This window comes from Erythrobacter sp. W302b (assembly GCF_046452395.1).
Taxonomy (GTDB): Bacteria; Pseudomonadota; Alphaproteobacteria; order Sphingomonadales; family Sphingomonadaceae; genus Erythrobacter.
Genome location: NZ_JBKFDH010000002.1, coordinates 56344 through 110608 on the forward strand (window position 1 = coordinate 56344; position 54265 = coordinate 110608).

A 54265-nucleotide genomic window follows, 5' to 3' on the forward strand; every position below is an offset into this window, starting at 1 on the left:
TCGACACCACCACCGCCAGCGGCCGCCTCATGTTCGGGATATTCGCCGCGCTGGCCGAATTCGAGCGCGAGTTTATTGTCGAGCGTACGAGGGCTGGCATCGCCGCGGCACAGGCAAGGGGTAAGCGTTGCGGCCGCTCACACGAGCTGACCCCAAAAAAGATCCGCCTGCTCCAGAGGGCCATGCGCAAGCGCGAGAAAGTCGTCGTTGATTTCGTCGCCGAGTTCGGCATCTCGAAGGCGACCGCGTATCGCTATGTCGGCCCGGACGGTGAACTCCGTGCCTCAGCCATGCGCGTGCTGGAGTTGCAGATGCGAGGCGTGGGAAAGGGGGCGTAGGCAAAGTTGGACTGTTGACGGGTCTGGATGACAGACTTTGGGATCTAGCCACTGTTCGTGGCGCTCATTCAAATACTGAGCTCACGTGGCGCTGGAATTGTCTCGACCGACCGGTCATATGCGACCGGTCTGCCTAGAGTGCTATGTTCGTATGCCCTTCTGCCGATGTGCAGTTTACCCGGCTGTCCTGATTCATCGGACGCGGGCGACCTGTCCGAACCGGACACTGGCGTCTATGCGCGATCGGACATAGAAGTCCGGTCGGCATCCGTTGCAAGTAGCCGAAAGTCGACGCATATTGTGCTCAACGAGGTAACGCAACATGGTCAAAATCTTTTCATCTATCAAGCCCACCAAGGTCGTGCCGATCAAACCAAAGGCCGACACGCGCAAGGCATCGGAAAAGAAATACGGTAAGCCTGTCATGGACCTGGGTTTCTGTATTGTGCCGTCGCTGCTCATGCAGGCGCAGGCACGGCTTGGCATCAACCCTGTGCAGTTCAACATCATCATGCACCTGGCCGACATCTGGTGGGACGTCGCGCAACGGCCTTGGCCGAAAAAGCAGCTGCTTGCCGAGCGCATGGGCATGAGCGAGCGGCAGGTACAGAGGCAGATCGCTGAGCTGGAAAGTGCGGGCCTTGTTCAGCGCATCGAGCGCACCCGGCCTGGGCGCGGCAAGACCAGCAACGAATACGACCTCTCTGGTTTGGTGAAGCGATTGAAGGAGCTCGAGCCTGAATTCACCGAGATGAAGCAGGAGAACCAGAAGCGCCGCAAGGCGGTTGCCCTGCCGAAGCATCGCCGGGCATCGACGTAAGATTTGAGGGCTGCGGTCCACCGCAGCCTTTTAGGGCGTAGGACGTGGCGCTTCGGCCAGAAGCATCGGCCCCTTCCACAAGGGCAGGATGACGCCGCCACGTCCTATGTTCGACATCTAGCGCTGTGCGCAGGATTTGCGAGGGTTTCCTGCAACAGCAATCTATCCACGATCCCGCCTAGCAGGGGTCCCCTGACATATCCGTTCGTCCGGCCATGGGCGTAGGATACTGCAGGCTCATTCAAGGAGCACCCCATGGTCAAGATCACTGGTCTCGACAAATTTACCCGCACGCTCGACGATGCCCAGAAAGCCTTCGCCGAGATCGACGGCGAACTAGGTGCCGTCAACTTCAAACCCAACGATCCGGGCAGCATCGAGGCGGCCATCGCCCAGATGGAAGCCATGATCGACGAGCGCCTCGGAGACTACGCTTCCAATCCCATTGTCGTGCAGATGATGGAAGGAATGAAGGAGCGCTATCGCGAAGCGATTGTTGAACGTGCCGCGCAGGCCCGTATGGAGGGCGACAGCGACCAATGAGCACCAGTCCCGACCTGTTTGAACAAATCAATAATGCGGTTCTCGACCTTCAGAGCGCCCAATATCAGAGCTACGACCGTCCGCTGAAGACGCTGGCGCGTTTGCTGAAGAGCCCGGAATTGGTGCCTTATAACGAGCAGTTGACCGACGGGCTGGACCTCGACGCATTCTTGGCTGAAAATGAACCGAGTGGCGGCATGATCGGTGGCGACAAGCTGGCCTGGCCGGTGGAACCTGAGAAAGTGCTGGGCCTGACCCTGCTGCTCATCGAGCGATTTGCAGAAAAGCCGCACGACATGGCGAGTTTCGGGCACACCTTTTATAACACGGGCCGCAAGATCATCGGCGATGTACGCGCCGTTACGTCCCAAGTGATCATTCCCTTCGCCCGAGATTATAAGGCCTATGTCATGAGTCACGGCAGCTCTGCCCCGGCGCTGGCGCTCCCTTCGTCACACAACAACAAAGTGTTTATCGTCCACGGCCATGACGGCGAGGCGCGCGAGACGGTTGCGCGCTATTTGGAGAAAATCGGGTTCGCCCCGATCATCCTGCATGAGCAGGCCAATCGCGGCCGCACCGTCATCGAGAAGGTGGAGGCCAACAGCGATGTCGGATTTGCAGTCGTTCTGCTGACCCCGGACGATGAGGGATGCAAGAAGGGAGAGACCCCGGAACCCCGCGCCAGGCAGAACGTCCTTCTTGAGCTGGGTTATTTTATCGGCAAGCTGGGCCGTGACCGTGTGTGTGCCTTCCAGCGCGGCAAGGTCAATATTCCCAGTGACTTCGCCGGAGTGGTTTGGACCGCCATGGATGAAAGCAATGGCTGGAAGCAGGAGCTGGCGCGCGAACTTTCGGCTGCCGGTTACACGATCGACTGGAATACGGTCATGAAGTGACTAAATGTCTGGCCGTTTACGGGCGCGCTGGATTGCCAACTTCCTGAGAGCAGCCTGCGAAAGTCGGCGAACCCTCCTCTCTTGTCCAGTGACCTAAATTGGGGCGCAAAGCTGACATCGGCCTTGGGCCTGTTACGCCGCTTCCGACACTTCCAGGAATAGCCGGACCAGCTCAGTATTAATGTAGTAGTTGTGCTTGCCGGCGCGCTGCTTCACCACGAACCCCTGCTCTGCCAGTGCATCGAGGTACTTGGCGGCGGTCTGTCGGGCCTTCAGACCAAGATCCCGCTGGACGTACTCGATGCGTGTGTAAGGGTGCCGGAACAGGTTGTTGAGCAGCTCCTGACTGTAAAGCCGCGGTAGCTCGGCACGCATTCTGTGCTTGGCCCGAGCCATCTGGTCGCGGATCCCTTCCACGATGCGAAGCGTGGTGGCCGCTGTCTCGGCGACACCCTCAAGCATGTACATCACCCAAGCTTCCCATGCCTCTTGGTCCCCACCGCTGTCACGCACAGCCTGAAGCAGACGGTAATAGTCGGCCTTGTGCCGCGTCACGTGGCGCGAAAGGTAGAGGACAGGAATATCGAGCAGACCGGTGCGCGTCAGGTAGAGGACGTTCAGGATGCGGCCAATGCGCCCGTTCCCGTCGGGGAAGGGGTGTATGCTTTCGAACTGATGATGGATCAGCGCCATCTTGATCAGGGGATCGAGGTCGCTCACGGTATCATCGTTCACAAAACGCTCGAGCGCGGTCATTTGCTCGACGATGTCCCGCGCATCTTGTGGCGGAACATAAACGATTGCCCCGGTTCGGTCATGTTTCAGGGCAGTGCCGGGCGTCACCCGAAACCCGTCGTCGCGCCCCTTCAGAAGCCTGAACATGTCGATGAGAACGGAATTAGGGATCAGGCCCCCGGTCTCCAGAATTCGGGCATAGCCGAGCCGGAGGGCATCGCGGTAGAGCGCCACTTCCTTCGAGGCAGGTGATTGCGGGTCATCAGGAAAGAGGTCGGCCTGAAAAAGCTCGTCCTGGGTGGTGACGATGTTTTCGACTTCGGACGATGCCTTCGCTTCTTGAAGGGCAAGCGTGTCGATCAGAATCCCCTGATTGGGGATTGTGCGCGCCTGCCCCTTGAGGTCGGCAAGAGCCCGACTTGCGGCATTGAGTGCCTTGAGGATGGGCACGGTTTCGAGGTCGACGCCCGGAGGAAGTGGTGGGATGATGTAGGTCGGCGCTAACATGACACTCGCAACGTGTTAAAGGAATCGCGCTTACGCTAACACGACAATGCGCACGTGTCAGCGTTCTGCCAATCGCGGTCGCGCGAAATATGCACCTGAGACCACCGTCGGGCAAATCGTCGTTTGCTGCTTCTGGGGCCGCATCGCCTTGCCAAACTTGTTTTCTCAGGCTTCGGACAAATAGCCCCACCGGAGCTTCAAGTAGTGCTCTACGCTCCTGACATAGCAGGCCTGCTCTATCTCATCGGGCCAGAACCCATGCCGGCGCTGACAGCTATCGCGGCCGCGACGTCGCTTAGGGCTGTCCCGGAGCCGTCTCGGCGGCGGCCTTAGCCTTGGCTTCGGCTGAGCGAAAGTCGCTGACCCGCTCGACGATTGCCAACAGTTCGGCAAGTTCAGTCTCGCCAGGCTCGCTGGCGAATAGCGGGCAACCATTTCCAGCGCCGACCGCGAAGCCAACATTGCACGGCTCGTCGTTCCTCTCGATCCAGAGCTGCCGATCGTCCTTCGCCGGGCCCGCTTGGCGGCCTTGGGGGTCGAGCCGCCGCCAATAGGCCTCGATTGGCTCGTTGTCGAACGCATAAGCGTCGCCGCCGCCGCATATCACCCGCTTGCAGTCGGCGCTGCAGACCTCGGTCGTCTCGTAAAGCAGCGTGCTCAGGACAGGCTCCAGCAGCGCAAGGCGCACCTGATCAGGGTAGGGCGTGCCATCGCTGTTTTGCAGCTGTGCTTCGATCATCTTGGCGACGTCCCTTGCGCCGATCACACGAAGCGTCGCTAGGACGAGATATGCAATCCCACGAATCACTGGCTCCTGATCTATCCCGCCGCGCAGAGCGCGCCCAAAAAGGTAAGGGAGGTTCGCGGTCGCGAGGGCGAGCGTTTCGAACACGGCTTGCGGTTCGCATGCTACGCCCCAGGGGCGGTCGCCGATCCGACCATGGGCGAATTCAGAGACGACGAGCGCGATGCGCTCAAGCGGCCCGATTACGAGATCCTCGCGTGCGTCCCAGAAGGTCTGAAGCGTCCTCGGCGACGTGTAGTCGAACCGATTCCAGAAACCCTCGCGGGCGACTTCGAGATGACCTGCGGTGCTGAGCGCTTGGCTGAACAAACGAAAGACGGCGTTAGGATGCTGCGCGAGCATACGCTCTAGCGAGGACTTGTCCCACAATTTGACCCGCGGACATGGGTGCGACTTCTGCCACTGTTTGACCCAGTCGCGGGTCGGATTGGAGAAGCCGGTGTTAGTCACAACGACCAGATAGGCGAGATCGTCCTGTGCAAGCGCATTGTTGCATGCCGCCTTGACAGTGTCGGCTTCAACCGTGCCGCTGCGACCCTTGCACTCAATCCACCAACGCTGGCCTTCCATCTCACCGTCGGGTGAAGGGGAGAAGAACCAAGCTTCGAGATCGCGTCCGCCGTCGGAGGTTCCCGCGCCGATGCCGCCGACGCGCCACTCCAAGTCCTTGGCTCCGAGCGAATCCATTAGCCAATAGATGCATTCTTCCAGATCGTGGCCCTTGAGGTGCTCGAACGGAATGGCCGATGGCAAAACCCAGCGGGCCACGTCCTTATTTGGGTCGGACGGAGGGCTGGTCATCGCTGCGCGGGCCAGTCACTGGCCACGACCATGCTTTGCCGATCAATCGCATCACTCGGAAGCTGGAGCGCGATGCGCCAAGGATCGCACGTGTGTGCGGACTCAAACTCGAGACGCTGCAATCCCTGTCGGTACTTCTCGCCGTATTGAATCTTGGCCGTGTCTGATTTCCAAACCGGCTCGACCGTAATTGCCAAGGCAATACTCAGGACGACGTCGCCAAGCCGCCTCGGACCGGATGGCGTGTCGACTTCGACAGTCCCAGGATAGGGAAAGCAAACCGAACGAATCACGGGGGGCGCACCCTTCTCGAGCCCAGAAAACGGGTCGACGGCATCCTGCAACTGGCGCCACAGGTCGTCGATCGACCAGCGACGTCCGTCCTCGACATGGTGGAAGATAGGGGCCAACAGATCGCAATCATTGTCCAGTTGCAAATCGCCTTCGCCCGGGCGCGGCACTGTCCAAGGCGTGCTCGCAGCGAAGCGCAGTTCGACGCCGACGAGCGCCGCGCTCTTGTGGGTGAAAAGCACAAAATCGAGATTGAGGTTGGGATTTAGGTCGGCCTCCTCGATCTGGCGCAGGTCCTTGAGCGCGATGCCGTGCACAGCGGCGATATTTCGCGCCGCGGGCGAGAATCCCGAGGCGCTGACCGCGATCGTATGGTCGGCGCCGAGCGAGTTCTTCTTTGTGGCCAGCTGCTCGATCCATGTCACGTCTTGACGCGCACGACGCTTGCGGCACTCGATCGTGGTCAATTTCCCGTCGACCGTGCGCAGCGAGGCGTCGACTTCACGTAGGCGTCCACTGTACCGACACCGTATTCGATCGGGTGAGGCAACGGTCGCGTCACGACCGGCTGCATCGCGTTCGATCCGCGCGACGAGCCGCTCGAAGGCGCGCCATTCGGGATCGATGCGCTGGCGGGTCATTCCGACCGAGCGCCCGTGGCCGGCCCCAGAAACATCGGAAAGAAGCTCTTCTGGTTCTTGAGACGAAGGATGTCGCCGACTGCGATGGTGTTGGCTTTGCGGCGTTCGCCGCCGCCCGGTGTCAGAACCTCGACATCGGGGTTGTCGATGATCGCCTGATGAACATCGTCGGCATGGGCAGGAGTCGAATTATAGATGCTCTCGTAGAAATCGTGCACGGGAATGGCGTCGCCCGACTCCGACACGAGCCGTGGGATGTCCTCGAGCAACTGTCCTAACGCCTGCTGCCGCCCAGAAAGATCGAACAGATAAAGTGCGCCGGTCTCGTGGCGCGGATCGTAGCTCAGCATGTTGAGGCCCGAACGACCAAAATGCGCCTGCGCGCTGCTGTTCTTGTGCAGCACGTTGTTGTAGACTTGGCGCGCGCGATAGAAGTTTGCGAAATGGATCAGCCAATAGCGCCAGCCATCGGGATTGTTGATCGAGAAGGGGCTGACGAAAGGTGCACAATTGCGGAAGGTTTCGAATACGATACGTTCGGCTGCGCCGAGCCAACTTCCTTTGCTCATCGCTCCTTCTAGACTTGCAAGATTGCCCGGCTCGATGTCGAGGTGCTGCAGCTGCGCAGCGAGGAGTTCTGGGTCACTTTTCTGCAAGAACGCGACCAGCGCTTCGATCGCAAATGTGTAGAAGATCTCGACCGACGGGTAGGCGCGCATAATGTCGATCAGCGTACGGCGGTCAACGTGGCTGTGCCCGCACTGGTCAAGATTGAAGAGCACATTGCGGTAGCGGCCCGCTTCGAGCAGCTGCTTAATGGCGGGATAGGCCGCCTCAAAGGGCTGGTTGAGATATTCGACGCGCACATGGAGATTGGGCATCGATGCGGCGATCTCCGCCTGTACCGGTGCCAAGTGGGTCTTGAGCGATTCAAGCGCGTCGGAACTGAAATCGTTGAGGACCAGCAGGCATTCAAGTGCGACCTGACCAAGCCCTTGCGCGGCGCGGTCCAGGTTGACCGTCTCGACGGCGTGCTTGAGCTCCTCAAGAACGATGATAGGCGATCCTGCCGCGCCGCAGCGATAGCGACCGCCCCCGGCGAAGCCGTCGACGATGGCGAGTCGGAAGCGCGACTGCTGAGGCAGCCGGCAGCGTACGACCAGATACTCGAACAGATATTCGCGCAGAATCTTGTGCTTGCGCCGGGAATGTTCCTCAAGTGTCGCGCCTTTGGCCCATTCGTATCGCTTCTCAACCATCTCGTGTTCCTGCACCTGCCCGTTACGGCGCCGCCTCCAGCGTCGGCATCGCGTTCCAGGTCTGGCCACGATAGTGACGACCGTTCGCCTTCTTAGAGCGGCGCCTGTTGTCCTCGCCCCAAGTGCCCCATTGCTTGAAGAAGAAGGCGGTCCCGTAGGTCTCGCACTGATCGTGAATCTCGTCGATCCATTCTTCCTTGATCGGACGGGCCGAGCGGCCGCTCTCGCCGCCGACGATCGCCCAGTCGATCCCGCTGAGATCGACTTGCCCGACCGGCCCGATCAACGGCTCGAACGAAATGAAGCGGACTGCGGCGGCGACCTTTCGCAGTGCGGTGATGCGAGGAACGACGCCCGCATCCTCTACGCTGGTGCCGAGCCAAACATTGGGCAGGATGTCATCGCTGGCTTTTTGCAAAACGTCGGCCATTCGATCGGGTCGCTTAGTCAGGATTTGATAGTGGTGATGTGGCGTATCGCGCATCACCTGCCACACCTCGGCGATGAACGCTTCGCTCACGGCCTCGTGGAACAGGTCGCTCATCGAATTGACAAAAATCTTGCGCGGTTTGCGCCAGCGCCGCGGAATGGCGAGCGCGCTGCGATCCTCTCGCACGACGCCGTTCCAGACGGTTCGCTTGCCGCTCTTGCGTGTCAGCCCTTCATATTTGGTGACGCCCATCGCTTCGAGCCGGCGAGCCATATCCATGGCATAGCAGTGGGTGCAGCCGGCCGACACCACTGTACACCCCGCAACTGGGTTCCACGTCGCATCTGTCCACTCGATCTGTGATTGCGCCATAGATGCTTCAGTTGCTTTCTACACCGGTATAAATTCTGCGGCGTGCCGGGCACGAGATGAGATCAAGCGGAATAGCCGATACATAGGCCAGACAAGCAAGTGCTGGTCGCCTCTGATGACCTATCCCGCTCAATGCAAATCTTTCGAGCCGAGCTTTTTGACCCCATTGGCCCCGACGGAAGTTAGGAGTTCTGGCCAAAGACGATACACCTCAACTAGCCATAGTGGATCAATCGGTTGCAATGAAGTCGCCTCTTCCCCGATTGTCCCACAATCTGATCTGGCTGGATGCTGGAGACAACGAACATTGGGTGAACATATCGATAGTATGGGTACTTGCCAACTGTTTGTCTGCCCATTTCGCGGCAACTCAATCTTTGATCGAAGACGATTGTCGGAGCGATGCTGAAGGATGGGTCTGGCTCGAAAACTGTCGTTCTTTGGTCGGATAGCGCTATGCCGCATATCGCCCATCCTTCAGCCGCCGTGCCATGCCTATGCCGGCGAGCGCGTCCAGAACCGGTCGGACGGTGGCGGCGCGTTTGCCCTTGAAGGCTCGGGCGACGTCTTGCGGGGCGAGGGGCGTGGCGGCGGCGGTGAGGATCGATTGTACGGCACTGACCTGTTCGGGGAGTGAGCCGGGCCAGGGAATGACGTTGTCGGGCAGCGCGGCAGCGGTTTCGTCGAGGTCGAGCGTCTGGGTGACGGGGGCCTTGTAGTCCGGTGCCTGATATTCGGGGCGCAGCCAGCGGATCAGGCCGCGGGCTTCCTCGGCGGCGCGTTCCTTGTTGAGGGCGACGAGGCGTGTGAGGATTTCCTCGTCGGATAGGTCAGCGGGCCAGCCATAAGCTTCGGCGACCAGCGCATCGATGGCCTCGTGATGCTGGCGGATCAGTGTGACGAGCCCGCGATCATGCATGTCGCGCTCAACATCGGTCAGCGCGCGGCCCTCGCGCAGGGTTTCGAGCACGTTGTAGAGCTTGGTGAGGGTCAGGTCCTCATGGCTTTCAAGCACCCGCTTGCGCAGCACATCGAGTGCCTCAGCCTCGGCACGGATTTTGTCCTTGAGCCGTTCGGGGACGTCAGCGGGGAATGGGAAAGGGTCGAAGCAACGCGACTTCACGTACACAGGGTCATCGCCCATCCCGAGCCGCCCGCCGCTCGCTATCGCCCACGCCACATGTAGGCGGCTTGATAGGACACCCAATGCATATGCGTCGTCGAGGGCAATACAGGCCAGTTTGTTGTCGGGCAGGATCGACATCGGCAAAAACTGGAAAACCCGGTGCTTGGCCGTTTCGATGGTGGCGATGTACCTGCTTACCCCGCGAAGAGCTTTACGCAGCTCTGAACGCTGCTCGCCAAACAACCACCAGTTTTCTCTATAGCTGGCGCGGTTGTTCTGGTCGCGATGGGGTTTTACGGTCGCCAGCACATGTTGGTACACCGTTGGATGCCGCTCACGCACCTCGGCTTCGCTCATCCCATAAAGGTCAATCACCTTCACACCGCGAGGGCGTGAGGCGAGGTCACGGCCATTTCGATAGTCAAAGATTACACCAGATTCTTGGCCGTCAGTTCGAATCCTATTCGGGGAGGGGCAGTCAGGTAGCGCGGATGGCTGGGGCGGAAGGATTCGAACCCCCGCATGGCTGGCAGCCTCTTCCGGTGCCAAGATGAATCCATCGCCCATCAATTGAACGCCGCGCGACGCCAGTTTTTCATTAGCTCTGAGAGCGACTGTGGAAGTCACATCAGCCCCGATCCTCAGGTCGGAACTGATCTGGCCGACCCTCTCGGTGTAAACGAGATGATCGGGCGCGCCGCTTTCGTCGGCAACATTCCAGTGATAGCCCGCCGCCTTGCCCGGCGCGGCGACCGTCATGGCGATGCGCACAGCGGCCCCATCCTTCTCGTCCACCCAAGGGTGGTTCGGGATGGCGAACAGCAGGCTCACCCGGTCCTTGGCGTCCATGTGCTTGGCGATTACCCGGCGGCTGAACACCTGCGTGATCGAATTGGTGGTGACGAAGCCGAACCGGCGCGTGCCTGCCTTGCGCACGGCGGTTGCCGCCTTGTCCCACCAGTGCATGACAAAATCGGCGCTCTCAGGTACGTCCGTTGTCGCGAACAGCGCCTTGAAATAGCCATCCCCCAAACGGTCGCGCACATCCTTGCCACCAATGAACGGCGGGTTTCCAACGATGAAATCGGCTTTGGGCCACTTCGCAGCGCGCGGCTTTACATAGCGGTAGACCTCCACCCGTGCCGCCTCGTCGGGCACCTTCTTGCCGGTGACGGGGTGCTCCTTCATCGTCTCGCCGTCCCACCGGGTGACGGGTTCTCCGGCATCGTCCAGCTCGGCTACCTTGTCGTCCCACTCGATCAGGGCATCGCGGTTCTCGATGGTCTTGACGTCGCGCAGGATCGGTTCGGGCGGAGTGCGATCCGCACCGTTCACGCGAAAATGCCATTGTAGGTAGCCGATCCACAGCACCAGCTGCGCGATTGCGGCGGCGCGCGGGTTGATCTCGATACCGAGGAAGTTTTCGGGCGTGATGGTGTGCCCGGTGAGCTCGGCGACATACTGGTCGTCCCCCAGCTCGACCAGCAGATCGAGCACCTCGCCCTCCAGTTCCTTCATGCGCGCCATTGCGACATAGAGGAAGTTGCCGGTGCCGCAGGCGGGATCGAGCACCTTGGTCTGGGCAAGCCGGGAATGGAACGCCTCGACAAAGGCCTTGGCCTCGTCCGCCTTGCCCTCTTCGATCAGGGTGGCGGCCGCCCCGCGCACCCCGTCCCAATCGGCGCGCAGCGGCTCCATGATGGTGGGGCCGATCAGCCGCTCAACATAGGCGCGCGGCGTGTAATGCGCGCCGAGCTTGGCCCGCTCCTTGGGGTTGAGCGCGCGTTCGAGCAGGGTGCCGAAGATCGCGGGTTCGACCTCGGTCCAGACATGTTCGGCGGCCTGGATCAGCACCTCCAGCTCCTCGGTATCGAGGGGCAGGGCAGTGCGCTCCTTGAAGAGGTAGCCGTTGAACTTCCTGAGCGGCACGCCGAGCGCGGGCGAGAACTCGCCCTTGTCCATCGCCGCCCACAGCGCGGAAAGCTGGTGTTCGAGATGTTCCGGGTGGGCGCGCTGGTTCTTGAGGAGCTGGGTGAAGCTGCCCTCGGGGATCAGCTTGCTGTCCTCGGCGAACATCGTGAACAGCACGCGCATGAGGAAGCCGCTGGTGGTCTCGGCATCATAGCCGCGCTTTTCTAGCCGGCGGGCGACGGTCGCGAGCAGATCGGCAATATCGCGGGTGACGCGGGCGGCGCGGGCGGTGGGATCGAGGCTCTTGGGATCGGTCCAGATGGCGCGCAGGCGATCGCGCACATCCTCGTCGCGCAGGTCTTCCAGCATGATCCGGTAGCGCGCCCGGTCGGGGAACTGGGCGTAGGCTTTGCCGGTGCCGGTGAAGTCGGCATAGACCTCGATGCAATAGCCGATGTCGGCGACGAGCAGGAAGGGCGGCCAGCCATGGTCGATGGGGAGCGCCTTGGCGTAGCGTTCGGCCTGGCCCTTGGCCTGAACCATCGCTTTGGCCCATCCCGGCGTGCCGCGCCGAGCGGTGCCACGGGCGACGCGGGTCTTGGCGGTCTGGCCGAAGATGTCGAGATCGTCCTCGCCCATGTCGACCGCCGCCCGGTCAGCCTCGCTGCCCTGCTTCGCTTCGAGGATAAAGCAGCCGCGCTTGTAGCAGTCGATCCGGCCGAAGCTGGTGGTGCCGTCGCCATTGTCCTGAAAGACGCGGCGCTCGAAGACATAGTCATTGGTCGCGTCATCAGCCCTAGCGCCGCGCGGGGGATCGACACCGAGCAGACTGGTCAGGCCATGGATGAACGACTGCGTGTTGGCGAGTTCGGACCCTCCCGTTTCGCGCCACTCGGCGATGAACGCACCGATTCTGTCCTGCCCCATTGCCATCAAGTGCTTGTAGTCACGAGGCAGCGAGGACCGCAATTACCAAGCGGAGAACTAGATGACTTTTGACCGTCTAGGGCGTAAGTAGATGAGGAATTTTCCACCGTCTCATTAGATGGCGGCTAGAATTTTCATCCGCCGATTTCGTGGATGCGTCATTTCTTCTTCCTTGCCTAGAGGCTCAAAGCGTTCATCCTAAGGGCACAAGAAAGGAACGCCCTATGAAAACGTCAAAGCGCCGCGGCCGCCCAAAGGGTTCGGGCCTGAAGGGCGACGCAAGGCTGTTAGATAAGATTGCTGACCTCATCCTAGATGATCCTTCGTTGACGCCGACTGCAGCCATCAAGAAGGCTGTTCCAAATTGGAACGAGACCGTCACTAGGCGGCTGCGAGGGAAGTGGAAGTCGCAAGCCGACAAACTTCTGCTGCAGGCGCGCCAACGGGTGGAGGAGGCTGCACAACTTGATTCGGCGATCAGAGCCCCATCCAGCAATCATGGAAGCTCACCGACGGGTGCTTCGTTATTACAGATTCTTAACTCGCCAGCCTTTCAGCAGGCCTATGAAATTGAGCGGCTTCCAGTTGTTCAAATAGCGAGGAGTCTCCGAAATCATCCTTTAGTCCTGTTGGGCAGGAATTTATCTGAAAATTCCACGCTTCGAATGATTCGAGAAATACAGGATAGTCCGACTTTCAAGATTGCGCGTGAATTGCAACGGATCCGCCCGTGGTCGCAACTCCAAATTGCAAGGTCGTGGCTGTAGCCTTGTTATAACGATGCACCTACTGCGTCGGCTCGCCACGCCGGATTGTACGATACACCGTCGGCCGCGAAACCTTGAACAGCTTTCCGAGGTCGCTGATCGAGTATTCGCCGGTGGCGTGCATCTTGAGCAGTTCGCGCTGCTGGAGGTCGGAGAGCTTCGGTGGCTTGCCGCGGAGCTTGCCCTTGTCGCGGGCGATCTTCATGCCTTCGCGGGTGCGCAGGCGGATGAGGTCGCTCTCGAATTCGGCGAAGGTGGCGAGGATGTTGAAGAACATCCGGCCCATGGGGTCGTTTGGGTCGTAGACCTGCTTGCCCAGTGCAAGGCTCACGCCGCGCTTTTCTAGCTCATCGGCGATCGCGCGGGCGTCGGGGACTGATCGGGCGAGGCGATCCAGCTTGGGCACGACCAGCGTTTCGCCGGCGCGGACCGCGGCCAGCGCTTGGGCGAGGCCGGGGCGATCGCGATTGCGGCCGGTCAGGCCATGGTCAGTGTAGATGTGATCCTCAGGCACGCCGAGCTCGATCAGCGCCTGGCGCTGGGCGGTCAGATCCTGCTTGTCGGTCGAGCAGCGGGCATATCCGATGAGGGTGTTGGTCATTTGTAACGGATGAGGCCCCTGTATGAGAAAATAAAGCGTACCATCTTAATGAGAGAGCAGGCAAGCCGGATTGGCGGAGGGGAGGGAGGCTGACCCCTGGCGCCCGCAGAGTGTCCGTTGAGCGATCCCTTTCGGACAACGATCGGCAAAGCTCCATTGCTGTTGCAGAGGGGTGCTTCTGATGGCGGCAACCGCTCGTTGAGACGCATTGAGGTAGCTATGCCACGCAGGCGCTCATGTGGCTACTTTGCTCACTCGTGCCCAAGTTTGCATTTTGTTGAATTTCAGGGGCTCTCCGGCTAGAGTGTTGCCCTCGACCAATTCAGCAGCAGTGGGAGCCCACATGACAGTCCAAGTCAACATCACGCCAAACGGCCGGATGAGCCTCCCAGCTGACATCCGAAAGCGGCTCGGGCTCGTCGGCGGCGGCGCGGTCTATCTGGATGAGACGCCGGACGGTTTGGTTCTGCGAACAGCCGCTCAGGCAGTGGCCCGCGCTCAGGCTTTGGCAAAGCAGTACACTGAAGGAAACCCAGAAGCGTCGGTCGAAGCATTCCTGGCCAAGCGCCGCGAGGATAGCGGAGAGTGAGCGAGATCGTACTGGACGCCTCCGCCCTCATTGCCATGCTGAAAGGGGAGAAGGGCGCCGACAAGGTCGCCGCCGCGATAGCAGACGCCCGGATCTGCACGATCAACTATGCCGAGGTGGTCACCCACTTCATCCATCTTGGCATGCCCGAGCGTGAGGTCGACGCGATGCTCGATCCACTGCCAATGACGATTGTGCCGACCGACAAGGCATTGGCGCAAATGGCCGGGCGATTGCGGGCGGTCACTGCCGATCACGGGCTATCGCTCGGGGACCGCTTCTGTCTTGCGCTGGCGCAGCGTGACGGTCTTCCGGCATGGACCAGTGATCAGAGCTGGAAGGCGATCGCCGATGCCGTCAAAACCAAGGTCGTCGCTATTCGATGATGCTCAGCCGGCGAGGGAAGGGCGGTCGTCGGCCGATCAGATCTTTGGGCGATCCTCTGGAACTTGCGCCCCTATAAACCTGCCTGGCAGATTCGACGCATATCTCGTCGAAACATGACATTCAGGAAACGACCCCTGTGTGGACGTTAGCTTGGTTGAATATCTTGAAAAAGCTGACATTATGGTCCTGTCCGGGAGATCAGAGCTTGAAGCAGCTTTTCTTTGTCCTTGCCTCCGCGCTTGTCTTGGCAGGTGGTGCCGCAGCGTCGGCAAAAGAACCGGAGCCGGCTGCCATCCACTGTGATTTACCTCGCGGATGGTCGGATGTGGCTGAGCTCAATGCGCGCTTCGTTGTGTTCGGAGAATTGCACGGGACCAATGAAGGGCCGGGTTTCGTGGGCTCGCTAGCGTGTGCGCTGGGACGCAAAAACAGCCGTGTGCTTGTCGCGATCGAGCACAATGCAGCCGAAAACGAGGCTCTTCAGTCTGCATGGAACTCGGATGATTTCGAGCAACGACTGCGCAATTTGCTATTTGCCGAAGGATCGGACGGGCGCAGCAGCTCGGCAATGTTTGACCTGCTGGTTCGGCTACACCGGGTTAAGCAGAGCGGCGCGCCGTTGAGCATCGTCGCATTCAACGGGTTCAGAGACGAACAACAAGCGGATCGATTTTCTAGCCTAACCGGGCAGGGACCTTGGGAAGCGGCGCAAGCCGACAATATTGCCACTGCATCAACGTCGCCAACCTATGATCATGTGCTTGTCCTTGTTGGTACTTTTCACGCGATGAAGACTCCGGTCAGCCGAGGCGGATACGACTGGGATCCTATGGCGCTGCATCTTTCGCGGTATGGCAAGACGGTCACTTTGAACATGCGCTATGGGGATGGAACGAGCTGGAATTGCCTGTTGAAGCCCGGTGTCGATCGGACCAAAGGTCCGGTCAAATCCGACGACATCGACTGTGGTCCTCACCCCACGAAGGGGGAGTCGAATCTGGGATCAGAACCGTTCATCAGGCTCGAACAGGCTGATGCGCCGGACCAGCAATCAGCATTCGACGGTTTTTTCTGGGTGGGCGCCATCAGTGCATCCGCGCCAAAATCGCCATAAGCGAATGGCATCCCCCTTTGGCTACTGCTCGACCATAAGCCGCCCTTCCGCTTCCCACCCACAAACGGCCATGCCCCGGGGCCGCGCGCGATCCCGAAAGCGGCATGTCGGCTTTGCCCTGATCGTGAAAAATTTCTGCCGTTCAGCTATCGACCCCTAAGCGGTCATCGCTTTGCGTGACTGGCTTCCACGCGCATGATCTGCACCGCATGACGCCGTGGCTTCACACTAACGGCAAAACTCGATGCTCTTTGGCGAACCCAAGCATTCCCCCATTACCGAGGGCGAGGCGCTGATGCTCTCGCTCTGGGCACTGATCGCCGCCGACGAACCCGTACACAGCCGCGCTTTGATCGAAGCGCTGGTCAGCGAGGCGGCCGCCGCCCCGATGCAGGCGGCGATGGTGCGGGCGGCAGCGTGCTTCCATGCGGTCGGGCTGGCACCGGTCGGGCGCATCGCGGTGCGCTCGGCGAGCCGGGCGGGCGAGTGATGTCGGGCACAACAAATTGCGATTGACTCGCAAATGATAGGTTGTATTGCACGCTGCAATTCATTCTCAATAGGCACTGGGGCAATGAGCAGAACAATAACGGGGGCTTCGATGCTTGCGCTCGCGGTGGCGCTCGCCGCTTCGGGCCAACCTGCGCGCGCAAACGGCAATGACACCGGGGAGCAGGAACGCGCCCAAGGCGAGCAGATTGTTGTGACCGGGCGCCGGGCTGAGGGGTTTTCCGCGACCGATCAGCAGACCGCGACCAAGACACCGCTTGATCTTCAGGAAACGCCGCAGGCAGTTTCGGTTATCACCCGAGAGCTGCTCGATGCCCGCTTTCTGCGCGACCAATCTGCAGCGCTTGAACAGGCGGCAGGCGTAACGGTGTCCGGCGGACCCGGCCCGTTCGCCGGGCGTCCGGGGCGATTTGCGCAGCGTATCATCTTCCGCGGCGTGACCTTGGACGGCGAGGCGGGGACGCGCGAAGATGGTTTCGCGGTTCGCTCGGATCGCTACAGCCCTGACCTTGCAGTCTATGAACGGATTGAGGCGGTCAAGGGGCCGGCTTCGGTGTTATATGGGCAAGGCGAGGCTGGCGGTTTTCTCAACCGTGTCCGCAAACTACCGACCGACGTGCCGAATTACGAGGTTTCGGCTCTTGGCGGTTCGTTCGGCGTGCTGCGCGCGGAGGCGGATCTGGGCGGAGGCTTGACCGAAGGGATCAGCGGGCGTGTCGTCGCGGCCTATGAACAGGGCGACAGCTTTGTCGACGAGGTGGAGAGCAACGTGTTCGTCATCGCGCCGAGCGTGAATGCGCGCCTTGGCGACACAACCAACCTGCTCGTCCACTTCAGCTACCAGCGCGACCGCCACGTTCCCAACCCGGGCACGCCGCTGATCGAAGTAGATGGCGAGTTTGTCCGCCCTGATCTGCCGTTCCGCCAGTTCAACGCGGTCGCACCGGATGTCGACCTCAACGGCAACGATGTTTATGTTGCCACGGCGCAGCTCGACCAGGAAGTGGGCGACGATTGGCTTGCGACCCTGCGCCTCAACTACAACAACATCGACAGTCGCTCGTTCGAGGATCGCTATGGTTTCGCCTATCTCGATGGCGGCGACACCTTCATCTACAGTTCGGTCGACAACAGTGCGGCAGAAACCCTTTCCGGTGAGCTGCGGATCGGCGGCAAGATTGGGGTGTTCAGCGAGGAAGATCACCTCTTGATCGGCGCTGACGGTGTGATCGACCGCGAGGATCGCCAGTTCTCCTACAATTATTTAGGCATCGGTAACTTCCGGAACGCCGACTTCGGCACGTTCCCAGCGCTACGACCAGAAGAGATTCAGGATAATCTGCGCGACACGCTGTTCGATCGCAGGGCGTTGGGACTCTATGCGCAGACCATCCTGTCGCCAGCGCAGGGGCTGAAGGTGATCGTTGGAGGTCGCGTCGACTTCTACGAGCAATCGCTTGAGGACAACCTTACAGGCGACATTCTGAGCGAGCAAAGCGGCAGCGCATTCACCGGACGCGTCGGCGCGGTTTACGAGATCACGGACAGCATCAATGCCTACGGCACCATCGCGCAGTCGTTCATCCCGACGACCGCGCGCGACGTCAACGACAACATCCTCGCTCCGGTTGAGGGATTGATCTACGAAGTCGGCGCCAAGGGCGAATGGCTTGACGGTCGCCTTACGTTGACGGCGTCGCTTTTCCGGCTTGACCGCGACAATGTGCCGATCCCCGACCCGGGAAACCCCCGCTTCAACATCTCTGCTGGCACGCAGCGCAATCAGGGCCTCGAGCTTGAGCTCAACGGCGAGCCGGTGCCGGGCTGGAACCTGAGCGTGGCGGCGACCGCGCTCGATGCCGAATATATCGAGCAGGACGACCCCAATTTCGGCAACCGCCCGCGCTTCACCACCCCGTGGCAGGCCAGTTTTTTCTCGACCTATGAGGTGCAGGACGGCCCCCTCAAGGGCTTAGGCTTCGGCGGCGGCTTGTTCACGATCGGCGAGCGCGCGGTGCTCGACAATAACGATGCCCGCGCTGCAGGGCACACGCGGGTGGACGCCACTCTTTTCTACAACGGGTTCGAGAATATCGAGCTGGGGGTGTTCGTCAGGAACCTGTTTGACGCCCGCTACATCGAGTCTCCGATTTTCGACGTGCGCCTCAGCCAGCTCGGCGCGCCGGCTTCGGTCCTGTTCAGGATCAAGACGAGGCTCTGACCATGTCGTCTGCCCCGATCGCAGCCGGTGGCACCGGGCGAAGTTCGCTTCTTAGCGAGGTGCAAGCTGCGCTCGATGCTGGCGATCCGAGGGGTGCCTTGGCTTTGTGCGGGACCGTACCTGCGGCTGATCCTGCACATTGCGATGCCCGAAGGCTCGCGGCGATGGTTCATGCTGCGATGGGCGACACCTCGCTGGCAAGGTCCGAGCTTGAACATCTTGCCGAATTGGCTCCGATGGATGCGATGACATGGCTTGATCTCGGCCGTGTGCTTGGGATGGCTGGAGCCTGGGAGGACGCGCTCGCAGCATTCCGCCAATGCCTGACCTGCAATCCGCAATGCGCCGACGCGTGGCACAATCTGGGAGTCGCCCTGCGGCATTGCGACGACCCGATAGAGGCGTTCGCCGCATGGAAGCGGGCGATCACGATCCAGTCTGACCGAGCCGACACCTATCTCGCGCTTGGTGGCTTGCTGACCGCGACCGGTCAGATCGACGATGCGTGCATCTGTTTCGAACGTGCCGCGCGCATTGATCCATCGCTGCCGCAGGCGCGGGTCCGCGCTGCCACGGTCACATCGATGCAGGGTGATGTCGAGCAGGCTGCGGCCTTGTTCCGACAATCGCTCTCTCTGGACGCTGGCAACGCCGAAGGGTGGTTCGGCCTTGGCCGCTCGTATGAGGAGCTCGGGCGGGCCGACGAGGCGCGCAGGTGCTACGGAGAAGCCCTGCGCCTCGAGCCCGAGCACCCGCTCGTGCTGATGCATTGCCTCGGCCTTGGCGGCGACTTGCCGGAGCGGGACCTTGCCGAGCGCAGCCGAACGCTCGCCGAAGCCGAAGCCACACCAACGGCCTCACGCTCCCTCATCGCCTATGGGCTTGCGAAATATCATGACCGGCGCGGCGACTTCGGCACCGCCGCGCATTTCGGCACGCTTGCCAACGCGGCACGGCACGCCGAGGCAGGGCCTTTCGACCGCGAGAAACTTGCCGCACGGGTCGATGCGATGATCACGACCTATGATGCGCCATTCTTTGCTGCACGGCGCGGATGGGGCCATGCCAGCGATGCGCCGGTATTCATCGTCGGGATGCCCCGATCGGGAACCACACTGGTCGAACAGATTATCGCCGCCCACCCCGCAGCTCATGGGTCAGGCGAGATTCCCGATCTTTCGCGGATCGCAGGCGAGGTGGCCGGCCCGCTGAGCAAAGCCTGGGAGGCAGCCGCGAGTCTGGAGGAGCGCCGTGCCGATCACGGTGCCCGAACCTATCTCGCAGCGTTGTTGCGCTCACACGAGGGTGAGGCCCGACGCGCGACCGACAAGTCGCCATTGAATTTCTTCCATCTGGCGCTCGCTGCCTTGTTTTTCCCTAATGCCCGCGTGATTCACTGCGAGCGTGACTTGCGCGATAACGCCATGTCGATCTGGCTCGAGAATTTTTCGCCCGATCAGCGCTGGTCCACGAATTTGAGTGACATAGCCGCCTTCGCACATGAAAAATCGCGCCTCATGCAGCACTGGAAGGATGTCTTGCCGCTGCCCATCCTGACCTTGCGATACGAAGAGACGGTGGCGAACATCGAAGCTGCGACACGGCGCATTGCGGATTTTCTCGGGCTCGAATGGCATTCGGCCATGCTGGACTTCCATCAGTCCCGGCGCGCGGTGCAGACCCCCAGTCGCTGGCAGGTACGCCAACCTGCGCACACACGATCCGTGGGTCGCTGGAAACGCTACGTCGAGCACCTGCCGGAACTCGAGCGTCTGGGGCATGGCACAGCGGGTCGAACGCAATGATGCGGCCGCTTCTCGTATGGCTGCACCGTTACGTGGGACTTGCGGTTACCGCCTTTCTGGTGATTGCCGGGCTCACCGGGTCGGCGATAGCTTACTACTATCCCCTCGACGCTGCCCTCAATCCGCAGCTTTACCAGGCGGCTCCGCCCGCTCCGCAGGCCGCACCTCTCGATCCGCTCGAACTGAGAGCCCGCGTCGAAGCGCAGCTGCCTGAGGCCTGGGTGCATTTTGCGCCGCTCAACATCGAGCCAGACCGGACGGTCGTGTATTACGTCGAGGGAGCCGTCGATCCCGTTACGGGCGACCACCGACCGATCCCGGCGACTGAAATCTTCGTCAATCCGTATGACGGAACCATTCAGGGTGCGCGCCTTCCCGGCGATCTTTCCCAGGGCATAGCGCTGAACCTGATGCCGTTTCTGTACAAGCTGCACCACACGCTCGTCATCCCCGGCCAGGCAGGCTCACTGATCATGGGTGTCGCCGCGTTGCTGTGGCTGGTCGACTGCTTTGTCGGGCTGGCGCTGACCCTTCCGCGGCGTGAAGTCGCAACGGGCTCGGCCCGCAACAAGGCATGGATCGCGCGGTGGTCGAAGGCGTGGACCGTGCGTTGGCAGCGGCGCCTCTATCCCTTCTCTTTCAACCTGCACCGGGCGCTGTCGCTCTGGTTATGGGCTGTTTTACTGGTGTTTGCTCTATCCTCGGTCGCGCTGAATCTGCCGCAGGTCTACCGTCCCGCGCTCGAGAGCCTGTTCGAGACCCGCGATCATTATGCAGGCGATCCGCCGGTCGCCAACGAGAGCGCAACCCCGCCTATCGCGTGGGTCCGAGCACGCGAGATTGGCGCGTCGCTGGCAAGGGAGCAGGCCGATATTCGTGGGTTCACAATCGTCGAACCACGCACTCTCATCTACGACCCGCATACCGAGACGTTTCGCTACGTCTTTCGGAGTGAGCGTGACATCATGCAGCTTTACCCCTCGACCACGGTCTTCTTCGATGGGCGAACCGGTGCGTTCAAGCGGTTGAGCCTGCCCACCGGGCAATACAGCGGCAACACCATCACGCAGTGGCTGCAGGCGCTCCATTATGGTGATGTGTTCGGTGGTTTCTATCGCGCGTTCGTGGCTTTGCTCGGGTGCCTGATCGCGATCATCGCAGCGACTGGCGTCGTGATCTGGTGGAAGAAGCGGCGAGCGCGAAAGGCTCGCACCGCCACGGCTGTCTCCAGTTCCTTGACCGGCAATCTGGCACCAGCGGAATGATTACCGCGTGTCCATGTGGCGAGGCACGCTCGCTGGCGCCCGGTCCACGATAGATGCGCGCCGCCCCGCTCTGGATCGCGGCGGCGCTCGGCTGCCCGGCGGCGGTGAGTGCGCAAGAGGCGGGCGAGCCGCCGCCGGTCGATATAGACACCTCCACCCAGGCGAGCGGCGCGCCGCCGATCGGCGATGCCGACAACGCCTATGGCCTGCGCGTCGGGAACGAGGAGATCGGGCTTTATGATACCGGGAGCATCCGCGGCTTCGCCCTCGATGCGGGCGCCAATTACCGGCTCGACGGAGCCTACTTCGCCTTCTTTGCCGAGCGGTCGGGACGCGTCGACTCCTCGGCCGCGATCCAGGCCGGGCCGAACCTCTTCGCCGCGCGCTTTCCCTCGCCCACCGGGGTGGTCGATATCGGCACCGACAACGAGGCGACCCCGCGCCGCAACCTGATCCTGCGCGGCGATGGCTTCGGTTCGGTTGAAGCGATCGGACGCATCGCGGTGCCCATCGGCGGCGGCACGATCTGGGGCGTGGGCCAGCTCTCGCGCCTCGACAACTGGCACGGCGGGCGCGATGCCTTCAGCTATGGTGCGGTCGGTGGCGCGGTCGAACGCGGGTCGTGGCAGGTTCGCGGCGGGGCATCGCTGGGTCATTACCGCGACATGACGGCGCTTGCCGTCTTTCCCGCCGCCGCGCCCGCCGACCTGCCGACCTTCCGTCCTGGCGATGCTGCCGCCCCCGATTGGGCCGCGACCGAGGGCTGGGAGCTGCTCAGCTGGGGCCAGATCGAGCGCCGCCTGGGCGATGGCTGGACCGCCCGCCTCGCGCTCGCCTATGGCACCTTCACCACCGAGCGCGAGGCCTTCGTCTTCCTCGATCGGGTCGATGCGAGCGGGCAGGGGACGCTGGGCGCGAGCGTGTTCGGCGCAACCAGCGGATCGGCGATGTCGGGCGAGGCGCTGGTCGAGCGCCAATGGGACGCGCCCCACGGCCCGGCGCGGATCAGTTTCGCGATCATCGGGCGCGACCAGCACTCCGATCTCGCCAGTGCGGATGATATCACGCTCGGCCCGGCGCGGATCAACGACCGCGCGAGCCCGGCCGACCCGGGCCCGCCCTCCGGCATCGCTGCGACGGACCTCATCCGCGAAGGCCGCCTTGCCGCTTCGGCCAGCTTCCCGCTCACCCGCTGGCTGCTGGTCTCGGGCAGCGTGCAGCGGGTGCACTACACCAAGGACTACACCCCGGCGGGCGAGGCGACGCCGCAGCGCACCGATCGCGAATGGGCCGGGCACCTCGCCGCGACCGTCGCGGTGGCGGAGCGGCTGTCGTTCTATGGCGCGTGGGTCACGGGGCTGGAAGAAAGCGGAAGTGCGCCCGCCATCGCAGTGAATGCCAACGAGACCCTGCCCGCCCTGCGCGCCAGCCAGCGCGAGGTGGGGGCCAAGTGGAAGGTGACGCTCGGTGCCACGCTGCTGGTGTCCGCCTTCGACATCACCAAGGGCGCGCCGGGGTTCGATACTGCGGGCCGCTGGGTGCTCAATGGCACGCGTCGTCATCGCGGGATCGAGGCCTCGCTGGTCGCGCCCATCGGTCCGGTGCAGGTGGTGGCGGGCGCGCTCTATCTCGACGCTGCTATCCGCGAGGCGGGAGGCTCGCGCGCCGAGGTGGTCGGGCAGCCGCGCTGGCGCGGGTCGGTCAATGCGCAGTGGCAAGCGACGCCAAGGCTTGCGGTCGATGCCGGTGCTTACATCCTCGGCGATGCTCCCGCGCGCCGTGACGGCACGACCACCGTTCCGGCACGCGCGGACCTCTCGCTCGGGATCACCTGGGCGCTCGGCAGCACCGATACCGCGCCCACCCTGCGGATCGCGGGCAGCAACCTGCTCGATAATCGTGGATGGGACGCAAACGACGACGAGAGCCTCACGCCGATCGAAAGCCGCGCGCTAAGGGCCTCGCTGGCTTTTGCTTGGTGAGGGCTCGCCAACAACCCTGGCGCATAACACGCGCTGATCTGGTTCTCACCGAGCCAAGCTTAAGCTACTCAGGGTGTTGCGACCAACCGTCAGGAATCCAATCCATATGAACGAGCTCATGAAATCCTTCGAAGGTCTGTGCGAGAGCGGCGGCCTCAGAATGACGGCGCAGCGCCGGATCATTGTCAGGTGCCTTTCCGAGAGCAGCGATCACCCCACCATCGAGGAGCTTCATGCCCGAGCTCAAAGTGCGGACCAGAGCATCTCGGTCGCAACCGTTTATCGGACCATGAATGTGCTTGAAGAGGTTGGGCTCATTGAGCGGCACGATTTCGGAGGGAGCAAAGCGCGGTTTGAGCCAGCTCCCGACGCGCACCACGATCATCTGATCGACGTTACCAGCGGCCAGGTCATCGAATTTGTCGATCCGGAGATCGAACAGCTGCAACGCGCGATCGCCGCCAGGCTGGGATATCGCTTGGTGGACCACAAGCTCGAACTGTTCGGTGTGCCGCTGAAGGTGGATCAGTCAGGCTCGCAATAGTCAGATGCATTCCTCATGGTCTTTGCCGTTCGAAAGTTTACTGCGGGCCCAAGGCTCGCATCGCGTGCAGAGCGGCTTGATCAGGGCGGCAGATACGGCGCGTCATCTACGGAGCCGTATAAGTTCCGCACGGTGAGGCAAGCAATGGGACCAATTGCCCGGCCAGAAAGCTACAGGCAGCACTGCTGCCGGCAAGGGCGGACGGCTTGTTGTTTGCCTCGGAGCTCACCGTCATCATAGGGGTTCCGAACCGGGCCAGGCACACAGAAGAGGAGAGATTTTTCCGCATGCCCGGCCCGGCCGGTGCTCGCAGGGCCCTGACCTGTGCCGCGAACCATGCCCGCAGTGCAGGTGATGCCCGAGGTCTGCATCGCTCTGCACCGGGGCTTCCGCAGAGGCTGGAGGACATTCAGCCTGCGCGGAATGGAGAGACCGCACCGTTCAGTCCTGTCCGCCCCACGAGCGAGGGGTGGTTGTCAGCAACTGAGACAACCTAGGCAAAAGTGCCTCCCTCGCGCGCTTGACGCTGCATCTCGAGCACGGCGAGCTCAAGGCGGTCCTGCAAGTGCCGCGCACGCTGGGTGTATTCAGCGCTAGGGAGCTTTCGGGCGTGGAGCTCACTCATCATTCGCGGCAGATTCCGGGCGATTTCCCGCTTCACCGCGAAGGGGGCGAGCGTACTATCGAGGCCCTCGAGCAGGGCTTGAGCGGCAACGGTCAACAGCCGAAAGGCAGCCTCCTGATCATTACGCATGACATGGTTGCGCGAAGCATTGGAAGCTGAAACGATCAGCATCGAAACCGCGTCCGCTGCGAGGCCTCCGCCCACGAGGGCCTGCTCGAACTGCGTTTTAGCTCGTGAGAGCGCGTGCGCATAAGGCTGCCGGGCATCGTCATGCCTGCGTGCGGAGAAGAGTTCGTTGGCGTGTTCGGTCAGCAGCGCCCATTCGTCACCGAACGGGCGCACTTTCGGCAGTTCGATCCTCTCTGGCCTACCCACGATCAGCGCCTTACGCTGACGGCCGCCAACGACCGAACGGAATGCCGATCATGCTGCGCCCACCGGTCACAAAGGATGCGGGCAGCCAATATCGTGGCTGTCACCGCCGGAATTGTGGCGGCGAGCCAGTCAAAATAGGGATGGGGGTGCATGATGACCGAGGCGATTGCGGAGATTGGTTCGTCAGGATTGAGGGTGCTGGCAAAGCCGGTGAGGAAGGTCATTGTCACTCTCAATTAATCGCTATTGCGAATCACATGCATCTAACAGTTAGGCTGTTTCTGGGCTCCTGGCAACAGGGTGGGGCAGGGCCATCCTGTTCAGCGGATGCATGGCGGGTAACCTCAAGCGGCTGCTTGGCTGTCAGCTTCACCAAAGTGCGCTGATGGCCCCATTGTTCAAACATTGCCCTTCGCGAACCGCGTCCGGCGGCCTTGGCGAAGCGGTCGAATGCCGGGCACATCCGCGGGAGGAAACGGAGGAGCTGCCAAGGGGTCATCCCGATGACATGGAGCACATCCCAGGCGGGAAAGCCCGGCGATGAGTAGAGCACTTCGCGCTCCTCGAACCCCATGAACCGGGCAACGAGGCCCCTGTCCCACAGCGAGCGCATCGCCGGGCCAGATACCTCGGATTGGCAGCGGTAATAGTCCTCCCGCGCTGCCGGATCGCAGGATACATACTCGATCCACTGGATCATTCGCTGCTCAGCTGCCCGGCCATTGTGCTTGGCGAAAAGCATGTCGAGCCCCGGTTGCATCGTCATCAGCGCGAGCCGCCGCAAGGTCTCTGGCCGCGCATCCAGCAGATGCTCGGCACCCGCCTCGAGCGCAGAGGCGTTGCCAAGGATGAGCGCCGTTGCGGTCCAGTCCACGCCATTGTGCGACGCACGGTCGTGAGTGAGAGGCAGAATGGTGCAGGCATCGCTCATAGATTGTGTCGCGCGGCTCAGCACGGAAATCGGGTCGCCCGCGATCGCGAATGTCGCCACCAAAGCGCGCTGGGGAGCGATAAGCCTTCCAGTTTCTGGCTGCCTTGTGCTCACATGCGGCGGCGGCGTCTCGGCCATCTCCCTATCCCTCCGCTGAACCGCGGCGTTCTGCCGTGATAGCAAAGGGGCAGTCCTGCGAATTAGCCGCTGCCGCCTGAAGCGCGTAAATGCCATGGTCGACCTCGATACCCATCGCATCGCACAGGCACCGTGCGGCCCAGCTGATCGCGCCCGGCAAGCCATGCGGGATCGCCCGTGTTCCGCGCCCCGGCTGTAGCATTGGGGCCTGGCGCAAGATCCCGATCAACGCGCGCTCATCAGCCGTAAACTCCCGGTCGCCGGGCTTGCCGGGAGAAAGCCGTCTGCCGACTTGTCCTTCAAGCAGACAGAACAGGCTTGCGGCTGCTGCTGCGGTCTGATCGGCAAATCCGTGTGTCTGGGCCTCGGTGTGAATGTCCGGCATGACGGGCCGGCCGTTCGCACGCGCCGCCGACCACAACCGGAACAGCTGGATGAAGCTTGCGTCCTGCGATCCGGATGCGACATTTGTGGACATCGGGACGGAGCCCTTCTGTTGCGAGGCGTTCGCAATAACACAACTTACTTACTGGTGTCACGCACCAACTTGCTGGGGTCGGGTACAGGCGTGCCTCAGGGTATGGTTCTTGAGATGCGAACCTTGTTGTAACGATGTTATGATGCGTCGGCATGCACGCATGCCTGTGGCTGCCAAATCCTAACCCCGTCCGATCGCGGCGCTTGAAGGTGGCTCGCATGTCACCCTTACGCATCTGCGGCTCGGACATCGCCCGAATGTCGGCCTTGCAGGTCGTTGGTGGACTGCGCGAGGGTGGGCCCCGGCAACAATGCCGCTGCCGATGTCATTTTGTCGGAACTGTCATCCAAAGTTGACAAGACGCGTTAGGGTGTGCATTAAAGTTGGCATGCTGGAGGTTCGTCGCACCGCCGAGTTCCTCGATTGGCTGAGAGCGTTGCGGGATGTGCAGGCGCGGGCCCGGATCGCCAAGCGGATCGATCGTGTTGTCATGGGCAACTTTGGCGACACCAAGCCGGTTGGCGAGGGGGTGAGCGAATTGCGCTTTACCTTCGGGCCAGGGTACCGGGTCTATTACACCCGGCAGGGGGATATCGTGGTGATCCTTTTATGTGGGGGCGACAAAGGCTCGCAGGAACAAGACATCGAGCGGGCGAAAGCCTTGGCGAAGGAGATTTGACAATGGGAGTCGAAACCAAGGTCTGGGACGCGGCCGAAGTGCTCAACACGCCGGCGGACATCGCGGCCTATCTCGATGCCTATCTCGAGGATGGCAGCGCTGAAGAACTGCTTCGAGCGCTGAACACTATCGCCCGGTCGCGCGGTATGTCGGCACTTGCGCGGGATACCGGCATCAGCCGTGAGGCGCTTTATAAGGCGTTCAGCGATAATGGAAATCCGACACTCGACACGCTACTGCGGGTAATGAAAGCTCTTGGTGTGCGACTTGCCGTCGCAGCTTGATCGGCGCGATGGGTCACATCATTGGAGCATGGTAAAGCACTTCGATCCCTACGACTTCATCATCCGGCTCGAAGGTCAGATCCTCGGGATTGAGCCGGTTATCAGCCGGTCGCTGGAATTGCCGCGCGACCTCAACTTCGCGCAATTGCACGAGGTGCTGCAGGCGGCCTTTGGGTGGACCGACAGCCATTTGCACCAGTTCATCGTGGGTGGGTTGGTCGTCGGCGCTCCCGAATACCTCGAAGAGGATGCCGATGGCCCTCTGGTGATCGAGGCGACCGAGGTGCGCCTGCGCGACCTGCGATTTCCTTATGGGCGCGATGCGCAGCTCGAAATTCTCTATCAGTATGACTTCGGAGATAACTGGCAGCACCGGCTCATCTTGACGCCAATGCCGCAAGCGGAAGGCGTCAAATATCCTCGCTGCATTGCCGGATCGCGCAGCTGTCCGCCGGAGGATGTCGGCGGAGACATCGGCTATGAATCCTTCCTTGAGGCGTGGCTTGATCCTGACCATGAGGAGCACGCCGACAATCGGCGCTGGGCGGGACGCAAGTTTGATCCGGAGCGCTTTGATCTTGAGGCGACGAACCGCGCAATCACGCGAGGCTTGCGCGTAAGTCGCGGCGATTATCGGGCGCGATAACTATAGTCGACGGCGCAGCTGTGAAAGAAGCTGCTCCACAAGCGCGCTGGACACAGTTTACATGGACAGTTAAGGTATCGGTATTTACATAATGTATGTTATCAATCTGGAAGATTGTAAGCGCAATTTAGAAATGTCACCCTCCGCAAGTTAGAGATGTCACACCTGTGGCGTTTCGTGGTCCGAGTGGCATGTCTTCCTGCATTGCGGGAGGACGCGCTTATGACGGTGTTGGCTATTTGCCATGGCGAGCTTACACGATATGACACGTTGCGGCGGTTCGAGCGCGGCGAGCTGAGGATCGAAGATGCCGTAATGCTGCTCGGCGTAGGTCGCCGCCAAGTATATCGGCTGCTCGGCCGGCTCCGTAGAGATGGACCTGAAGGCCTTGTGTCCTCGAAGCGCGGTCGCCCAAGCAACCGTGCTTTCAAAGCTGAGATGCGCACCAACGTTCTCAGTCTGGTGCGTGAGCACTACCATGATTTCGGACCCACACTCGCCGCTGAGTATCTTGCCGAGCGCCACGAGATCAGGATTTCGCACGAGACGCTGCGTAAGTGGATGATTCAGGATGGCCTTTGGAAGGATCGTGATGCGCGCCGGCCGCGCCCCTATCAGCCGCGTTATCGGCGGGACTGCCGCGGTGGGCTGATCCAGGTTGATGGTTCAAAGCACTGGTGGTTCGAGGATCGCGGACCTCAGAGCACGCTCTTGGTGTTTATCGATGATGCGACCAGCGAGCTGATGCACCTGAGGATGGTCGAGAGTGAGAGCACCTTTGCCTACATGGATGCGATGACTGCCTATATTGAGGCGCATGGCAAGCCGGTAGCGCTCTATTCTGACAAGCACGGCGTGTTCCGCAACAACACGGCGTCGGCCAATGACGATGGCATGACCCATTTTGGGCGGGCGCTGGAGAAGCTCAACATCGACATCATCTGCGCTCACTCGCCGCAGGCCAAGGGACGGGTTGAACGCGCCAACGGCACGTTGCAGGATCGTCTGGTCAAGGCGATGCGGCTTGAGGGTATTGCGACCATCGCCGAGGCCAACGCGTTCCTGCCGGGCTACATGGCGCGGTACAATGAGCGCTTTGCCAAGGCGCCCTTTGATCCGCGCGATGTGCATCGCCCCCTCGCCCTGCATGAGGATCTCAAGGCGGCGATGGTCTGGCGTGAGCAGCGCACTGTGACCCGGGCGCTGACGCTGCATTACAACAAGATGCTGATTATCCTCGATCCGACCGAGGTCAGCCGGCCTCTGGCGGGCAGGCGGGTGGATGTGTGCGAGTATCCTGATGGCGGGCTGGAGATCCGGTACGGCGATGACGTTCTGCCCTATCGGGTGTTCGACAAGATCCGGCAGGTGAACCAGGCGGCCATCGTCGAGAACAAGCACCTCGATGCGGCCTTGGCGATGGCGAAGCTGATCCAGGAACAGCTGCCGCCGAGGAGACGCAACCTCAATGAGCCGAGCCGCCGATCGCAAGGCGCGCACATGTTCCCCGATCCGCAATCGTCACGAGAAGAACCGGTCAAGCGCAAGCGCGGTCGGCCTCCCCTTCCCCGGCTCACACCGATCGAAGCGGTGCGCCGCTAGTTGGAGAGCATGTGAGGGGGCCCGCTGCCTTCGCAGCGGGTCCGGGGTTCTTTGATCGCCAAGGCAGCGCACCAGCGGGGGCTGTACTCATAACAGTGTTGGCAACGAGGCATCGCTAGGTCTTACGGCACGCGGCGGAATCGACTGACTTACGCTCGCCAATTCAACGCCATCGCACAACAGTGCCGGTTCGCAACATTGCAGTGCCAAGATCGCGGCCATCGTTCAGCCTGCAAGACGCAACGACCCGACCGTAACTTTGATGCGAAGCACGGCAGCGCATTGGCGGTGCAGACACCTTTACGTGGCCAGTAGAAAGATTCCCCTTGGCCCCGCCCAGAAGAGCTACCAGAGCATCGCGGGCCTCGACCCCCGAGGAACGTGGACAAGGATGGCCTGCCCGACAAGTTCCGTCGAGTTCGCGTGCGGCAATGCTCCCCAATCGGATCCTAGGCCCTTCCGCGCACCAGATCGGACCGTCTCCATCCCAAACCGCAACCGGCGTGCAGATGAACGCGGCACTTGCGGCCAGCGTCAGTAAACTCATTCTGCGTGTCTTCCCCTCAAATACCAGCGCCAAACCCTGCCTTGTCGGTCTAACGCACACGCGGAGGCCACATCCGATCGCCACAAGCAACCCCGGTTCCAAGGTCTGCTAAGCAATTGGCCCGTGCAGTGATTTGAACATAGGCTTGAAATTGGAAGACTCTTGGTCCGAGCTGCCCCAGTTGGGGTAGCTGATCACGACAAATCATTGTAATTGGCTCGCCCCGCGCGAACTGCTTTGGATGCATCATGCGGAACGAACGGGGACTCAAATGGGAAAACGAAATCTCGCAATCGTTGGCACCCACCAAGACTATTTCGTGGATATGTATGACGAACGAATGGGCGAAAACCCATCAGTCGTTTTCGGATGCGCATCCCCGGAAGATGCCGCCACGAGTTATTTCAGGGACGTTTTTGAAAACTCAAATGCGCTCGTCCGCGAGGCAGTCATCGGCGTATGGCTAGCAAGTGAGGAGCCTGAGGTGGCCATCATTTTCGAGGCTTATGCGACTTTGACTCCCTGCATGGCGGCAGACGCGGAACCTGGCGAATTCGATATTGAGTTGGATGTGCGCCAACAGTCATAGTGTGCGGGACGCGCGCAGGCGGCGTGTGCAGCAGTCATGCCCGGGCAAAACACAGAGCATTGGTTGACAGTCGTGCGATATTCGATCAGGAATCTTCACGGTTTGACCCCCTTGCCTGCCGCCAAGCTAAATAGGTTTTGATCAATCCTTCAAACTGCCCGCGAATCCAGTGGTCAGATCGATTAAATGGCGACCGATACGACCCCCTGGAGTTCGTATGGCTATCCTACTGCCGACATCAGAGAATATTCGTCTTCTCAAAGCCACTCTCATGGGTGATTTTGAAATGCGCTCTGCGCATGCTTCTGAAGCGATTGCCGCTCTCATTGGATTTCGATCCAATGCGGCTTACTTGGCCACTTCCAATCATCTGCCCGATGTGACGGTTTACGAGGTGGATTTCGACGCATTTGAAGAGCGCTCAGTTCATCTGGGTTACGACAGAGCGTCATCTGAATTTTTGCGTTTCCTGTTCAAAGGGATCCCATGGCCTAACCCCGCTTGGAAAATGATCGACAAGCGAGATTCAGCCGCTCGCGATGCTTGGTTCTATGAGTGCCAACGCCGCAAGATACCGTTCTTGCACGCGGCAAAGGCAAGAAAATACTTCTCGGTCCATTGGGACCATATCAGCTTGGATTCTGATTATGACCAGATGATCAGACAGTCTGCCGACGGGGAAATGGCAAGGGTTCTGTTCCGAACCTATCAACTGATCGCTTCTGGCCTTGAGCCTAAAAGCTTTTTCGATGGCGGGGCCTTGGTGGGGGAGGTGACTGGCTTGTCTGAATCAAGCGCCCGGCAGATTGCAAATGCCTTCGCTCTCCTGCTTTTTCCTGGCAACGTGCAATCTGCTTTGGCGGCATAAGAAGATATTGGAAGCCGCGGAACCAGTGGCTTCCAATACGCCACAACTCCATCAGGCCGAAATTCTGAGCTCCGCTCGCGTCGTGCAACACGCCAGTGGTTCAAATCAGGCACGCTGCGGTGGACTTCATCATCGCCAGAAGCCGTCCTGTCTCTTGCCGTGCCGGTTGTCGTAATTCTCGCGCTGATCGTAGGCGCTCTTGCGGATACCCACCTCGACCCGCTGGCCGCCGACGTTGCGAATGTGGAGATCGCGCAGATCAACCTTGTTGCGCTGCGCCCAGTCCTTCGCCTCGCGCTCACTCCCGAAGGTCCCTGCGTCTTCGTAGTCAAATGCCATGTCTGTTCTCCTTCCTGATGATGATGTTGAAGGCCCGTTTCAGGGGCTTGGCCCGACCCTGTGCAACGGTAGAAAGGCATCGGCGCCCTGTTCCCCAGGAGGAGCCGCCCGCTTCGCCACCAGCCTGACAAAGGCGGCCGCGATCGTGCCCACCAGAACTGCGACAAGGATCACCAGACCTATCGCCACCAACTCGGCTGCCATTTTCTGGTTATCGAGGGCGGCTCGCAGATCAGCGCATCCCTGAACCCCGTGCGTATTGAGGTCGCAGACCACAAAGCTGTCCCCGCCAGCGGCACGCGCAATCTCCGAGAGCCCTGCCTCGTTTACCAGATTGCTCAGAGTCAGCTGCTGCGCGAAGTGAACTTCGAGCGTGTCTGAAGGCGGTTTGCCCGCTGTGGCATGGGCAATCTGTGTCACGATCTTCCTCCTATCGGCTGCGTTCGATGTTGCGTTCGGGAACGTCCAATTGCGGCGTTGCCCGAAGGCTCGCCGGATCGATCCGTGAGGCAGATGCTTGCCTGTCCTCGGGTGCCCTCAAATGATCGGGAATTGTGGGGCGGAACTCGCAAGCTTCGCGGCCGCTGCGCTTCGTCTCGACCTGCTTTTCGCCAAGGGTTTCGAGCGCGCTGGTCTTGTCGCCCGGATTGCGGTCGATCTGCGCCAGGAGCCGATCGCGGTCGTTGGTGACGATTGTGATGTCGTCGCGCACCCGGGTCATCATGACGAGCGCCAGACGCTGGTTTGACAAGTGCCGGGCTGATGAGTGCATCTCACCGATCGCCATGTCGCGGGTGTCGCCCTGCGCCTGATGCATGTTAATCGCATAGGCCAGCCCCAGGCGCTCGAGCATGCGGTCATTCTGCTTGAGTTCTACGGTCTCGCCTGCCTTGTTCTCGAGCGTGACGATCCCATCCCTGATTCCGAGGATCCTCGCCTCCTCGGACTTCATCAGCCCCCTGGCATCATCCTTTTCGGTCCAGCGGATCTTGTCGCCTTCGTAGATTGTCTCCTTGTGCTTTTCGGAGAGCCTCAAGGCATCGCGCTTGTCCGAAGGATCGATCGCCGCCGGATCGAATTTGATCAGCTTGCCGCTTTCATCGCGCAGCATGACCCGGCCCTTCGCGTCGATGCCTTCGACATCGTATCGGCCCCGAATAAGCCCTCCGGGTGCGTTCTGGCGCGTCACTTCGAGCAGCTGGCCCTTGCTGTAGGTCGAGGCGTAGCGCAGCTCCTCGCGCGTCGCATGGGCCGGTAGGAGCGTGGTCAGCCTCAGCCCTTCCCCTTGGATCGCCCCTTCTGCCTTCAGGCCCTGCTGGACCATCCGGTTGAGTTCGCCGCGCGCCGCACGTCCTGATGAGTAAATCGCGGTGCGCTCGCGATCGTCCGGCGACAGCTCCAGCCACTTCTGCGCGGTGACCTTGAGGTGTTCTGCGCCTGCTTCGACCAAACGCTCGCCGAGCGAGGCAAAGCTTTCCTTGAACATGCCGGCGCGCACCAGGCCCGCCGCTTCTTTCATGTGCTCGGTGCGCTGCCGCAGACTGGTGTCTATGCGAGCCATTGCGGGGTTGTCGGACTGGATCAGCGAAAAGCTCTTGCCCGCCTCGATCGGCTGTAACTGGGCGCGGTCTCCAATCATGACCAGCTTTTCAACCCCAAGCCGGTTGGCGATCGTGAGCAGGTCATTCATCGGCTTGTTCGCAACCAGCGACGCCTCGTCCAACACCAGGACTTTGCCGCGCAAGGCTCCGCGCGATGCCTCGAACTTCGGACCCGAGCCCGCAAGCGCGGGCCGCAGATGCTCATTCACAAAGGATGAGACGGTTCTTGCGGCGATTTCCTGCCTGACGACCTCTCCGTCTGGCCCGCGGATTTCCGTCCCGGTCCGAAGATCACTGACCATCTTGTTGGCAAAGGCGAGGCCGATCACCTCCCTTCCCTCCTGATGCGCCACGCTCGCAATTGCCGAGATGATCGTCGTCTTTCCGGCACCTGCGACACCCTGGATCACGACCGTGCGGTCCTTGCTGGCGAGCGCCAATGTTCCGGCGGCAATCTGCTCGGCGTTAAGGTCATGCGTGCCCGCGACTTGCCGCAGGCGCCCGGGGGCCTCGGCCGCTTCGATAATGGCCTGGCCTGCACCTTTTCCCGCGGCGACATTGGCCAGCGTTGCCCGCTCGATCTCGACATGTTCAGGTGTGGTGTATTTCTCGGGCCGGCCATCGAGCCTGCCGCTCTTGCCCTCAAGCACCCTCCCGTCGGCCACCAAGACGCCGATCCGTGCTTCCACCCCGTCAGCGGTCACGCCTTTTACGCCGAGGTCGAGCGCGGTCTTGACCAGGTCGCCCCGGGTCCAGGAGGTTTCGCGTTCGCCGATGATCCTGATCGCAGAAGCGGTTGCCATCTCAGTGCGCAGCTGCGTGGGCGTCAGGGTGATCCGTTGCAGGCCATTGGTTGTCAGTGTGTCCGCTGGCCGGGTGTAGAGCTTCACGCTGTCGCGGAGCACGCTCAGCGTTTCCTGCACCCGCTGAGGCGATCCCAATGGGCTTTCGCGCGCCTCCGAGCCGCTTTCCCGTGCCTGTTCGACCAGCGCCTTGGCATCGAACCCCAGCCCTGCAGCGCGCCGAGCCCATTCCTGCCTGAGCGCCAGCTTGTCGTCCGGATTCAGCTTGGGATCGCGGGTGCGCTTGGTGATTTCACGCAAGGCTTCTGTGTCGTTTGCGCTCTTCCCGAGTTTCTCGGCCGTCGCCAGAATGGTCAGGCGACGCTGGCTGAAAGCTTCGATCACATCGCGCGCCACGCCCTTGATCTCGAACTGGCCGTGCTTGCCCGTGATCTGGGTTTCGTAGCCGAGCTTCTCGAGGTTCGTCCGCAGCGCGGCGTTGTAGATGGAGCCAAGGACTGTGTTGTTCTTCCAGATCTCTCCGTTCCAAAGCGCCTTCCAGTTGCCAGCCTTGTCCTGCGTCATCGCAGCAATGACAGCATGGGTATGGTTCTGCGGGTCCAGCGCCCGGCTCGTGTCGTGCTGGAACAGGGCATAGAGGAGCTTGCCTGTGACCACGCCCTCGCCGTTGGCATTGCGTGATCGATCGCGGGCCTGCGCATAGTGCTTCTCGAGATAGGCCATGGTCGCCTTGACCGCGGCCAGCTGTGCATCGAGGATCCGCTTGTCTCCGCCCAACTGCGCCAGCAGGCTGGCCGATTTCGGCATGGAGAATGTGAGGTCTATCCCCGAGCGGCGGTTTGCGTTGCCATTTACGACCGTGTCATCGGGCAGTTTGCCATCGAGGACTTTTTCGAAGTCGTCCTTGGCAACGGGACCAGCAAGACCGAGTGCTTCGGCGCCCTTCCCGCCCCATTCGCTGAGCTCCGCAGGGCCATCGCCGACATAGTAGTCGTCCTTGGCGAAGTAGTTTGCGGCGCCGCCTGCTGATGCGACTGATGCGACCGAAAGCATCTCAGGCTACCCTTGCCTGTTCGCGCCGGAGCATCGGCCCTGCACATTGCGCGCAGAATAGGGGGCACACATGGCAGGTCTGTCCTGCCGCGCTCATCGCCCAAGCTCCTGATCATCGTCAATGGAAGGGTCCTGACGGCTCTGCTTTTCGTTGCCGATGCCGCGCATGTTTTCTCTGGAAAGCTCGCTCTCCTGCGCGTCTGCCCTGCTGTTCTGCGCTCGCCCCTTCGGCCCTTCGATCTTCGTCTGCGCGCTGCGCTCTTCACTGTCGCGCATGGCCAGGTTCTGCCGCTCGCGCTGGTCCTTTTTGCCCGGGCGGTGATAGCCATAGAGCTCCCCTTGCGCTGGCCTGCGCTCGAAGTCTGCCCTCTCTTCTTCATCCTCGATCTTGCGCGCCACCTCCTCCTCGGTCAGTTCGCGCTCAGGGTTCAATGGCCCTTCGATCGCCTCCCTCAGCTGCTGCGCTGCCCGCTCAGCCTCACTTAGCGCTACCTCTTTGCGATCTTTCGGCTCCTTCGGCGCGAGGTCAGGTTCTGCGCCTTCCCTATCCCCACCCCCCAATTCCGCGCCATCCCCTGACGGTGGTGTGTATTCGGCGGCGCGCATGTCGGTGACACGCTCGAAACCCTTTGCGCGGGGTTCGTAATCTTTCCACGTCAGCCTGATCCGGGCAGCGGGGAAACCGTCGGGGAATTTCACGAACCCGTGCATGCTGGGCAGGTCGCTGATGTCGACCGGCATGACGAGTTCTTCAACGTTGGTCCGGGGCGTGATCGTCGATGCGTCGCGGTTGTCATTGTAGCCGTAGGAATAGGCTTCATCCATGATCCGGACCTGACGGTTCCCTATGAACTCGGAGCATCGCCGAGACGTCTCGGGATCGGCCGTCTTGAGGATCAGTTTGGTGCCCGCCAGCGAGGCCAGATTGGTCGCCCCGTTCTCGCCATAGGTTTCTTCAAGCTTGTCGAAGGAATGCATGCCAAGCACGAAGGCACCGCCAAACGCGCGCGCGGTCTGCAAGCCATGATCGATCGCTGGAAGGCGATGCAGCGCATGGACCTCGTCGATGAGAAACCACGTGCGCAGGTCGCGGCTCCTCCCCATATGGAACAGCGCATTGACGGCTAGGTCCATCCAGAGTGTCAGGAGGGGGCGATTGAGGACCAGGTCCGGGTGCGTGGAGGTAATGAAAAGGATCGATCCTTCCTTGACCTCGGTGGTCATCCAATTCTTGATCGAGAAGCCGGTTTCACCCGGAGGAGGTTCGGGCAGGAAGCGGAAAACATTCGCATTGGCGATGAAGGTGGTCCGGATCGACTCTGCCATTTTGGCAGCGGCGGGTGACATCATCGGCCCTGCAATCGTGCCTTCAAGTTGCGCATGGATCGTCTTCAGATCCGACTGCATCAGGAAGTAGGAAAGCGCGCCATTTGAGCGCACGCCCATCTTGATCATCTTGACGCACATCTCGACGAACAGGGTTCGTGCCGATTTCTGCCAGAAGTCATCTTCCGCGCTGTGACCGCTCGGAACCAGCGCCGTCGCAGCGCTCATGAATTCGGCGTAGTTGTCGCAGTCGTTGAAGATCGACCATGGCACGCAGCGCCGGTCCATCGGATTGAGGATGATGTCCGTCTCGGCATCATAGAAGCTCTCGACGAAGGTGCCGGTCAAATCGAAGATGACGCAGCGATGACCGCGTTCACGCGCCTGCGTGACGATCTTCTTCAGCTCGGTTGTCTTGCCGGCGCCGGTCGTCCCGATGAACATCGCATGGCTTTGCTCAAGGCGCCAGGGAACCGGCACACCTGCGAGACGGTAAGGCGCATGCAGACCTGCCCGGACACGGTCCTTCAATGGCTCTTCGAGGATCTTGTCGGGGTCCACTGCCGGCGTGCGCTTGCGGCACTCGCTGACATGCGCTTTCCAGTTATGGCTGGTGATGGCTTGGGCCAGTTCGCTGTGTGTCACAAGCACGGCACCGCGCTCGTGCCGCTCGGTCAGAATGTCGGTGCCGCGCCGTTTCGAAAAATCGACAAACCAGACGGTCAGAGGCACGCAGATAAAGGCTGCACCGAGACCTGCGGAAATGCCGACCTGCACCGCCTTGGCCCAAGCCCTTTCCACGGCAGGATGATAGGGCACCATCGACATAGTGCCTTGCACCATCTGACCCGACGGAAGCGTCAGGTTTACAGGCTTGTTCGGATTGAGCTGCACCCATCCCCAGACCTCGGCGTAGAGCTTCATCAACACGAGCTGCACCTCGTGGTTTTTGAAGGTCAGACTGACGAGGATGCACAGCAGTACAACGGCGGTTCCAATCCAGACGTAGAGGGGCATTCTGATGCCCGCCCAGGTCATCAGGATTTCGTGGTGGAACAGCTGCGACCCGCGCGTGAAATTGCCTGCGTTCCGCTTCACTTTTCCGCGCGCGGAAGCGTGGGTGAGAGTGGCAGCTTTTTTGCTGAAGCGGATGTCTTCAGCCATGATGTTCTCGAACGTTGGAGAGCGCCTGAGCGATCAGGTGTTCAGCATCAGCCGGATATTGTTCCTGAACGATGAGCGAGAGCGCAAGCTGGGTATGCTCGAGGATCGTGACAGCCCGCTCGGCATTGAGCGATAATCCCGCCTTCAGGAGAGGAATGCCCACTTCAAGGGCAATGCGGATGGCTTCAGACCGCGATACACCGCGGCTTGCCGCAAGTTGATCGACGACGTCGATCATCCTTGGGCTGAGCGTTACACCGACGCTCTGGAACTGTTTCTTTTCCACTACCACACCTTTTCAGGCGTGGTTCGTCTATCGCAGGTTGGAGTATATAGCGCTGCATCGTGCTTGCCAAGAGCGTCGGCGATGCAGCCCGGTGCAGCGCTATGGCATTGGTTTTTATATGCTTTATTTAAGCCTTGAGCATCCTGCAGCCGACTGCACCGCCCGAATTGCGAGCAAGATTTCAGCTAACCAATTGTGAAGTATGCAGAATGTCGCTGCATCAGCCTACCGCGCAGCGGTGTACGGTGTGCAAAAAATCAGGAACTTGCGCCCTGTGCCAGGTCCATTGCCGTTGGGGGGTCACTCGCCCAGGTGGTTCTCCAGTAGTATTGCGCGAGCGAGCCTGACTCGCGAACTTACCGCAGGCGTTATGTCCGCCTACAGCGGGAGCTGTGGGACGACAATGGCTCTTGGTTTGGCCGTGGCGATGGCTCAAGCAGGCCATGCTCCGCGACGAAGTGGCGCGAGAGCAGCAAGCAAAAAATTGCCTCGAACAGACCCTGCGATTGGTGCATCGTCGCATGGTCTTTCAAGGCTTGGAGGAGTGCGCAATGGTATCGAAACTTGAACGCGAACGGTCTGCCCTGGCAGCAGCGGAAAAGGACCTGGAAGAGCGCAGGCAGAAGCTCGCAGAGCTTGAGCGTGAGGAAGCAGAGCGAGAGCTAAATCGGCTGATCAAAAAGGTCGGTCAGGATACGGCGATTGCCCTTCTGGAGCTGGCCGTCAAGGTGAAGCCAAAGGTGGCGATTTCTGCCCTCGAGAAGCTTGGCGGGTGAGGTCTGGTTTTTGTCGAGTTGGGCGGCGATGACCACCGCCCTGTCTCGTCAGAATTCATCAGCCATCTTGCCGGTGGCGGTGTAGACGATCTGGTCGATCAGATGCATCGGCAGCTCGCCATAGTCTCCTTCCTCGATGAGGATGTACCCGTCCGGGGTCTCGACGACATGGACGTCGAAGAAGGTGTGGTATGAGCGCCGCTCGGCTTCCAGCGTTTTTTCATCAAGGGCGATGATGTTGGGGTTGATCTGACGAAGCACCGAAACGTCGTCTTCGTAGCTTTCCGTTGTGTAGCACATGACCTTGCCTCCTGGCGCTCGGCGGCTCGTCCGCCATGCCATGAAACAGCGCCCCGTTAGTGTGCTGGTCACCGGAGCGAAGCGTAGGCTTGACCGCTAATTTTTCGATGGTGCGGAAGCCGGCGCAGCACGGCTTCTCGGTCGGGAAACTAGTGGTTGACCAGTATGCTGGCGGGGTGCTCATGGCGATGGTGGTGGACGGGCCTGCGGCAGGAGGCATGCGTTGCCAGCGACTTCGCGAAAGCTATGCTCTGGAGCGTGGCTGTTCGGAAATGGCGTAATCCCGCCGGCATGAAAAAAGGGCGCCGCGACAGCGTGCCGGGCACCCTTTTCCACCTCGATCCTGCAGGAGGCTGTTTGCAGATCGAGCGTTAGATTTGGCGACGAGTTCCGCCGATTCCTGGCTGCTCGTGAACTGGTGGCTAGGTCGTCATTAGCTCCATTCGAGCAGCGGATGTTGCTCTCCACAATCGGTGGCGGCAATAAGCGCGAGGCTTTCGAAGAGCGGGGTGATTCCTGCCTTGACGAAAGCCGCGTAAGTCCGGTGATCCGCGAGCGCTGTCGCAAGCTTCTGCAGGGACAATTGGCCAGATTCATTTGCATGACGGCCAAGAGAGGTGAGCACCTTTGCCGCAAGGTCGCTGCTCATTGTGATGTCACCTACGAGAGCGATGTGCTCGCTCACCCGCATCGTGATCGGCGCATCGCATTGCAGGTGCTCGATCCGCAGCATTCGTCCAAGAAACTGCGCTTCCTCGACGATCGCGATCATCTCCGGACGATGGTCGAAGCATGATGCGAACTCGGCGATCGCAAGCGCGTTGGCATTGATCTCGAAGTTCAGGGGCGCGGCCAGAAATTCGCCTGGATCAGCATCGATTGTACTGTTGGCGGTGTGCAGTCTGCGCATCAGCGCGGCGAGCTCGGGCGGGCGTATCTGAGCCGGTACCGAATGGAGCCTTGTCTCGATATCCTTGACGCGGAATGTGACGAGCATCTTTGCCTCCTGTCGCTGCTCGTCTCCTCCATCCCCCTTTCCTTTCTCACTCCCCGAGCTTGTGGATCAATGTCGGCAGATGGTTCTGGTTAACCTCAAGGATGGCCGGTCTACCCATTGTCCGGGTGTAGCAGTTGGCGCTGCAGCGATGCCCGCAAGATGCGAAGCATCGAGCATGGGCAAGTTGCGCGGAGCCAAGGTACAAGCGCGGCTGATAGATTCAGGGATCGCGATGCTCGCGTCAGCGGGCGAAGGGGGTTCGATGCCCCCAGAGCCCGCCCCTTGCGCAAAAGAAGAACGGAAGGCCCCGGCATAAGCCGGAGCCTTCCGAAAAGCGCTCAGCCGAAGGTGCGCGAGCGCGTTTGCGCCTGATCGCTGATGCGGCGGATGTGCAGCGGCACGCCAGCCTGACGGAGGCGCTGTGCAAGGTTCGACTGGATGCCGGATCCTTCTCCGATGATCGCTTCAACCGGGTTCAGTTTGACGATGCTCTCGTTGCGCAGGAACGGAGCGCGGTTGCCGTGGCGCTGGTCGGGAACGAACAGGATTGTGTTGACCCCGTTCTGCTGCGCCCAAGCACCCGCCATGGCGTCGACGCCCTTGCGCATGCCGGTCGTGCCCAGGACCATGTTGGGGATCCGGGACTTGATGTCGTCGAGGATACCCCAGATCATCGCAAAATCGTGCCAATCCTTCTGACCACCTGACACGATCACCAGCGGGCCATCGGGCTGGAACTGCGCCCTGCGATCCTTGGCGCGTGCTGCGAGGAAATCGCGTGCCTGCACCTGGCTTGCGGTCACCCCATTCTTGCTGACTTGCGATCCCCGAGCGGCCGTGAAGGGGCGACCGGTTTCGACGCGGTAGACGTCTGCTGCATGATCGCGCATTGCCTCGAGCGCTTCGCGGCACCCTTGCAGTGTCTGGCAAAGCTGTTGTGTTTCCTCGAGCTCGACAGCGTAGATTTCCGAAGGATCGAAGTGGCGTGCCATTTCGCCGAGCTTCTTTGCAGCATCGTCCTCGCGTCCTTCAGCCAGGCGTGCGGTCATGTGAAAGGAGTTGACCATCCCCCAGGCGAGTTGCTGTGCGAACTCCTCCATGCGCGTGTCCTTGAGGACATCGAAGATCGTTCCGATTGCCATCTCCACGGCGCGGCGCGCCATGTCGGGATCCGGCATCTCGGCGGCGATTGGAGCCTCGATGATGTTCAGCTTGGCCAGATCGCTGTGTTCAAGAAACGCCCCGTCGTAGGATTCCGTGATCCCTTCACGTGTATCGGCGAGATTGATGCGTGCCTGAGCCAGATCAGCGAACGAGTTGAAAACAGTCATGATAGCCTCCGATTTTTGAAATCGTCCCCACATTGGGAACAGCCAAAAACCCATCGGGCCGGACGAACCGTGTCAGGGACGGCGAGCTCGTCTCGCCGCCGCCATGGCGGGCGTGGGGGAACCGATTTTCTGCGTGGTGGCTGGCGCGCAGCGACACAGCCTCCCCGCTGAAAATTGGGGGGACCGCGATCCTTGACTAAGGGGCGACCGCCGATAGGTTTCGGCAGGTGTTCCTGTGTGTGTGGAAGAGACGTTCCCGCCCCCGAGCAAGAGAGACGAAGGCAGGCCCGGTCAGGCGCATCAGCGCCACGCCGGGCCGCCCCTTCGGCCCTGCGCAGGGGTTACAGCGGGAACACCACCAATCTTGAGAGGCCCTTTGGCGGGGCTGGTCGGCAGGCGACAGACTGTCGGGGACGATGCCGCAAGGCCGGCAGCGCCGCCCCGCGGGCGGCGAAGGCAAGCACAGCGACAGCTTGAGCCGATCCTTGACCGGACGGGCGGCGGCGCCGGGGTGCGGCAGCGCAGCTCCCGCGTTCATCTAATGAGCCCATTGCCGGGCCCCGCATTGGCGCTATGTTCGATTGATGGCCGTCTGGCAGTTCGTCATCAACCTGATCCCCGCCTCCGCAGCGCGTATCGCAGGGGTCGACGCTGCACGGATGAGCCGCACGCAGCTCGACGAGGTTGTTCTGGCGCTGCCAATCGCAGAGGCGAAAGCGCTATTTGCGAAGCTCGACATGTTGCTGCCCGAGAAACCGCGATCCTACACCGGTCTTCGGGTGTGGGGCGACGAACCTGCTGACGACATCCAGGTGAGCTTCGATGAGCAATTCATCGAAGAAATCCAGGTCCGCTTCGATGTGGCAGATCTCTCTTTGCCGTTGATCGGCGGGGTCTGCGACCTCGCGCGGCGTTTCGACTGCGTCTTTGCAACGCCTGAAGGTGCGATCATCCAGCCAAGCAGGGAAGCTGTTATCAGGACGGTTCTCCAATCGGACGCAGCGCATTTCGTGCAAGACCCGCGCAGCTTCATTGAAAGGGCGGTCCGTCTGGATCTGGAAGACCGATAGGGTCCGCACCCCGTGAGGAGCAGCACCGATACTTGAAGCGGACGGGCAGCTTTGCTTACTTTGCCGCTGAAAGCGGATATTCGCAAAGCGACCCCGAAGCGGACGATCGGTTCGCCGTTTGTCTCACTGTAAGCTGGCACCCAAGCTTTCGCTTGTGAAGGGTGTCTTCGACAGCGTAGCAAGCCGTTTCACAATTGCCGCCTTCCATTTCATTGTGTTCCGCTATAGTTCTGAAATGTGGCGTATAAAGGCTCAATTCACTCCAGTAGATGGCCGCAGATTGTTGGCGCGGTGCTGTGCCTCGTCCTTCTACCCGCAGCCTGCATCTACGATAACCAGCGCAGGAATGAGATCCTGGCCGAAAGGAGCCGGACCATCAGTCGGCAGCTTCTGGCCAAAGCGAAAGTCACATCGATAAATCCGGATGGTCGGATCGAGCTGAAAGGCCATGTCGAGCTTTACGGATCTTGGTCGAAAGGCCACCAGATAAAACTCTCGGGTGAGACAAGCGAAGACCGTGGGCGACATGCCCAGATATGCGATGCATATTGCTCTACCATCTTGCTGCTTCCAGCTGTCAAAAGCGTCACGATCAAATGGGCCAACGGAATTTTTACGCGCTTCAGTCTGCGAGGCAAAGGCTCATGCACGGTGCCTTCGGAAGAGCTCGCAGAGCCGGATAGCCTTGCCGATTTTGATTCGAGAAAATGGGTCCTTGCGGGCAAGGAGACCGTCGATATCGGCGAACTAGGTCGCCTCGTATCTGAAAACGGTTCAGCTCTCGTGATTGCCTGGAAAGCGCGCCTGGCGAGGGATTTGTGCGTCCAAGCAGACTTTGTCGAACAGAAGCCCGACATCGTTCTCGACAACATTGGATTGCGCATCGACCCAATGCGATTGTCGCGCGACCAGCTCAAGGACAGTTTTGTTGCCGAGCCGGTGCGGCGCGAAGGCTTGATAGTATATGATGCAGACCGGGTAATTGTTTTCCGCCGTGCATTCGCGATGACAACGATCCTGGCACAGCCTTTCACTAGATCATTATATATATCGAGTGATTTCAGAGATATAGACATGATGAATGTGCGCGATTTGCTGACCGACTTTCCTGCCGAGGAAGGTGCAGCGCTATCGCGCGTGATGTCTGAGCACACCAATATTCTTGAAGGGCTCGATTGGCAGGGTCCAATTGACGACCTCACTTCCGACTTGCGCAATGCGCTCGCCAAGCCAGCGCGGACCAAGAACGACCCGGCAATCAAATCCGCGCCTATCTGGATAGAATCTCTTGCAACGCGACAGCCCGATGCCGAGGAATGGGCCTTGCTGGGAGCTTTAATCGCAGATCTACGGATCCAAGACTTGAGCGGCGTCTCCGACGTGATCCGTCGAAATCAAGAGAATGCAGTTGTTCTTGCCCCGTATATGAAAAAGCGAATAGCCGCTGAACCACGGAAGAGTGATTCCGCGCACCTCCTGTCTTCTTGGCTATGTGAACTAACCGATGAGTGCCCGGATATTGATACGCCCTAGCAAGGGCAAATTATGATGAATCAAAAACATCGATTTCCATCCCGCCGAGTTGTCGGTGTGCGCCGCGTATGTTGGCCCACTCTCAATCAATGCTTGACCCGAAATGCTGGAATCTGAACCGCACGAGTTTGGGGGCAACGCATCCTAAATAGCCGCCCTTCCGCTCACCACCCATAACCGGACATTGGGCAAGCTGACAGCATCGCCGAAAAGCCGCATTCCGAGTGAACCGGCGTCTCTCTCAGACGTCTGCTCCGGGGATGGCTCCCGCAGGAGCCGCGGTCCGACAGGCCTGTTTGGTCGCTCGCCGAGGCGGCGGCTCCAGTCGCCGACCGTGCGCGCGGCAAACAGGCGGCGAGCGGCGGGACCGAGAGCCGACGGAGCTATTAGAAACGCAAGGCCCGGGCGAAACCCGAGCCGCTGGAAAAGCTCCGCTTCTTATGGTCGCAGCGCGTAAGCGCGGTGCGCGGCCAAATGCGTCAGCGATCATCACCCGAAGGGCCGAGACCCTTCAGGGGCTCGGTGAAGCCCCGGGTGCGCGAAGCCCCCGCGAAGACGGGGGCCGCAGCGCACGTAGCGGAATAGAGCGCGGTCCCGACCGAAGGTCGGGAGACGTCGCGCTGCCAGACTCTTCTCAGCGCTACGGTTGACGAGTTCGTTCTTATAATGTTCTGCCGCTGTCATGGGAAGCAAGCGTCTCGACACTGTCGCCGATCTGGTCCGGCATGGTCTCAATGCGCAGGTTGAATGCCGCAGGTGCCGCCGCGTCGTGATCATCCCGGCGTCCAGGTTGCGCGATCAATGCTTCGCCAAATCGATCCCGATGAAGCTTGCCGTGGTCGCGCATCATTTGAGGTGCAGCTGTGGTCACCGCGGCGCACAGATCGATGCGACAGGGACAATGATCGACCTAGGGTCGTGAGACGGGACCTTACAGGGTGAAGCCGATATCGCAGGAAGAACGGCAATCCTCGGGGATGCCAAAAGCACGCCGGCAGGTTGCGATATGGCTGCTTCGGGCTCATCGGCGGGCGGGGATCCAAGTCAGGGATCGAGTGACCTGCTTATCTTCGAGCCGAATTGCTGGATCAATGGACCGATCGTGTCCGGAACCGAGCTGGCTGTCGTCACCGTCGCTTCGATCGGATAATTGCTGCCCGCCTGGTTGAGTGCGACCGCGTGGAACCGGTCTGCCATATGGATTGTGGCTGCAACCACGGCGAGACAGTCGGCGTGGGCGTCATCGGTCCGTCGGCGCTGCAGCGTCGCGAGGTCACAGACCTTCAAGTCAATCGTCAGCGTCCCATCAATCGTGGCCACCCTACGCTCAATTTTCATAAAGGATCGCAGTTCGCTGCGATCGGTCTCGACCGTCAGGACAATGGTTCCCTTCGGCCTCAGGTCGTCCGTGAGGCCGCCTCGTTTGGCGAAGGCGGGGTCCAGCGTATCGCCGCTCACATGGACCTTCAGCGTGCTGGATTGCTGTTCATGCAACCGCAGTAGCCTCGCCAGCAGGTTCGATGTCGGTGAGGCAAAATCATGGGCGGCAATCCGCCCGGAGGGATGGAATTTCGCGATGAATCGGGCGTCAACGGGCTCTGGGATTCCGAATTTGGGAACCTCGATCGATGCGAGGTGCGGGATCTCGTGGCTCGTTTCAATTGCAGGGTCATAATCAGGATGGGTCGTGAGGATCGGGGCGTTCATCTCGACCCCGTTCTGAATGGTGTAGATCAGCTGACATGGCGCCGGGATCGTGCTGAGGTTCCTTACGTTAATCATGGCCCCAGTGAGGATCGGCGCTCGCCTTTGCCCGAAGGCGAGATAATCCATCGCCTTGTCACTTTCAGCCATGTAGACAGGAGGCACATAGTTCGGGGCAAATCGCCGGACAAAGGTCAGGCAATCCCTGAGATAACCCTGAAGGTCGTTCGCGTAGGCTGGACCCCGCGAGGCTTCGATGTCGAGGTCGATGTCGCCGACGAGCGGATCGCCGCGCATGACGCTGCCGTAAAGGTAGACCCTGTTGATGCTGATGAGACGATCGGGATCGGCATTGATAGCCACAAATCGTTCAAGCAGCTGGTCGAGGATGGCACGCGCCTTGGTCAGCTCGGTTTTCACGACGCTGCGTGAATGGGCAACCGCCCTGCCTGTCGGGGTTAGATCGGATCGCTCATCGTCGAGCAAACCAAGCAAGCCTGCGATTTCGAGGGCATGCGATCCGTGGATGAGGGTCGGAAAGACCGAACGTAGGCCGACAAAGGAGCCGGGATCATTCGTTCTGGAAAGAGATTTCAACCCTTCCTTGATGTTCGTGACCGGCACTCCCCCGATGGCGAACTTCCGAGGGAAGGTAATCGACATGTAGCGGATCCTCCTGGTGGCAGTCTTACTATGGCGTTTGTCGTCCTCGGTCAGGATGGATTTTTTTGGCCGATCAGGCTGGCGATCTTCGCCTGTGAAGCGAAGCGAGGGGCGGCACCGCGGTGCCGCCCCTGCTGGTCACAGGAACTCGACGTTCTCGGCGATGATCTCGCAGCCGTAGCGGTCATTGCCTTCGGCGTCCTGCCAGCGCGAGTAGTGGATGCGGCCCGTCACGGCGAGCTGATCACCCTTGGCCTTGTGCTGGCGCAGCGGGAGCCCGAGGCCGTTGAAGACGGTGATCTTGTGGAATTCGGCATCCTTGACCGGGTAGCCGGTCTCGGGGTCCTTCTGGACCTTCCCGTCGCGGATGACGGGACGTTCGGTCACGAGGATGAGTTCGGTGATGCGGGTGTCGCTGCGATCGCGGGCGACGGGATCCTTGGCGAGACGGCCGACGAGGTTGACGATGTTCATTGCAAGAGCCTCCTTGGTGCCGACGGCTCGTCCGCCGGTGCCCTTATCGAGCCTCGGCGGGAGAGCTGGGACACCGCGCGCCTTCGCGCGCGGGAAACCTCGGAAATCGAGGTGGTGCGGGCAGCCGGGCTTGCCGGGCAACACGGCTCGCATTTCTGCAGGTTGGCCCTAAGCTCGACCAGAGAGGCAGGGGCACTGGGCGGCGGACGTGCTGTTGGTACTGGGGCGGATTGCGTGCCTGGACATCAACCTCGCCGCGTCTCGGCTTGCTGTCACTGGCGTTGATCGCAGGATTGATCATCCGTCCTTGCCGAGTTCGGGGAGCGAATAGTCCCTTGGCGGCAGTCGTCCGGAAGACCTGACCTTGGCTATTTGGGGATGCCAATCCGCAGGGTTGCCGCCATTGGCCTCGCGTTGATGCACAATCGGACAAGGCCCCCAGGGGGCCTGTCTGCCTGAACGGTGCGCCAATCAGTCCCGATCGACGGGAGCTGCTCCCCAGGCTGCGATGGCATCGATGATCTTTGCCGTGAACCGCGGTGGGAAGCGTCCGGCAATGTACCCGGGCTGCTTCATCAGGGGCCTGATGTCGAACCCGGGCCAGGTGAAGCGGCTGAATTCCGAAATGACGATCGCGCTACCGGGAGCAAGCCCAGCTGTGCGCGCAATCTCATCGGGGATCACGATGGCGTTCTTGCGCCCTTCGCCCTTGGTGGTGATCGCGGCGACCAGATAGCGTGACCCATCCACACCCACGACGACGACGAAGCGTTCCTTGACGCCCTCATCGCGGCCCCGTCTCTGCTCTTCCTCGAAGAGGTAGACGTATCGGAGGATATGGCCTGCGGCGGGGCGGTCAGTCTTCCCAGCGGTCATTGGCGAGTTCACTGTCCGAAGGCCGTGCATTGGCAAAAGCCTTGCGGTCTGCTTCGGTCATGTCGGACGAAGCGACAGCTTCGATATTCATGTGGCCTGCGATCACGCCGCGCGCAGCCTCTTCGAGATGGCGGAAATACTCGCTATCTGCGATCACATGCCGCTCGCGGCCATGGCTGGTGAGGACGACCGGCTGCTTGGTCGCAAGGTCGAGGAACTCGCCGGTGTTGTTGTGAAACCGGGTCAGGGGAATCCTGGGGTGCTCATTGGCCGTCGCTGGCATGGTGGTATCTCCTCGCGGCACCCAAAATAGCAATTATTGCCAAAATAGCAAGATTTCTGCGGGGACGATTGCCCCACTAGCCGTCCACCTCTGTTGCCGGCAGCACCGGCAACAATGGCACGAGGCCCGCATCAATCGCAAAGCCCAGAGTCCTTGCGAGGCGGCAGGCTCGCGCGATTGACCCGTCTGGAACATTGAGCGCCTTTTCAATGTGCCCAAGGGTTTCGCCAGCGCCGGGCTCACAGACCGCGTGAAGCTTGCCCACCTCTGCGGTGATAGCAAAGGGCCAGGTCATCGCGACACCGACAACCCCTTCATCGAGAATGAGGAGAGTATCGCCAGCAGCGATAGTCTCGTCGGTCTGCACGGCGTCGTAGGCATTGCCCGTAGAGGCGAACGCATGGATCCGCCAGGCGCTGAAGGAGAAGCGCTCGCTATCCGTCAGCATGGCAGGCCCCCTTCTGAAAAGGCGCGCTGCGCCGCTTCCGGAAAGGCTGCGGTGAGGTTCCGGTGGAGCGGCCCGGAGGACGCCGGGAAGAATGCGCCGGTGCTGCTCTGCCGTGTGATCCGCAGCGCGCTTGCGACGGCATCCACGACGAAACCTGCAAACTGATCGCTGGCCGTCAGCTTGCCGAATTCAGGCGGTGCAAACCCGGCCTGATGCCAGAAGGCGATGCCGGTCTCGAGGGTCTCGAGATAACTGGCATGGCTGCCATCGTCCTGCTCATTGTCGATGCTCGCCTCGACTGTCCGGTAGGTCCCGAAATCATGGGCGTTAGCCTTGATCCGCAGGGTGATCCCGGCGGGCGGAGGCCCGGCGACCGCGATCAGCGCAGCCCTGTAGAGCGTGACTTCCGCCGTATTCACGAGGTCGAAGTTCGGGGTGTGGCCGATCTGCGCGCAGTCTTCGTTCCAAGGAGCCCCGCCAAGATCGAGAGTCCAGTTCGTGTGTGCCATTCAAGCCTCCTTTGCCTGAATGGCACCTCCCCCTTCCCTCTCGCAGGCCGTCTTCACCCGGCATATCTGTTGAGCCCGACAGCAGGCTGCAAAAGAAAAGGCCCGCCCGCGACAAATGCGCGGACGGGCCTTCCCGATGTGACCGGCGCGGGTCGCGGCACCGGTCACGGGGGGGGGGGCTTGTGCCGGTCAGGCGTCGACGCTCGCGCGCGTCTTGCCCTTGGGTGCCGGAGCAGTGCTCTCGCCCAGACCGTCGCCGGTGGCAGCGGCGCTGTCAACGCTGCGGTCGCTGGCCGGTTCGTCGCCGGTGGCGGTGAGCGGCGGCAGGGCGCCTTCGCTCTCGCTGCCGAAGCCGTCGAGCGAGGCCTTGGGCTTCGAACGGCGCCAAGCGACATTGAAGCTCCCATCGTTCTGCTGGAACATGGCGACCGGGATCGGCGCCGAGAGGCTGGGATCGTCGATCTGGCCCGACAGGAAGCATTCGCCGGTCTCGTTCGACGAGTATTCCCACAGCGCACCGATCTTGACCCAGCTGCGGCGGTCAGCCGAAAGCGCCATGAGGTCGAACTTGGGTGCCCGCTCGTTGGTGGATTCGAAGGCCCGCAGAGCGACGGTCGCACTGAAGGTCAGGGTGGTGATACGGCCGATGTGAACGCCTTCTGCGTTGGCCTTGAGGGTGCCGATGTTCATGTCGAAGTTCTCCTGATGCCGTCCGAACCCCTTGTCCGGAACACCTTCTCCCATCCCCCCTCTCCTCCGGGCCCCTGGCCCGGCCCGTGCGCCAGCCACCGCAGGCGCGCGTCATCCTGTCCAGCCCAGAGGGCTGAGGAGTCTCGATAGGTGGATTGGAGCTGAACCGGCCCTGCTTCGAGCCAGGCGCGGTCTGTACCGCCCTAAGCTTCGGGCTCGGACCCGTCCTTGATCTGGTTGAGGCGCGCCATGAACGCCTTGGCTTCCAGCTGATTGGGTCCATCGCGCGTGGCGAGGCAGGCCATTCTGTCGATCTCGAGCTGTGCGGCAAGACTTGCCTCGATTTGGCAATAGGGTTCGAGCACGCGGATTGCGTCAACTGCGCGGGGGAGCTCGCCGAAATCAGTTCCGACCCATACGAGTTCGATTTCCTCCCCGTCTTCGTCAGGGAGGCTCAGAACCTGCGCGAAATAGGTCTGAAGTGGACGGTCCCAGCCAACATAGGCACTTGCCGCCGCAACTCCGTCACGAAGCGGCACTTTGTGTCTGCTCATGCGCTTTTTACCTCCCCATCAGGTTTGGGCGGCTGCCGGGTGACGCAGCGATATCCCTGTCTCTCACAATGATCAGTAGTCCGCTGGCCGCATCAGCGTGATGACGCGCCGTGTCATCGCTGGATTAGCCGGATCCTCGGACCCGAACGCCAGTTCGGTGTCGTAATAATCGACCTTCATCAGCACCTTGATGCCATCGACATCCATGCTTGCAAAGTCTCGCTCGGGCGAATCCGGGGCGAAGGTGCAATGGCGCAGAGCGGCCATCAACCGGGCCTGTGCCCGCATGCTTTGTGCCACCGTGTCGCCGCCGAGTTCGGCTAGAAGCCCGGAGGTCATGACGATGCGGGCCATGCGGTCACGGCCCTGGCGTGCGGCATCATTGAGCAGCGCGATGCGCTCGGTACGCTGCCGAGAGCAAGAGAGGTCGGATGTGTCATGCATTGGAGGTCTCCTCCCGATCAAAGGGGCGATCAGCGGGCAACCGGACGGCCTCGCGGGCTTCAGCCCGCAGGCTGACAAGCGGAAAGCTGAACATCGATCGCGGTCCCGGGGGCAACGGTAATGGCAACCTGCCGGCCCTTGGGAATGACCCACAGGATGCTGGCGAGCGTGTCGCGGATGCGGGCCGCAACGGCCTCGTCCTCGCCGAGCAGCACCCGGGCCGCGAGCTCGCGGGCATCGCGCAGAAAGTGCTCGTGCTGGGTGTCCCAGGAATCGGCCTCGCTGTCGTCGCTCGCGCAGAAACAGACGTTCTCGATCAGATCGACCAGCGTTTCGGGGGTCAGGTCATCACCCGGAAGATAGGCAATGCGGATCTGGTCGATGCCGCTGTACCAGCCATCCTCGCCGACGACGAAGGCGACATCTGCTGGGATCCGTTCCTCGCGCTGCGTTTCGCTGGCGCGGTGGAAGACGCAGAACCTCAGCTCGATCGTCTCGGCACGAACATGGTCATCGAGCGGAGGGAAGCTGCCGTTTTCGGCGATGACGTGATCGCGCTCTCCGGCTGCAACATAGAAGCGCACGTTGCCGAGCTGATGCAGCGCGTCATACCAGCCATAGCCTGCGTATGCGGGATGGTTCTCGACGAGGTGCGGGCGCAAGGGGTGGTCGCGCAGCGCGCGCTCCAGTCCCTGTGCAATATCGGGCTCCAGATCCGCGACAAGGATCGTGTCCGCACTCGTTGCAATTTCTTCATACTCGACATTGACGTTGTCGCTCTCCGCGATGGCAGCATGCCAGCGGGGCAGGCAGGGGTCGGCCTCGGGCAGGGCAACCCCCAGATCGCGCGCTTCCTTCCAGTTCTCGAAGGAAAGCCGGTGCCGGCCTTTGTGCGCCAGCGCGGCATAGATCGCGCGCTTGCACGCTGCCTGAAGCGCCGCAAAGGCGGCGTTCTCGACGAATTCCTTGCGCGCCGGAAGCACAAGGGCAAGTCCCGGGGTGGCGCCGATATCGAGCCGGGCATGGTAAGTCTTGCCGCCGAGGCTCTCCGAGACGCTGGCAAGCTTGCGGGTGAGCACCATGGAAGTTGGTCGTTGGGTCCTGGTGATATTCGCGGCCCTCGAACACGCCGATCTGGCTGCCGTTCCACTCGCCGATGTGGATCGCCTTGGCGAGGAAGTCTTCGCGCGGCATTTCCGTGCCATTGAAGAACACCGGCAGTGGGTAGAACTTCGCGACTTCACGCAGAATCCGCTCGGTCGTCTGCTCGCTCACTCCGGGCATCAGGAAGGTGATGGTCGTACCGACCGGGCGAGCAAGGGGCCGCACGGCAATGTCCTGCGCGCCCGTCCAGCCATCCGCGGGGACATGCACCGACCATCCGGTGTCGGCATTGGCATGACGTGAGCTGATCCGGGTATCCTTGCCCGCGAGGCTGAAGACGCCCATGCCTGCCGGGTCTTCGGCTTCATGGATGCGCTGGTTCCAGCCCGAATCCCCCAGCGCAATCATGGTCTGGGGATCGGCGACCCCGGTTCCGTCGTCGACCAGTGTCAGTCGCGCCCCGTCCTGATCCGCGCAGCAGGCGATATCGATCAGGGACGCGCCAGCGCGCCGACTGTTCTGGAGGAGCTCGCCGAGGATATCGCCGATGGTGCCGTTAAAGAGGCGCGTGACTTTGGTGATCGTCTTCGGGCTGACGCTGGGTCGGATGATTGTCGGGTTCATTTCTAGGGGTCCTTCATCGCACTGGTTCGCCCTTCCCCTCCCCCTTCCCTTCAGATCGGCGGATTGATGCCTGGCCGGAGCCGGGCGGCGTGGGCCTGCTCTTCAGCCCACGCGCTTCGGCCGCAGATCCTCGGGCGTGGGGATGATCTCGTGCGCCGTATCGCGCAGCGCCGTAACCTCGCCGCGCGCGGCGTAGAGGTCCTTGGCAATGAGCGCGCAGACTTCGGCCTCGCCATAGGTTGGCCGGCCAAGGTGATCGACGCGCTCGACTTGTCGGGCAATCACGCCGACTTTGCCTTCCGGCACCCATTCGGCCCAATCGCCCCAGGCGCTGGTCGTGCAGAATTCGCCGATCGCGGCGATGTAGGCCTTACGCGTCCGCAGGATCGTGGAGGCATTCTTCTCGACGGCCTCGCCGGTAAAGGCGCTGAAGCGGTCCGGATGCCAACATTTGGCGGTATCGCGGGCAAGCTGCAGGAAGCCCGCGGAGCAGGAGCCCTGCCCTCCAAGCTCGTTGGTGAAGGCCAGGATCGGCAGCGCCCAGTCGCAGTCTTCCTCGTAGGAAGCGCCCTCGATCGTTAGCGCCGCTGGCATGGCGGCCTGTCTCTGATCGGACAGAATGATGCCGCCGTGGCTGGCGGTCATCACCGACCAAATCCCAGGGCCAAGCTGATCGGCCTGTTGGACAGCACCCCAGATCGATGTCGATGGGCGCGGCGAGGGAGCAAAGCATGTCATGAGCGAACTCTCCTTCTTCAGGTTCGCTCACATTCTCCCCCTCCCCTTCACTCGAGAATGCGGCGGGCTTCGCTGATAATTGCCTCAGGCGTCACGCTGCTGACGGCCATGGATACGACAAGCCCGGCCTGACCGAGACGCTCGCGCTCGATGCTGCGAAGCTCAAGATAGTCAGCATCATCCGACTGCAGGATCTGGAGTGCGAACTTGCACTCCACCCCGCTATGCTCATCGAGCAGCGCCACCAGGAAATCCGGCCTCGCCGAGCCCGCAGCCAACGTGATGTCAAAGAGGACCTTCTTGACCGCCATCCTGACACCGAGACGGCGCAGTTCATACTGGGCCTGTTGGAGCGCGCGCAGCACTTCGCGATCATGGTCACGCTCGGCGGGCACGAACTGGTTTCCGCTGAAGACAGGCTGGGCATAGGCGCGCAGCGCCAGGTATCCTTCGCGCCGGCTGTGCTCGCCGACGACGGCCAGCACGAGAAAGGGTGGCTCGACCTCGGCCCGGATGATCCCGGTGTGCTGGATGCGATTGCGGATTTCGACAGTTCCGAGCCCCGTCACCACCTCGCTCGATGTGACCTCGCTCGCTTCGAGAAGCAGGAAGGCCTGCGGCGC

58 protein-coding genes (2 of these 58 running past the window's edge) are annotated in these 54265 nt (G+C 61.2%); 26 read left to right on the plus strand and 32 right to left on the minus strand.

Translation table 11 applies throughout. The annotated features are described in order from the left end of the window. The 4 genes from ACLBKT_RS14820 to ACLBKT_RS14835 form a co-directional block, all read left to right on the plus strand. Positions 1–338, plus strand: the 3' portion of a protein-coding gene (locus ACLBKT_RS14820) for a recombinase family protein (protein WP_410183754.1). Its footprint begins 316 nt before the window's first position; only the last 338 of its 654 coding nucleotides appear in the window; its start codon lies off the left edge, out of view; its stop codon occupies positions 336–338. A gap of 322 nt (positions 339–660) precedes the next feature. Further along, positions 661–1158: a helix-turn-helix domain-containing protein gene (locus ACLBKT_RS14825; RefSeq protein ID WP_410183755.1), complete on the plus strand. Its 498-nt coding sequence runs from the start codon at positions 661–663 to the stop codon at positions 1156–1158. A 255-nt stretch (positions 1159–1413) separates the two neighbouring features. Then, the gene (locus tag ACLBKT_RS14830; protein ID WP_410183756.1) at positions 1414–1701 is read left to right on the plus strand and encodes a hypothetical protein; all 288 of its coding nucleotides are present in this window, start codon (positions 1414–1416) and stop codon (positions 1699–1701) included. After that, positions 1698–2600, plus strand: a complete 903-nt coding sequence (locus tag ACLBKT_RS14835) for a TIR domain-containing protein (RefSeq protein ID WP_410183757.1) — start codon at positions 1698–1700, stop codon at positions 2598–2600. Before ACLBKT_RS14830 ends, ACLBKT_RS14835 begins: the two co-directional genes overlap by 4 nt. A gap of 132 nt (positions 2601–2732) precedes the next feature. Here the strand turns inward: ACLBKT_RS14835 and ACLBKT_RS14840 are convergent, their stop codons facing one another. The 6 genes from ACLBKT_RS14840 to ACLBKT_RS14865 form a co-directional block, all read right to left on the minus strand. After that, positions 2733–3842: a Fic family protein gene (locus ACLBKT_RS14840; protein WP_410183758.1), complete on the minus strand. Its 1110-nt coding sequence runs from the start codon at positions 3840–3842 to the stop codon at positions 2733–2735. Positions 3843–4137: 295 nt separating this feature from the next. Continuing rightward, positions 4138–5415 (minus strand): restriction endonuclease, encoded by a 1278-nt coding sequence (locus ACLBKT_RS14845; protein WP_410183759.1) that lies wholly within the window; start codon positions 5413–5415, stop codon positions 4138–4140. 29 nt (positions 5416–5444) lie between these two features. After that, positions 5445–6380, minus strand: a complete 936-nt coding sequence (locus tag ACLBKT_RS14850) for a restriction endonuclease (protein WP_410183760.1) — start codon at positions 6378–6380, stop codon at positions 5445–5447. After that, positions 6377–7639: a three-Cys-motif partner protein TcmP gene (locus ACLBKT_RS14855; RefSeq protein WP_410183761.1), complete on the minus strand. Its 1263-nt coding sequence runs from the start codon at positions 7637–7639 to the stop codon at positions 6377–6379. The genes ACLBKT_RS14850 and ACLBKT_RS14855 overlap by 4 nt, the downstream gene beginning before the upstream one ends. 22 nt (positions 7640–7661) lie before the next feature. Then, positions 7662–8441, minus strand: coding sequence for a DUF5131 family protein (locus ACLBKT_RS14860; protein ID WP_410183762.1), 780 nt, complete (start codon positions 8439–8441; stop codon positions 7662–7664). A 454-nt stretch (positions 8442–8895) separates the two neighbouring features. Continuing rightward, positions 8896–12411: a class I SAM-dependent DNA methyltransferase gene (locus ACLBKT_RS14865; protein WP_410183763.1), complete on the minus strand. Its 3516-nt coding sequence runs from the start codon at positions 12409–12411 to the stop codon at positions 8896–8898. A 218-nt stretch (positions 12412–12629) separates the two neighbouring features. Between ACLBKT_RS14865 and ACLBKT_RS14870 the strand changes: the two genes are divergently transcribed. Continuing rightward, entirely contained in the window at positions 12630–13172 is a 543-nt protein-coding gene (locus ACLBKT_RS14870) for a hypothetical protein (protein ID WP_410183764.1), read from the plus strand. A gap of 19 nt (positions 13173–13191) precedes the next feature. Here ACLBKT_RS14870 and ACLBKT_RS14875 read toward each other — a convergent pair whose 3' ends face one another. After that, positions 13192–13773 carry a recombinase family protein gene (locus ACLBKT_RS14875; protein WP_410183765.1) on the minus strand — a complete coding sequence of 194 codons (582 nt, stop codon included), beginning with the start codon at positions 13771–13773 and terminating at the stop codon, positions 13192–13194. A gap of 343 nt (positions 13774–14116) precedes the next feature. On the opposite strand from ACLBKT_RS14875, the gene ACLBKT_RS14880 reads away from it, so the two are divergent. The 9 genes from ACLBKT_RS14880 to ACLBKT_RS14920 all read left to right on the plus strand — a co-directional run bounded on the left by ACLBKT_RS14880 (position 14117) and on the right by ACLBKT_RS14920 (position 24190). Next, positions 14117–14362, plus strand: a complete 246-nt coding sequence (locus ACLBKT_RS14880; RefSeq protein ID WP_101794840.1) for an AbrB/MazE/SpoVT family DNA-binding domain-containing protein — start codon at positions 14117–14119, stop codon at positions 14360–14362. After that, positions 14359–14748, plus strand: coding sequence for a type II toxin-antitoxin system VapC family toxin (locus ACLBKT_RS14885; protein WP_410183766.1), 390 nt, complete (start codon positions 14359–14361; stop codon positions 14746–14748). Before ACLBKT_RS14880 ends, ACLBKT_RS14885 begins: the two co-directional genes overlap by 4 nt. A gap of 206 nt (positions 14749–14954) precedes the next feature. Beyond that, the gene (locus tag ACLBKT_RS14890; RefSeq protein ID WP_410183767.1) at positions 14955–15863 is read left to right on the plus strand and encodes a hypothetical protein; all 909 of its coding nucleotides are present in this window, start codon (positions 14955–14957) and stop codon (positions 15861–15863) included. Between the two features lie 244 nt (positions 15864–16107). Further along, complete coding sequence (locus ACLBKT_RS14895; RefSeq protein WP_410183768.1) at positions 16108–16353, plus strand: hypothetical protein; 246 nt, start codon at positions 16108–16110, stop codon at positions 16351–16353. An 84-nt stretch (positions 16354–16437) separates the two neighbouring features. Further along, positions 16438–18594: a TonB-dependent siderophore receptor gene (locus tag ACLBKT_RS14900; protein WP_410183769.1), complete on the plus strand. Its 2157-nt coding sequence runs from the start codon at positions 16438–16440 to the stop codon at positions 18592–18594. Positions 18595–18758: 164 nt separating this feature from the next. Next, positions 18759–20399: a tetratricopeptide repeat-containing sulfotransferase family protein gene (locus ACLBKT_RS14905; RefSeq protein ID WP_410183770.1), complete on the plus strand. Its 1641-nt coding sequence runs from the start codon at positions 18759–18761 to the stop codon at positions 20397–20399. Next, the gene (locus tag ACLBKT_RS14910) at positions 20396–21664 is read left to right on the plus strand and encodes a PepSY-associated TM helix domain-containing protein (protein WP_410183771.1); all 1269 of its coding nucleotides are present in this window, start codon (positions 20396–20398) and stop codon (positions 21662–21664) included. The genes ACLBKT_RS14905 and ACLBKT_RS14910 overlap by 4 nt, the downstream gene beginning before the upstream one ends. Before the next feature lie 53 nt (positions 21665–21717). Further along, positions 21718–23646 carry a TonB-dependent receptor domain-containing protein gene (locus ACLBKT_RS14915; RefSeq protein ID WP_410183772.1) on the plus strand — a complete coding sequence of 643 codons (1929 nt, stop codon included), beginning with the start codon at positions 21718–21720 and terminating at the stop codon, positions 23644–23646. A gap of 106 nt (positions 23647–23752) precedes the next feature. Beyond that, positions 23753–24190 (plus strand): Fur family transcriptional regulator, encoded by a 438-nt coding sequence (locus ACLBKT_RS14920; protein ID WP_410183773.1) that lies wholly within the window; start codon positions 23753–23755, stop codon positions 24188–24190. 493 nt (positions 24191–24683) lie between these two features. Here the strand turns inward: ACLBKT_RS14920 and ACLBKT_RS14925 are convergent, their stop codons facing one another. From ACLBKT_RS14925 to ACLBKT_RS14940, 4 genes are read right to left on the minus strand one after another with little or no spacing between them, the layout of a single operon-like run. Beyond that, positions 24684–25157, minus strand: a complete 474-nt coding sequence (locus tag ACLBKT_RS14925) for a hypothetical protein (protein ID WP_410183774.1) — start codon at positions 25155–25157, stop codon at positions 24684–24686. Positions 25158–25192: 35 nt separating this feature from the next. Beyond that, complete coding sequence (locus ACLBKT_RS14930) at positions 25193–25414, minus strand: hypothetical protein (RefSeq protein WP_410183775.1); 222 nt, start codon at positions 25412–25414, stop codon at positions 25193–25195. Positions 25415–25443: 29 nt separating this feature from the next. Then, positions 25444–26259, minus strand: a complete 816-nt coding sequence (locus tag ACLBKT_RS14935) for a hypothetical protein (protein ID WP_410183776.1) — start codon at positions 26257–26259, stop codon at positions 25444–25446. Positions 26260–26263: 4 nt separating this feature from the next. Continuing rightward, on the minus strand, positions 26264–26737 hold the full coding sequence (locus ACLBKT_RS14940) for a hypothetical protein (protein WP_410183777.1): 474 nt from the start codon (positions 26735–26737) through the stop codon (positions 26264–26266). Positions 26738–27125: 388 nt separating this feature from the next. Between ACLBKT_RS14940 and ACLBKT_RS14945 the strand changes: the two genes are divergently transcribed. From ACLBKT_RS14945 to ACLBKT_RS14970, 6 genes are all read left to right on the plus strand, one after another. Continuing rightward, positions 27126–27416, plus strand: a complete 291-nt coding sequence (locus ACLBKT_RS14945) for a type II toxin-antitoxin system RelE/ParE family toxin (protein WP_410183778.1) — start codon at positions 27126–27128, stop codon at positions 27414–27416. A gap of 2 nt (positions 27417–27418) precedes the next feature. Further along, positions 27419–27700: an addiction module antidote protein gene (locus ACLBKT_RS14950; RefSeq protein ID WP_410183779.1), complete on the plus strand. Its 282-nt coding sequence runs from the start codon at positions 27419–27421 to the stop codon at positions 27698–27700. 28 nt (positions 27701–27728) lie between these two features. After that, positions 27729–28346 carry a plasmid pRiA4b ORF-3 family protein gene (locus tag ACLBKT_RS14955; RefSeq protein ID WP_410183780.1) on the plus strand — a complete coding sequence of 206 codons (618 nt, stop codon included), beginning with the start codon at positions 27729–27731 and terminating at the stop codon, positions 28344–28346. A gap of 222 nt (positions 28347–28568) precedes the next feature. Continuing rightward, on the plus strand, positions 28569–29948 hold the full coding sequence (locus ACLBKT_RS14960; RefSeq protein WP_410183781.1) for an ISNCY family transposase: 1380 nt from the start codon (positions 28569–28571) through the stop codon (positions 29946–29948). A gap of 818 nt (positions 29949–30766) precedes the next feature. Continuing rightward, entirely contained in the window at positions 30767–31084 is a 318-nt protein-coding gene (locus ACLBKT_RS14965; protein WP_410183782.1) for a hypothetical protein, read from the plus strand. Positions 31085–31301: 217 nt separating this feature from the next. After that, positions 31302–31952 carry a hypothetical protein gene (locus ACLBKT_RS14970; protein ID WP_410183783.1) on the plus strand — a complete coding sequence of 217 codons (651 nt, stop codon included), beginning with the start codon at positions 31302–31304 and terminating at the stop codon, positions 31950–31952. 129 nt (positions 31953–32081) lie between these two features. On the opposite strand, the gene ACLBKT_RS14975 is transcribed toward ACLBKT_RS14970, so the two are convergent. The 5 genes from ACLBKT_RS14975 to ACLBKT_RS14995 form a co-directional block, all read right to left on the minus strand. Further along, the gene (locus ACLBKT_RS14975) at positions 32082–32291 is read right to left on the minus strand and encodes a hypothetical protein (protein WP_410183784.1); all 210 of its coding nucleotides are present in this window, start codon (positions 32289–32291) and stop codon (positions 32082–32084) included. A gap of 39 nt (positions 32292–32330) precedes the next feature. Then, positions 32331–32711 (minus strand): hypothetical protein, encoded by a 381-nt coding sequence (locus tag ACLBKT_RS14980; RefSeq protein WP_410183785.1) that lies wholly within the window; start codon positions 32709–32711, stop codon positions 32331–32333. Positions 32712–32721: 10 nt separating this feature from the next. After that, positions 32722–35748 carry a MobF family relaxase gene (mobF, locus tag ACLBKT_RS14985; RefSeq protein WP_410183786.1) on the minus strand — a complete coding sequence of 1009 codons (3027 nt, stop codon included), beginning with the start codon at positions 35746–35748 and terminating at the stop codon, positions 32722–32724. Positions 35749–35841: 93 nt separating this feature from the next. Beyond that, the gene (locus ACLBKT_RS14990) at positions 35842–38238 is read right to left on the minus strand and encodes a type IV secretion system DNA-binding domain-containing protein (protein WP_410183787.1); all 2397 of its coding nucleotides are present in this window, start codon (positions 38236–38238) and stop codon (positions 35842–35844) included. Then, positions 38231–38524: a ribbon-helix-helix domain-containing protein gene (locus tag ACLBKT_RS14995; RefSeq protein WP_058818294.1), complete on the minus strand. Its 294-nt coding sequence runs from the start codon at positions 38522–38524 to the stop codon at positions 38231–38233. Before ACLBKT_RS14995 ends, ACLBKT_RS14990 begins: the two co-directional genes overlap by 8 nt. Positions 38525–38967: 443 nt before the next feature. Here ACLBKT_RS14995 and ACLBKT_RS15000 point away from each other — a divergent pair, with 443 nt between their 5' ends. Then, positions 38968–39300, plus strand: coding sequence for a hypothetical protein (locus ACLBKT_RS15000; protein ID WP_410183788.1), 333 nt, complete (start codon positions 38968–38970; stop codon positions 39298–39300). 48 nt (positions 39301–39348) lie between these two features. On the opposite strand, the gene ACLBKT_RS15005 is transcribed toward ACLBKT_RS15000, so the two are convergent. Next, positions 39349–39600, minus strand: a complete 252-nt coding sequence (locus ACLBKT_RS15005; protein ID WP_410183789.1) for a hypothetical protein — start codon at positions 39598–39600, stop codon at positions 39349–39351. A gap of 107 nt (positions 39601–39707) precedes the next feature. On the opposite strand from ACLBKT_RS15005, the gene ACLBKT_RS15010 reads away from it, so the two are divergent. After that, positions 39708–39881: a hypothetical protein gene (locus ACLBKT_RS15010; protein ID WP_410183790.1), complete on the plus strand. Its 174-nt coding sequence runs from the start codon at positions 39708–39710 to the stop codon at positions 39879–39881. Between the two features lie 152 nt (positions 39882–40033). Here the strand turns inward: ACLBKT_RS15010 and ACLBKT_RS15015 are convergent, their stop codons facing one another. Together ACLBKT_RS15015 and ACLBKT_RS15020 are read right to left on the minus strand one after the other, a co-directional pair. Further along, a complete protein-coding gene (locus ACLBKT_RS15015; protein WP_410183791.1) occupies positions 40034–40597 on the minus strand; it encodes a hypothetical protein in 564 nt (187 codons plus the stop codon). Between the two features lie 338 nt (positions 40598–40935). Then, the gene (locus ACLBKT_RS15020) at positions 40936–41928 is read right to left on the minus strand and encodes a DUF2493 domain-containing protein (RefSeq protein ID WP_410183850.1); all 993 of its coding nucleotides are present in this window, start codon (positions 41926–41928) and stop codon (positions 40936–40938) included. Positions 41929–42512: 584 nt separating this feature from the next. Here ACLBKT_RS15020 and ACLBKT_RS15025 point away from each other — a divergent pair. Both ACLBKT_RS15025 and ACLBKT_RS15030 read left to right on the plus strand, forming a co-directional pair. Beyond that, positions 42513–42998 carry a hypothetical protein gene (locus tag ACLBKT_RS15025; protein ID WP_410183792.1) on the plus strand — a complete coding sequence of 162 codons (486 nt, stop codon included), beginning with the start codon at positions 42513–42515 and terminating at the stop codon, positions 42996–42998. Between the two features lie 237 nt (positions 42999–43235). Then, positions 43236–44531 (plus strand): hypothetical protein, encoded by a 1296-nt coding sequence (locus tag ACLBKT_RS15030; protein WP_410183793.1) that lies wholly within the window; start codon positions 43236–43238, stop codon positions 44529–44531. A gap of 661 nt (positions 44532–45192) precedes the next feature. On the opposite strand, the gene ACLBKT_RS15035 is transcribed toward ACLBKT_RS15030, so the two are convergent. The 11 genes from ACLBKT_RS15035 to ACLBKT_RS15085 form a co-directional block, all read right to left on the minus strand. Beyond that, a complete protein-coding gene (locus ACLBKT_RS15035) occupies positions 45193–45381 on the minus strand; it encodes a hypothetical protein (RefSeq protein ID WP_410183794.1) in 189 nt (62 codons plus the stop codon). A 194-nt stretch (positions 45382–45575) separates the two neighbouring features. Next, positions 45576–46898, minus strand: coding sequence for a hypothetical protein (locus ACLBKT_RS15040; protein ID WP_410183795.1), 1323 nt, complete (start codon positions 46896–46898; stop codon positions 45576–45578). A gap of 138 nt (positions 46899–47036) precedes the next feature. Further along, complete coding sequence (locus ACLBKT_RS15045; RefSeq protein WP_039330710.1) at positions 47037–47372, minus strand: single-stranded DNA-binding protein; 336 nt, start codon at positions 47370–47372, stop codon at positions 47037–47039. A gap of 471 nt (positions 47373–47843) precedes the next feature. Further along, a complete protein-coding gene (locus ACLBKT_RS15050) occupies positions 47844–48248 on the minus strand; it encodes a hypothetical protein (RefSeq protein ID WP_410183796.1) in 405 nt (134 codons plus the stop codon). Next, positions 48229–48531 (minus strand): type II toxin-antitoxin system prevent-host-death family antitoxin, encoded by a 303-nt coding sequence (locus ACLBKT_RS15055; protein WP_410183797.1) that lies wholly within the window; start codon positions 48529–48531, stop codon positions 48229–48231. Before ACLBKT_RS15055 ends, ACLBKT_RS15050 begins: the two co-directional genes overlap by 20 nt. A gap of 76 nt (positions 48532–48607) precedes the next feature. Further along, a complete protein-coding gene (locus ACLBKT_RS15060; protein WP_410183798.1) occupies positions 48608–48979 on the minus strand; it encodes a hypothetical protein in 372 nt (123 codons plus the stop codon). Then, on the minus strand, positions 48973–49488 hold the full coding sequence (locus tag ACLBKT_RS15065; RefSeq protein ID WP_410183799.1) for a hypothetical protein: 516 nt from the start codon (positions 49486–49488) through the stop codon (positions 48973–48975). Before ACLBKT_RS15065 ends, ACLBKT_RS15060 begins: the two co-directional genes overlap by 7 nt. A gap of 189 nt (positions 49489–49677) precedes the next feature. Next, positions 49678–50232 (minus strand): DUF736 domain-containing protein, encoded by a 555-nt coding sequence (locus ACLBKT_RS15070; protein WP_410183800.1) that lies wholly within the window; start codon positions 50230–50232, stop codon positions 49678–49680. 149 nt (positions 50233–50381) lie between these two features. Beyond that, positions 50382–50732 carry a hypothetical protein gene (locus ACLBKT_RS15075; RefSeq protein WP_410183801.1) on the minus strand — a complete coding sequence of 117 codons (351 nt, stop codon included), beginning with the start codon at positions 50730–50732 and terminating at the stop codon, positions 50382–50384. Between the two features lie 72 nt (positions 50733–50804). After that, complete coding sequence (locus ACLBKT_RS15080; protein WP_410183802.1) at positions 50805–51176, minus strand: DUF3768 domain-containing protein; 372 nt, start codon at positions 51174–51176, stop codon at positions 50805–50807. Positions 51177–51235: 59 nt separating this feature from the next. Further along, positions 51236–52258: a hypothetical protein gene (locus ACLBKT_RS15085; RefSeq protein WP_410183803.1), complete on the minus strand. Its 1023-nt coding sequence runs from the start codon at positions 52256–52258 to the stop codon at positions 51236–51238. On the opposite strand from ACLBKT_RS15085, the gene ACLBKT_RS15090 reads away from it, so the two are divergent. Beyond that, on the plus strand, positions 52257–52583 hold the full coding sequence (locus ACLBKT_RS15090; protein WP_410183804.1) for a hypothetical protein: 327 nt from the start codon (positions 52257–52259) through the stop codon (positions 52581–52583). The genes ACLBKT_RS15085 and ACLBKT_RS15090 overlap by 2 nt on opposite strands. A gap of 63 nt (positions 52584–52646) precedes the next feature. Further along, complete coding sequence (locus ACLBKT_RS15095; protein ID WP_410183805.1) at positions 52647–52910, plus strand: hypothetical protein; 264 nt, start codon at positions 52647–52649, stop codon at positions 52908–52910. 96 nt (positions 52911–53006) lie between these two features. On the opposite strand, the gene ACLBKT_RS15100 is transcribed toward ACLBKT_RS15095, so the two are convergent. Next, the gene (locus tag ACLBKT_RS15100; RefSeq protein WP_410183806.1) at positions 53007–53642 is read right to left on the minus strand and encodes a DUF7007 domain-containing protein; all 636 of its coding nucleotides are present in this window, start codon (positions 53640–53642) and stop codon (positions 53007–53009) included. Positions 53643–53689: 47 nt separating this feature from the next. Beyond that, a protein-coding gene (locus ACLBKT_RS15105) for a hypothetical protein (protein ID WP_410183807.1) crosses the window boundary here: on the minus strand, positions 53690–54265 show its 3' portion. It continues 711 nt past the right edge of the window; the window shows 576 of its 1287 coding nt (coding positions 712–1287); its start codon lies off the right edge, out of view; its stop codon occupies positions 53690–53692.

What these genes read in the sequence shown, in the direction of transcription:
- ACLBKT_RS14910 (WP_410183771.1), top strand. Translation starts at nt 20,396, where the DNA reads ATGATGCGGCCGCTTCTCGTATGGCTGCACCGTTACGTGGGACTTGCG.
- ACLBKT_RS14915 (WP_410183772.1), top strand. Translation starts at nt 21,718, where the DNA reads ATGCGCGCCGCCCCGCTCTGGATCGCGGCGGCGCTCGGCTGCCCGGCG.
- ACLBKT_RS14955 (WP_410183780.1), top strand. Translation starts at nt 27,729, where the DNA reads ATGGTAAAGCACTTCGATCCCTACGACTTCATCATCCGGCTCGAAGGT.
- ACLBKT_RS15045 (WP_039330710.1), bottom strand. Translation starts at nt 47,372, where the DNA reads ATGAACATCGTCAACCTCGTCGGCCGTCTCGCCAAGGATCCCGTCGCC.
- ACLBKT_RS14880 (WP_101794840.1), top strand. Translation starts at nt 14,117, where the DNA reads ATGACAGTCCAAGTCAACATCACGCCAAACGGCCGGATGAGCCTCCCA.
- ACLBKT_RS15095 (WP_410183805.1), top strand. Translation starts at nt 52,647, where the DNA reads ATGGATGCGCTGGTTCCAGCCCGAATCCCCCAGCGCAATCATGGTCTG.
- ACLBKT_RS15085 (WP_410183803.1), bottom strand. Translation starts at nt 52,258, where the DNA reads ATGGTGCTCACCCGCAAGCTTGCCAGCGTCTCGGAGAGCCTCGGCGGC.
- ACLBKT_RS14895 (WP_410183768.1), top strand. Translation starts at nt 16,108, where the DNA reads ATGCTCTTTGGCGAACCCAAGCATTCCCCCATTACCGAGGGCGAGGCG.
- ACLBKT_RS14825 (WP_410183755.1), top strand. Translation starts at nt 661, where the DNA reads ATGGTCAAAATCTTTTCATCTATCAAGCCCACCAAGGTCGTGCCGATC.
- ACLBKT_RS15060 (WP_410183798.1), bottom strand. Translation starts at nt 48,979, where the DNA reads ATGCTGACGGATAGCGAGCGCTTCTCCTTCAGCGCCTGGCGGATCCAT.
- ACLBKT_RS14860 (WP_410183762.1), bottom strand. Translation starts at nt 8,441, where the DNA reads ATGGCGCAATCACAGATCGAGTGGACAGATGCGACGTGGAACCCAGTT.
- ACLBKT_RS14970 (WP_410183783.1), top strand. Translation starts at nt 31,302, where the DNA reads ATGGCTATCCTACTGCCGACATCAGAGAATATTCGTCTTCTCAAAGCC.
- ACLBKT_RS14930 (WP_410183775.1), bottom strand. Translation starts at nt 25,414, where the DNA reads ATGACCTTCCTCACCGGCTTTGCCAGCACCCTCAATCCTGACGAACCA.
- ACLBKT_RS15055 (WP_410183797.1), bottom strand. Translation starts at nt 48,531, where the DNA reads ATGCCAGCGACGGCCAATGAGCACCCCAGGATTCCCCTGACCCGGTTT.
- ACLBKT_RS14960 (WP_410183781.1), top strand. Translation starts at nt 28,569, where the DNA reads ATGACGGTGTTGGCTATTTGCCATGGCGAGCTTACACGATATGACACG.
- ACLBKT_RS14840 (WP_410183758.1), bottom strand. Translation starts at nt 3,842, where the DNA reads ATGTTAGCGCCGACCTACATCATCCCACCACTTCCTCCGGGCGTCGAC.
- ACLBKT_RS15000 (WP_410183788.1), top strand. Translation starts at nt 38,968, where the DNA reads ATGCTCCGCGACGAAGTGGCGCGAGAGCAGCAAGCAAAAAATTGCCTC.
- ACLBKT_RS14900 (WP_410183769.1), top strand. Translation starts at nt 16,438, where the DNA reads ATGAGCAGAACAATAACGGGGGCTTCGATGCTTGCGCTCGCGGTGGCG.
- ACLBKT_RS14830 (WP_410183756.1), top strand. Translation starts at nt 1,414, where the DNA reads ATGGTCAAGATCACTGGTCTCGACAAATTTACCCGCACGCTCGACGAT.
- ACLBKT_RS14875 (WP_410183765.1), bottom strand. Translation starts at nt 13,773, where the DNA reads ATGACCAACACCCTCATCGGATATGCCCGCTGCTCGACCGACAAGCAG.
- ACLBKT_RS14965 (WP_410183782.1), top strand. Translation starts at nt 30,767, where the DNA reads ATGGGAAAACGAAATCTCGCAATCGTTGGCACCCACCAAGACTATTTC.
- ACLBKT_RS14945 (WP_410183778.1), top strand. Translation starts at nt 27,126, where the DNA reads ATGCTGGAGGTTCGTCGCACCGCCGAGTTCCTCGATTGGCTGAGAGCG.
- ACLBKT_RS15080 (WP_410183802.1), bottom strand. Translation starts at nt 51,176, where the DNA reads ATGCATGACACATCCGACCTCTCTTGCTCTCGGCAGCGTACCGAGCGC.
- ACLBKT_RS14990 (WP_410183787.1), bottom strand. Translation starts at nt 38,238, where the DNA reads ATGGCTGAAGACATCCGCTTCAGCAAAAAAGCTGCCACTCTCACCCAC.
- ACLBKT_RS14850 (WP_410183760.1), bottom strand. Translation starts at nt 6,380, where the DNA reads ATGACCCGCCAGCGCATCGATCCCGAATGGCGCGCCTTCGAGCGGCTC.
- ACLBKT_RS15050 (WP_410183796.1), bottom strand. Translation starts at nt 48,248, where the DNA reads ATGACCGCTGGGAAGACTGACCGCCCCGCCGCAGGCCATATCCTCCGA.
- ACLBKT_RS15040 (WP_410183795.1), bottom strand. Translation starts at nt 46,898, where the DNA reads ATGTCGATTACCTTCCCTCGGAAGTTCGCCATCGGGGGAGTGCCGGTC.
- ACLBKT_RS15075 (WP_410183801.1), bottom strand. Translation starts at nt 50,732, where the DNA reads ATGAGCAGACACAAAGTGCCGCTTCGTGACGGAGTTGCGGCGGCAAGT.
- ACLBKT_RS15005 (WP_410183789.1), bottom strand. Translation starts at nt 39,600, where the DNA reads ATGTGCTACACAACGGAAAGCTACGAAGACGACGTTTCGGTGCTTCGT.
- ACLBKT_RS14855 (WP_410183761.1), bottom strand. Translation starts at nt 7,639, where the DNA reads ATGGTTGAGAAGCGATACGAATGGGCCAAAGGCGCGACACTTGAGGAA.
- ACLBKT_RS15015 (WP_410183791.1), bottom strand. Translation starts at nt 40,597, where the DNA reads ATGCTCGTCACATTCCGCGTCAAGGATATCGAGACAAGGCTCCATTCG.
- ACLBKT_RS14920 (WP_410183773.1), top strand. Translation starts at nt 23,753, where the DNA reads ATGAACGAGCTCATGAAATCCTTCGAAGGTCTGTGCGAGAGCGGCGGC.
- ACLBKT_RS14870 (WP_410183764.1), top strand. Translation starts at nt 12,630, where the DNA reads ATGAAAACGTCAAAGCGCCGCGGCCGCCCAAAGGGTTCGGGCCTGAAG.
- ACLBKT_RS15100 (WP_410183806.1), bottom strand. Translation starts at nt 53,642, where the DNA reads ATGACATGCTTTGCTCCCTCGCCGCGCCCATCGACATCGATCTGGGGT.
- ACLBKT_RS14975 (WP_410183784.1), bottom strand. Translation starts at nt 32,291, where the DNA reads ATGGCATTTGACTACGAAGACGCAGGGACCTTCGGGAGTGAGCGCGAG.
- ACLBKT_RS14940 (WP_410183777.1), bottom strand. Translation starts at nt 26,737, where the DNA reads ATGTCCACAAATGTCGCATCCGGATCGCAGGACGCAAGCTTCATCCAG.
- ACLBKT_RS14935 (WP_410183776.1), bottom strand. Translation starts at nt 26,259, where the DNA reads ATGGCCGAGACGCCGCCGCCGCATGTGAGCACAAGGCAGCCAGAAACT.
- ACLBKT_RS14905 (WP_410183770.1), top strand. Translation starts at nt 18,759, where the DNA reads ATGGTTCATGCTGCGATGGGCGACACCTCGCTGGCAAGGTCCGAGCTT.
- ACLBKT_RS15065 (WP_410183799.1), bottom strand. Translation starts at nt 49,488, where the DNA reads ATGGCACACACGAACTGGACTCTCGATCTTGGCGGGGCTCCTTGGAAC.
- ACLBKT_RS14865 (WP_410183763.1), bottom strand. Translation starts at nt 12,411, where the DNA reads ATGGCAATGGGGCAGGACAGAATCGGTGCGTTCATCGCCGAGTGGCGC.
- ACLBKT_RS15090 (WP_410183804.1), top strand. Translation starts at nt 52,257, where the DNA reads ATGGAAGTTGGTCGTTGGGTCCTGGTGATATTCGCGGCCCTCGAACAC.
- mobF (WP_410183786.1), bottom strand. Translation starts at nt 35,748, where the DNA reads ATGCTTTCGGTCGCATCAGTCGCATCAGCAGGCGGCGCCGCAAACTAC.
- ACLBKT_RS14835 (WP_410183757.1), top strand. Translation starts at nt 1,698, where the DNA reads ATGAGCACCAGTCCCGACCTGTTTGAACAAATCAATAATGCGGTTCTC.
- ACLBKT_RS15070 (WP_410183800.1), bottom strand. Translation starts at nt 50,232, where the DNA reads ATGGGAGAAGGTGTTCCGGACAAGGGGTTCGGACGGCATCAGGAGAAC.
- ACLBKT_RS15020 (WP_410183850.1), bottom strand. Translation starts at nt 41,928, where the DNA reads ATGACTGTTTTCAACTCGTTCGCTGATCTGGCTCAGGCACGCATCAAT.
- ACLBKT_RS15025 (WP_410183792.1), top strand. Translation starts at nt 42,513, where the DNA reads ATGGCCGTCTGGCAGTTCGTCATCAACCTGATCCCCGCCTCCGCAGCG.
- ACLBKT_RS15035 (WP_410183794.1), bottom strand. Translation starts at nt 45,381, where the DNA reads ATGATGCGCGACCACGGCAAGCTTCATCGGGATCGATTTGGCGAAGCA.
- ACLBKT_RS15010 (WP_410183790.1), top strand. Translation starts at nt 39,708, where the DNA reads ATGGTGCGGAAGCCGGCGCAGCACGGCTTCTCGGTCGGGAAACTAGTG.
- ACLBKT_RS14950 (WP_410183779.1), top strand. Translation starts at nt 27,419, where the DNA reads ATGGGAGTCGAAACCAAGGTCTGGGACGCGGCCGAAGTGCTCAACACG.